At 70.6% G+C, this 57,671-nt stretch carries 52 protein-coding genes (1 of these 52 cut by a window edge); 15 read left to right on the top strand and 37 right to left on the bottom strand.

Annotated features, from left to right (window positions below; translation table 11 throughout):
* Positions 1–99: 99 nt before the first annotated feature.
* The 5 genes from OG828_RS39460 to infC form a co-directional block, all read right to left on the bottom strand.
* Positions 100–1,239 carry a sensor histidine kinase gene (locus tag OG828_RS39460; RefSeq protein ID WP_328367863.1) on the bottom strand — a complete coding sequence of 380 codons (1,140 nt, stop codon included), beginning with the start codon at positions 1,237–1,239 and terminating at the stop codon, positions 100–102.
* 52 nt (positions 1,240–1,291) lie between these two features.
* A complete protein-coding gene (locus OG828_RS39455; protein WP_328441495.1) occupies positions 1,292–2,140 on the bottom strand; it encodes a TrmH family RNA methyltransferase in 849 nt (282 codons plus the stop codon).
* A gap of 157 nt (positions 2,141–2,297) precedes the next feature.
* Positions 2,298–2,681, bottom strand: coding sequence for a 50S ribosomal protein L20 (rplT, locus tag OG828_RS39450; protein WP_210574925.1), 384 nt, complete (start codon positions 2,679–2,681; stop codon positions 2,298–2,300).
* Between the two features lie 110 nt (positions 2,682–2,791).
* The gene (gene rpmI / locus OG828_RS39445; protein WP_007829094.1) at positions 2,792–2,986 is read right to left on the bottom strand and encodes a 50S ribosomal protein L35; all 195 of its coding nucleotides are present in this window, start codon (positions 2,984–2,986) and stop codon (positions 2,792–2,794) included.
* Between the two features lie 110 nt (positions 2,987–3,096).
* Complete coding sequence (gene infC / locus OG828_RS39440) at positions 3,097–3,777, bottom strand: translation initiation factor IF-3 (protein ID WP_210574924.1); 681 nt, start codon at positions 3,775–3,777, stop codon at positions 3,097–3,099.
* Positions 3,778–4,119: 342 nt separating this feature from the next.
* On the opposite strand from infC, the gene OG828_RS39435 reads away from it, so the two are divergent.
* A complete protein-coding gene (locus OG828_RS39435) occupies positions 4,120–4,476 on the top strand; it encodes a DUF1844 domain-containing protein (protein ID WP_328503868.1) in 357 nt (118 codons plus the stop codon).
* A gap of 70 nt (positions 4,477–4,546) precedes the next feature.
* Here OG828_RS39435 and OG828_RS39430 read toward each other — a convergent pair whose 3' ends face one another.
* Positions 4,547–5,281, bottom strand: coding sequence for an SseB family protein (locus OG828_RS39430; protein WP_328503867.1), 735 nt, complete (start codon positions 5,279–5,281; stop codon positions 4,547–4,549).
* 149 nt (positions 5,282–5,430) lie between these two features.
* On the opposite strand from OG828_RS39430, the gene OG828_RS39425 reads away from it, so the two are divergent.
* Positions 5,431–6,432 carry a serine hydrolase gene (locus tag OG828_RS39425; RefSeq protein ID WP_328503866.1) on the top strand — a complete coding sequence of 334 codons (1,002 nt, stop codon included), beginning with the start codon at positions 5,431–5,433 and terminating at the stop codon, positions 6,430–6,432.
* A 103-nt stretch (positions 6,433–6,535) separates the two neighbouring features.
* Here the strand turns inward: OG828_RS39425 and mycP are convergent, their stop codons facing one another.
* Both mycP and OG828_RS39415 read right to left on the bottom strand, forming a co-directional pair.
* Complete coding sequence (mycP, locus tag OG828_RS39420; RefSeq protein ID WP_328503865.1) at positions 6,536–7,702, bottom strand: type VII secretion-associated serine protease mycosin; 1,167 nt, start codon at positions 7,700–7,702, stop codon at positions 6,536–6,538.
* Positions 7,699–8,430 carry a hypothetical protein gene (locus OG828_RS39415; RefSeq protein WP_328367843.1) on the bottom strand — a complete coding sequence of 244 codons (732 nt, stop codon included), beginning with the start codon at positions 8,428–8,430 and terminating at the stop codon, positions 7,699–7,701. The genes mycP and OG828_RS39415 overlap by 4 nt, the downstream gene beginning before the upstream one ends.
* A 1,621-nt stretch (positions 8,431–10,051) precedes the next feature.
* Between OG828_RS39415 and OG828_RS39410 the strand changes: the two genes are divergently transcribed.
* Entirely contained in the window at positions 10,052–11,254 is a 1,203-nt protein-coding gene (locus OG828_RS39410) for an amino acid deaminase/aldolase (RefSeq protein ID WP_328503864.1), read from the top strand.
* Between the two features lie 16 nt (positions 11,255–11,270).
* Here OG828_RS39410 and OG828_RS39405 read toward each other — a convergent pair whose 3' ends face one another.
* From OG828_RS39405 to OG828_RS39390, 4 genes are read right to left on the bottom strand one after another with little or no spacing between them, the layout of a single operon-like run.
* Positions 11,271–12,179, bottom strand: a complete 909-nt coding sequence (locus OG828_RS39405; RefSeq protein WP_328505018.1) for a DUF2510 domain-containing protein — start codon at positions 12,177–12,179, stop codon at positions 11,271–11,273.
* Positions 12,180–12,208: 29 nt separating this feature from the next.
* Positions 12,209–12,991, bottom strand: a complete 783-nt coding sequence (locus OG828_RS39400; RefSeq protein WP_328441490.1) for a 3-oxoacyl-ACP reductase — start codon at positions 12,989–12,991, stop codon at positions 12,209–12,211.
* Complete coding sequence (locus OG828_RS39395) at positions 12,988–14,361, bottom strand: aldehyde dehydrogenase family protein (RefSeq protein WP_328503863.1); 1,374 nt, start codon at positions 14,359–14,361, stop codon at positions 12,988–12,990. Before OG828_RS39395 ends, OG828_RS39400 begins: the two co-directional genes overlap by 4 nt.
* 8 nt (positions 14,362–14,369) lie before the next feature.
* Entirely contained in the window at positions 14,370–15,734 is a 1,365-nt protein-coding gene (locus OG828_RS39390) for a glutamine synthetase family protein (protein ID WP_328503862.1), read from the bottom strand.
* 97 nt (positions 15,735–15,831) lie between these two features.
* Here OG828_RS39390 and OG828_RS39385 point away from each other — a divergent pair, with 97 nt between their 5' ends.
* Both OG828_RS39385 and OG828_RS39380 read left to right on the top strand, forming a co-directional pair.
* Positions 15,832–16,569 carry a FadR/GntR family transcriptional regulator gene (locus OG828_RS39385; RefSeq protein WP_328367829.1) on the top strand — a complete coding sequence of 246 codons (738 nt, stop codon included), beginning with the start codon at positions 15,832–15,834 and terminating at the stop codon, positions 16,567–16,569.
* A gap of 73 nt (positions 16,570–16,642) precedes the next feature.
* A complete protein-coding gene (locus OG828_RS39380) occupies positions 16,643–17,326 on the top strand; it encodes a gamma-glutamyl-gamma-aminobutyrate hydrolase family protein (RefSeq protein ID WP_328503861.1) in 684 nt (227 codons plus the stop codon).
* A gap of 258 nt (positions 17,327–17,584) precedes the next feature.
* On the opposite strand, the gene OG828_RS39375 is transcribed toward OG828_RS39380, so the two are convergent.
* Complete coding sequence (locus tag OG828_RS39375) at positions 17,585–18,511, bottom strand: LysR family transcriptional regulator (protein WP_328367823.1); 927 nt, start codon at positions 18,509–18,511, stop codon at positions 17,585–17,587.
* A gap of 70 nt (positions 18,512–18,581) precedes the next feature.
* On the opposite strand from OG828_RS39375, the gene OG828_RS39370 reads away from it, so the two are divergent.
* The gene (locus OG828_RS39370; protein WP_328503860.1) at positions 18,582–19,748 is read left to right on the top strand and encodes a TDT family transporter; all 1,167 of its coding nucleotides are present in this window, start codon (positions 18,582–18,584) and stop codon (positions 19,746–19,748) included.
* On the opposite strand, the gene OG828_RS39365 is transcribed toward OG828_RS39370, so the two are convergent.
* From OG828_RS39365 to OG828_RS39350, 4 genes are all read right to left on the bottom strand, one after another.
* On the bottom strand, positions 19,675–20,394 hold the full coding sequence (locus tag OG828_RS39365) for a helical backbone metal receptor (RefSeq protein WP_328503859.1): 720 nt from the start codon (positions 20,392–20,394) through the stop codon (positions 19,675–19,677). The genes OG828_RS39370 and OG828_RS39365 overlap by 74 nt on opposite strands.
* Positions 20,391–20,957 carry a helix-turn-helix domain-containing protein gene (locus OG828_RS39360; protein ID WP_328367814.1) on the bottom strand — a complete coding sequence of 189 codons (567 nt, stop codon included), beginning with the start codon at positions 20,955–20,957 and terminating at the stop codon, positions 20,391–20,393. The genes OG828_RS39365 and OG828_RS39360 overlap by 4 nt, the downstream gene beginning before the upstream one ends.
* Before the next feature lie 350 nt (positions 20,958–21,307).
* Entirely contained in the window at positions 21,308–23,920 is a 2,613-nt protein-coding gene (locus OG828_RS39355) for an ABC transporter permease/substrate binding protein (protein ID WP_328441484.1), read from the bottom strand.
* On the bottom strand, positions 23,913–25,001 hold the full coding sequence (locus OG828_RS39350; RefSeq protein WP_328367809.1) for a quaternary amine ABC transporter ATP-binding protein: 1,089 nt from the start codon (positions 24,999–25,001) through the stop codon (positions 23,913–23,915). The genes OG828_RS39355 and OG828_RS39350 overlap by 8 nt, the downstream gene beginning before the upstream one ends.
* Positions 25,002–25,230: 229 nt before the next feature.
* Here OG828_RS39350 and OG828_RS39345 point away from each other — a divergent pair, with 229 nt between their 5' ends.
* The gene (locus OG828_RS39345) at positions 25,231–26,148 is read left to right on the top strand and encodes a 5'-3' exonuclease (protein ID WP_328372531.1); all 918 of its coding nucleotides are present in this window, start codon (positions 25,231–25,233) and stop codon (positions 26,146–26,148) included.
* Between the two features lie 126 nt (positions 26,149–26,274).
* Positions 26,275–27,120, top strand: a complete 846-nt coding sequence (locus OG828_RS39340) for a siderophore-interacting protein (protein WP_328503858.1) — start codon at positions 26,275–26,277, stop codon at positions 27,118–27,120.
* Positions 27,121–27,206: 86 nt separating this feature from the next.
* Here the strand turns inward: OG828_RS39340 and OG828_RS39335 are convergent, their stop codons facing one another.
* From OG828_RS39335 to OG828_RS39325, 3 genes are all read right to left on the bottom strand, one after another.
* Complete coding sequence (locus OG828_RS39335; protein WP_328503857.1) at positions 27,207–27,983, bottom strand: ABC transporter permease; 777 nt, start codon at positions 27,981–27,983, stop codon at positions 27,207–27,209.
* Positions 27,980–28,996, bottom strand: a complete 1,017-nt coding sequence (locus OG828_RS39330) for an ATP-binding cassette domain-containing protein (RefSeq protein ID WP_328441481.1) — start codon at positions 28,994–28,996, stop codon at positions 27,980–27,982. The genes OG828_RS39335 and OG828_RS39330 overlap by 4 nt, the downstream gene beginning before the upstream one ends.
* 202 nt (positions 28,997–29,198) lie before the next feature.
* Complete coding sequence (locus OG828_RS39325) at positions 29,199–29,819, bottom strand: PadR family transcriptional regulator (RefSeq protein ID WP_328503856.1); 621 nt, start codon at positions 29,817–29,819, stop codon at positions 29,199–29,201.
* Positions 29,820–30,038: 219 nt separating this feature from the next.
* Here OG828_RS39325 and OG828_RS39320 point away from each other — a divergent pair, with 219 nt between their 5' ends.
* Entirely contained in the window at positions 30,039–31,577 is a 1,539-nt protein-coding gene (locus tag OG828_RS39320; RefSeq protein ID WP_328367793.1) for an amino acid permease, read from the top strand.
* A gap of 4 nt (positions 31,578–31,581) precedes the next feature.
* Complete coding sequence (locus OG828_RS39315; protein WP_328503855.1) at positions 31,582–32,532, top strand: RluA family pseudouridine synthase; 951 nt, start codon at positions 31,582–31,584, stop codon at positions 32,530–32,532.
* 133 nt (positions 32,533–32,665) lie between these two features.
* On the opposite strand, the gene OG828_RS39310 is transcribed toward OG828_RS39315, so the two are convergent.
* The 6 genes from OG828_RS39310 to OG828_RS39285 form a co-directional block, all read right to left on the bottom strand.
* A complete protein-coding gene (locus tag OG828_RS39310) occupies positions 32,666–34,150 on the bottom strand; it encodes a cytochrome P450 (protein ID WP_328503854.1) in 1,485 nt (494 codons plus the stop codon).
* A 53-nt stretch (positions 34,151–34,203) separates the two neighbouring features.
* A complete protein-coding gene (locus OG828_RS39305; protein ID WP_328367784.1) occupies positions 34,204–34,824 on the bottom strand; it encodes a GTP-binding protein in 621 nt (206 codons plus the stop codon).
* Positions 34,805–35,221 carry a DUF742 domain-containing protein gene (locus tag OG828_RS39300; RefSeq protein WP_328367782.1) on the bottom strand — a complete coding sequence of 139 codons (417 nt, stop codon included), beginning with the start codon at positions 35,219–35,221 and terminating at the stop codon, positions 34,805–34,807. Before OG828_RS39300 ends, OG828_RS39305 begins: the two co-directional genes overlap by 20 nt.
* Entirely contained in the window at positions 35,218–35,625 is a 408-nt protein-coding gene (locus OG828_RS39295) for a roadblock/LC7 domain-containing protein (protein ID WP_328367779.1), read from the bottom strand. Before OG828_RS39295 ends, OG828_RS39300 begins: the two co-directional genes overlap by 4 nt.
* Positions 35,622–37,232 carry an ATP-binding protein gene (locus OG828_RS39290; RefSeq protein WP_328367776.1) on the bottom strand — a complete coding sequence of 537 codons (1,611 nt, stop codon included), beginning with the start codon at positions 37,230–37,232 and terminating at the stop codon, positions 35,622–35,624. Before OG828_RS39290 ends, OG828_RS39295 begins: the two co-directional genes overlap by 4 nt.
* 315 nt (positions 37,233–37,547) lie before the next feature.
* A complete protein-coding gene (locus OG828_RS39285; RefSeq protein ID WP_328367773.1) occupies positions 37,548–38,174 on the bottom strand; it encodes a TetR/AcrR family transcriptional regulator in 627 nt (208 codons plus the stop codon).
* 148 nt (positions 38,175–38,322) lie between these two features.
* Between OG828_RS39285 and OG828_RS39280 the strand changes: the two genes are divergently transcribed.
* The 4 genes from OG828_RS39280 (at position 38,323) to atzF (ending at position 45,090) form a co-directional block, all read left to right on the top strand.
* On the top strand, positions 38,323–39,159 hold the full coding sequence (locus OG828_RS39280) for an urea amidolyase associated protein UAAP1 (protein WP_328503853.1): 837 nt from the start codon (positions 38,323–38,325) through the stop codon (positions 39,157–39,159).
* The gene (locus OG828_RS39275; RefSeq protein ID WP_328503852.1) at positions 39,156–39,752 is read left to right on the top strand and encodes an urea amidolyase associated protein UAAP2; all 597 of its coding nucleotides are present in this window, start codon (positions 39,156–39,158) and stop codon (positions 39,750–39,752) included. The genes OG828_RS39280 and OG828_RS39275 overlap by 4 nt, the downstream gene beginning before the upstream one ends.
* The gene (locus OG828_RS39270; protein WP_328503851.1) at positions 39,749–43,270 is read left to right on the top strand and encodes a 5-oxoprolinase/urea amidolyase family protein; all 3,522 of its coding nucleotides are present in this window, start codon (positions 39,749–39,751) and stop codon (positions 43,268–43,270) included. Before OG828_RS39275 ends, OG828_RS39270 begins: the two co-directional genes overlap by 4 nt.
* Before the next feature lie 179 nt (positions 43,271–43,449).
* Positions 43,450–45,090: an allophanate hydrolase gene (gene atzF / locus OG828_RS39265; protein ID WP_328503850.1), complete on the top strand. Its 1,641-nt coding sequence runs from the start codon at positions 43,450–43,452 to the stop codon at positions 45,088–45,090.
* Positions 45,091–45,179: 89 nt separating this feature from the next.
* Here atzF and OG828_RS39260 read toward each other — a convergent pair whose 3' ends face one another.
* From OG828_RS39260 to OG828_RS39210, 11 genes are all read right to left on the bottom strand, one after another.
* The gene (locus OG828_RS39260) at positions 45,180–48,032 is read right to left on the bottom strand and encodes a DEAD/DEAH box helicase (protein WP_328503849.1); all 2,853 of its coding nucleotides are present in this window, start codon (positions 48,030–48,032) and stop codon (positions 45,180–45,182) included.
* 105 nt (positions 48,033–48,137) lie between these two features.
* Positions 48,138–49,088 carry a twin-arginine translocase subunit TatC gene (gene tatC, locus OG828_RS39255; protein WP_328441472.1) on the bottom strand — a complete coding sequence of 317 codons (951 nt, stop codon included), beginning with the start codon at positions 49,086–49,088 and terminating at the stop codon, positions 48,138–48,140.
* 47 nt (positions 49,089–49,135) lie between these two features.
* On the bottom strand, positions 49,136–49,426 hold the full coding sequence (tatA, locus tag OG828_RS39250) for a Sec-independent protein translocase subunit TatA (protein ID WP_210574879.1): 291 nt from the start codon (positions 49,424–49,426) through the stop codon (positions 49,136–49,138).
* A gap of 262 nt (positions 49,427–49,688) precedes the next feature.
* Complete coding sequence (locus OG828_RS39245; RefSeq protein ID WP_328367753.1) at positions 49,689–49,883, bottom strand: hypothetical protein; 195 nt, start codon at positions 49,881–49,883, stop codon at positions 49,689–49,691.
* Positions 49,884–49,893: 10 nt separating this feature from the next.
* The gene (locus tag OG828_RS39240) at positions 49,894–50,184 is read right to left on the bottom strand and encodes a hypothetical protein (RefSeq protein WP_328441471.1); all 291 of its coding nucleotides are present in this window, start codon (positions 50,182–50,184) and stop codon (positions 49,894–49,896) included.
* Between the two features lie 52 nt (positions 50,185–50,236).
* Entirely contained in the window at positions 50,237–51,277 is a 1,041-nt protein-coding gene (locus OG828_RS39235; protein WP_328441470.1) for a helix-turn-helix transcriptional regulator, read from the bottom strand.
* A gap of 18 nt (positions 51,278–51,295) precedes the next feature.
* On the bottom strand, positions 51,296–52,249 hold the full coding sequence (locus OG828_RS39230; RefSeq protein ID WP_210574872.1) for a helix-turn-helix transcriptional regulator: 954 nt from the start codon (positions 52,247–52,249) through the stop codon (positions 51,296–51,298).
* 129 nt (positions 52,250–52,378) lie between these two features.
* On the bottom strand, positions 52,379–52,750 hold the full coding sequence (locus OG828_RS39225) for an FKBP-type peptidyl-prolyl cis-trans isomerase (RefSeq protein WP_030053355.1): 372 nt from the start codon (positions 52,748–52,750) through the stop codon (positions 52,379–52,381).
* A 61-nt stretch (positions 52,751–52,811) separates the two neighbouring features.
* Complete coding sequence (locus OG828_RS39220; RefSeq protein ID WP_328503848.1) at positions 52,812–53,813, bottom strand: FKBP-type peptidyl-prolyl cis-trans isomerase; 1,002 nt, start codon at positions 53,811–53,813, stop codon at positions 52,812–52,814.
* A gap of 128 nt (positions 53,814–53,941) precedes the next feature.
* A complete protein-coding gene (gene pafA, locus OG828_RS39215; protein ID WP_053192758.1) occupies positions 53,942–55,303 on the bottom strand; it encodes a Pup--protein ligase in 1,362 nt (453 codons plus the stop codon).
* Between the two features lie 9 nt (positions 55,304–55,312).
* The gene (locus OG828_RS39210; protein WP_328367736.1) at positions 55,313–56,572 is read right to left on the bottom strand and encodes an MFS transporter; all 1,260 of its coding nucleotides are present in this window, start codon (positions 56,570–56,572) and stop codon (positions 55,313–55,315) included.
* Between the two features lie 108 nt (positions 56,573–56,680).
* Here OG828_RS39210 and OG828_RS39205 point away from each other — a divergent pair, with 108 nt between their 5' ends.
* On the top strand, positions 56,681–57,671 hold the 5' portion of the coding sequence (locus OG828_RS39205) for a LacI family DNA-binding transcriptional regulator (RefSeq protein WP_328367733.1). 29 nt of this gene lie beyond the right edge of the window; the window shows 991 of its 1,020 coding nt (coding positions 1–991); its start codon is at positions 56,681–56,683; its stop codon lies beyond the right edge, outside the window.

The following is a 57,671-nucleotide window of genomic DNA, read 5'->3' as shown; positions in this document are numbered from 1 at the left end:
GGTCCCCGTCGCCGACTCGTCCGGGCCGTATCCGGGACACATGGGTGCCAAAGGCCGAGTCTAACGGGGTGGAGGTGTGCGAATGCGCCCGCGGGCTGCTCAGGCCAGGTAGGCCGGAGTGCTCACGGGCAACGTAAATCGGAACTCGGCGCCGCCGCCGGGGGCGCGGCCGACCGTGATGGTGCCGCCGTGGGCCTCGACGATGCCCTTGACGATGTAGAGCCCGAGGCCGGTGCCGCCGCGCTTGCTGCCCCGCCAGAAGCGGGTGAAGACGCGGTTCATGGACTCCTCCGGGATACCTGGGCCCTCGTCGCTCACGGTGACCGATGTGCCGGTGTCCTCTCCCTCGCGGGGGGACGTGGCGGGCGTGACGTCAATCGTGACGGTTCCCTCGCCGTGCCGCACGGCATTTTCCAGCAGATTGCTGAGCACCTGGTCGACCTTGTCGGGATCGGCCCACAGATCGGGCAGCGGCTGTTCGACGCGGAGCAGGAACCGGTCGGCGGGCAGCCCCGCGGCGACGTACGCCTGGATGTGCCGGCCGACGGCGGCGCCGATGTCGACGGGCTGGCGGCGCAGTTCCAGCCGCCCGGAGTCGATGCGGGAGATGTCGAGGAGCTCGGCGATGAGCCGGGTGACGCGGTCGGCGTCGGCGTCGACGGTCTCCAGCATCAGCCGCTTCTGGTCGTCGGTGAACCTCTCCCACTTGGCGAGGAGGGTGGCGGTGAAGCCCTTGACAGAGGTCAGGGGCGAGCGCAGTTCGTGGGCGACGGTCGCGATCAGCTCGGCATGGCTGCGCTCGGTGCGGCGGCGGGCCTCGGTGTCGCGGAGACAGACGACGACGCGATGGACGGGCCCGGTGGGTTCCGTACGGACGTACCGCGCGGAGACGAGGACCTCACGCCCGCCGGGCAGCAGCAGATTCCGCTCTGGCTGGCCGACCCTGATGGCGAGCCCGCCGTACGGGTCGGTCAGCTGCCACCAGCGCCTGCCCTCCAGGTCCTCTAATGGCAGGGCCTTGTCCAGCCGCCGGCCGAGGGCGTCGGCGGCGGGGACGGCGGTGATGCGCTCGGCGGCGGCGTTGAAGCAGACGACGTGCCCGTGCTCATCGGCGACGACGAGGCCGTCCGGCAGCTGATCGGGGTCGATGCCGAGCCCGGCGACATCGCCGGACGGCCGGGACACGGGCGGTCGCCCTACATCCCGTGCTCCCGGCGCGTTGCTGGTGCCGATGGTCATCCCCGTACCCCACCTCTCACGACGGCGCAGGGCCCCCGAGCCGGTCACCCTACTAGCTCACGGTGACGGAGCGGCACCCTCCGGAGGCGCGCTGTGCACGGGCGGACGCGTAGAGACATACGGCGGCGGCGGTGGCGAGGTTCAGGCTCTCGGCCTTCCCGTGGATCGGAACGCGCACGACGGCGTCCGCCAACGCGCGGGTCTCCTCCGGCAGTCCCCACGCCTCGTTCCCGAACACCCAGGCCGTCGGCCCGCCCATGGTGCCCTTGTCCAACTCGTCGTCCAGGTCGTCGGTCCCGGCCCCGTCAGCGGCGAGAATCCTCACCCCGGCGTCCTTGAGCCCCGCCACGGCCCGCTCCACGGGGACCCCGACGGCGACCGGCAGATGGAACAGCGACCCGACGGAGGCCCGCACGGTCTTGGGGTTGTACAGATCGACGGACGCGTCGGTCAGTACGACCGCCTCGGCCCCGGCGGCATCGGCACACCGCAGCACGGTCCCGGCATTCCCCGGGTCCCGCACATGCGCGAGCACGGCGACCAGCTTGGGCCGGGCGGCGAGGATCTCCTCGAACGGCGTGTCCAGAAACCGGCAGATCCCGACGAGGCCCTGGGGGGTGACGGTGGTCGAGATGTCGGCGATGACCTGCTCGGCGGCGAGGTGCACGCGCGCGCCGATGTCCCTGGCCCGCCCGACGATGTCGGCGTACCGCTCCGCGGCCTCGACAGTGGCGAACAACTCGACCAACGTGTCCGCCTGTTCCCCCGCCTCCCGCACAGCCTGCGGCCCCTCCGCGAGAAACAGCCGCTCCTTCCCCCGGACGTTCCGCTTGGCCAGCCGCCGGGCGGCGGAGACCCGGGGGGACCGGGGGGAGATCAGCTCGGGGGTGACGGGGGACATTCGACTCACCTTCAGCAACTATCTTCCGCCGCAACGGCGATCAACCACGACGGCGGCTTTCGGCGGTGCCGAACCAACCGGTGCTCACACAGCAACGGACCCGCAGGCGAAACCCACGGGTCCGTTCAGTCACGTCGGCCTAGGCTCAGCGCCAGCGTCACGCGGCCTTCGGCGCGTTGACGTCCGCCGGCAGCGCCTTCTGCGCGACCTCGACGAGCGCGGCGAACGCGTGCGCGTCGTTGACGGCCAGCTCGGCGAGGATCTTGCGGTCGACCTCGACGTTGGCGGCCTTCAGGCCCTGGATGAAGCGGTTGTACGTGATGCCGTTGGCGCGGGCAGCGGCGTTGATGCGCTGGATCCACAGCTGGCGGAAGTCACCCTTGCGCTTCTTGCGGTCGTTGTAGTTGTAGACCAGCGAGTGGGTGACCTGCTCCTTGGCCTTGCGGTACAGGCGCGAGCGCTGACCGCGGTAGCCGGAGGCCTGCTCGAGGATCGCCCGGCGCTTCTTGTGGGCGTTGACTGCCCGCTTGACGCGTGCCACTTTTTAACTCCTTGTAGCGGGGCCGTGGTTGGACTCACACGGCCCGGAATCGATGGGGTCCCGGTCCTGGCGTACGGCGCTCGGCGATCCGAAGATCAGGCGCCCGTACGTCACTTGCCGAGAAGCTTCTTGATCTTCTTGGCGTCGCCCGGGGCCATCTCGGCGTTGCCGGTGAGGCGACGCGTCAGTCGGGACGACTTGTGCTCGAGCAGGTGGCGCTTGCCGGCGCGCTCACGGAGCACCTTGCCGGAGCCGGTGACCTTGAAGCGCTTGCTGGCACCGCTGTGCGACTTGTTCTTCGGCATAGCGCCGTTCTCTCCTCGTCAGTGGCGCTCCGATGCCCGGTCGTGAAACCGGGCACGGTGGAGCGTCGCTCTTGTATCGGTTATGGCCTGGGGACTCACGTCCCCCGGGATCACGCGTCGGCGGAAGCCTCGGCAGGTGCCTCGGCAACCTCGTCGCTCTCAGACTCCGCGGCGTTCTGCGACTTGCCGGGGTTGGCCTTCGCTTCAGCCTTGCGGGCTTCCTGCGCCTGGCGAGCCTCGGCCATCGCCTCGGTCTTCTTCTTGTGCGGACCGAGAACCATGATCATGTTTCGGCCGTCCTGCTTCGGGTTCGACTCCACGAAACCGAGGTCCTGGACGTCCTCCGCGAGACGCTGCAGCAGTCGGTAGCCCAGTTCGGGCCGGGACTGCTCGCGACCACGGAACATGATCGTGATCTTGACCTTGTCGCCCTGCTTGAGGAACCGGACGACGTGACCCTTCTTGGTGTCATAGTCGTGCGGGTCGATCTTCGGCCGGAGCTTCATCTCCTTGATGACCGTGTGCGCCTGGTTCTTGCGCGCCTCACGGGCCTTCATGGCCGACTCGTACTTGAACTTCCCGTAGTCCATGAGCTTGCACACGGGCGGACGGGCGTTCGCCGCGACCTCGACCAGGTCCAGGTCGTACTCCTGCGCAAGCTCCAGTGCCTTGGCCAGGGGGACGATGCCCACCTGCTCGCCACTGGGACCGACAAGTCGCACCTCGGGAACGCGAATCCGGTCGTTGATGCGGGGCTCGGCGCTGATGGATCCTCCTCGGTAGCACCACACGACTGTCTGGAGGACAGCCGCGTAACGTCTCTTTTCGATAGACCTAACCGCGCCGAAGCACAAAAAATGCCCCGGACGATCACAGGCGGGGCTCCTCGAACTACCGGAGCGACCGCCGCAAGGATCGCGGGGCGCACTTTCGGGCGGATACCCGTCGCTGGACGGGACCGCCTGACCGGTGACCCGCCGCCCGGGGGGCGGTCAGGTGGGAGTTCGAAAGCCTCCACTTGTAGGTCGGGCCCGGTGCCGTGAGGCATGCGCGTCCGACCGGTCGTTACACAAGGTTAGCAGCATCCCGGGGGTGGTGCGAACCGGCGTGCACCGGGGCCTATCGTGTCCGGCATGAGTGACACCCCTCCTGAGACGCCCGACTTCGACGCCATGACCCGTGACATCGCCGAGGTCCCGGCGGTCGAGGTGATCGTGACGGTCGCCGTGAACCTGATGAGCGCCGCCGCGGTGAAGCTCGGTCTGACCGAGGAGGGTGAGAAGCACAAGGACCTGGACGAGGCCCGCAAGCTGGTGTCCGCCCTCGCCGGTCTCCTCGACGCGAGCGCGACCGAGATCAGCTCCTTCCACGCGGCTCCGCTGCGCGACGGGCTGAAGTCCCTCCAGCTGGCGTTCCGTGAGGCGTCGATCGTCCCGGACGAGCCGGGGCAGGGGCCGGGCGAGAAGTACACGGGGCCCATCTACGGCTGAGATGGGTCGTCGGTCGTCTGCCGCGCCGTTGTGGCTGGGCGCGCAGTTCCCCGCGCCCCTTCGGGGCGCACTATTCGGGGCGCACGTACAAGGGCTCGCCCGGTGGTGTCGCACCGGGCGGCAGTAGCGCCAGGTCTAGGCCTTGCACCAGGCGGGCCCGCAGGGTTTCGTCGGCGGCCAGACGTTCGGCCAGGGTGCGGGCGGCCGGGCCCGGGGTGGCGTCGGGGTCCAGGACGAGGGCGAGCGTGCCGTCGGCCTGGCCGGGGCCGAGGTAGGCACGGAGTACGGCGGGCTCGGCGGCCACGGCGGCGCGTACGGCTCCGGTGACGGCGGGGTCGGCGAGCGGATCGGTGGTCGTACGGCCCTCGGCCAGCGCCAGCAGCGCGGGCCGCGTCAGCTCGTACGGCACGGGTCCGGCCAGGTCCAGCACGATCGTGTCCGCCTTCTCGTGCGCCGCGGCCTGCAGCGCCTGGTGCAGCGGTACTGCGACGGGGCGGGCCTCGGGGTCCCAGCGGGCCAGCGAGTCGGTGGACGTGAAGGCGGGCAGGGCCGTGCGGGTGCCGGCCTTCAGGGTCGGTACGGCCATGTCGCTGGTCTTCTCGCGGCGCAGCCCGTTCTCGTCCTCCTCGACCTCGCCGAGGACGGCCACCACGGGGACGAGGAGCCGGGCGCCCTTCAGGGCCTCGAGCACCGGCTCCACGGCGGTGCGGTCCTCGGCCCAGGCAGCGAGCGCCACGCTCAGCCGGGGGTCGGCTGAGCCATCGTCGTCGGAGAAGCCGGAGTCGGGAATGTTCTTGTTCGCCACGGTCACCGACCCTATCGGGGGGATGCTGCTGCGGTTGTGCGGCCCCGGAAACCCGGCCGTGACGCCTTCAGCGTTTTCTCAGACATCCCTGACAGACATCTAACATCCGTCTAACAGAGAGCACAGCCGGCTGCCCGACCATCGCGGCCATGGAGTCTTCCAGCACCGCCCACCGTGCTCCGTCCCGCCGCCGCACGCTGGTGTACGCCGCCCTCGCCGCGGTCGCCGTCGTGGGCGGTACGGCAGGGGGGACCGTGTACGTGAAGGCGCAGGCGCACTCCGGTGCGGGGGCCGTATCGTCGGTCTCCGGATCGCCGTCGGTCTCCGCGTCGCCGTCGGCCTCGGCGAGCGGGGAGGCACCGATGGCATCAGTGGAAGCGGTGGCGCAGCCGGTGGTGGACCACGACGAGCTGCTGGCCGAGGCGATGGAGTCGGTGACCGTCGAGGACGGTGCCGAGGTGTCGGTGGCAGTGCTGGACCTGGCGTCCGGCGCAAGCGCCTCGTACGGGGACGGTCTCTTCGACACCGCGAGCATCGTCAAGGTGGACATCCTGGCGGCGCTGCTGCTCCAGGCGCAGGACGCGGGACGCGAGCTGACCGCTGCGGAGAAGTCGTACGCCACGGCGATGATCGAGCACAGCGACAACACCTCCGCGTCGGCCCTGTGGCGCACCATCGGGAAGGCGGCCGGGCTCGACGCCGCGAACGAGCGTCTCGGGCTCACCGACACCGAGGGCGGCGACGACATGCTGTGGGGGCTGACGCAGACCACGGCAACAGATCAACTCGTGCTGCTCCAGCAGGTGTTCGGGGAGAAGAACTCGGAACTGACCGAGGCCTCGCGGTCGTACGTCCAGGGGCTGATGGCGCGGATAGCCGCCGGGCAGCAGTGGGGTGTGTCGGCGGCGGCCGACGGCTCGGCCTGGGCGCTGAAGAACGGCTGGCTGCCGCGCACCGCAACCGGACTGTGGGACATCAACAGCATCGGGCGGATCACCGTCGACGGCCACGGGTGCCTGGTGGCGGTGCTGTCCGACGGCAACTCGACACAGGCGAAGGGGATTTCACTGGTCGAGGCGGCGGCAAGGGCCGCGATCCCGGTGGTCAGCGAGAAGAAGCCGACCGCGTCGGCTTCGGCCTCGGTTTCCTGAGCGGGGCGAAGTCGCCTGCGGTTCGGCAGCGCCCCGAAGGGGCGCGGGGAACTGCGCGACCAGCCACGACGGCGCGGCAGACAAAAGACGGCACATCGCGGCACTACCCGCGGAGCGCTCGCCGCCCGCGCCACACCACCACCGCGACGACCAGCAGCACCCCGCCGAAGCTGCCCGCCAGCGGGGCGGCCCAACTCGACGTCGTGTCCTCGGCCTCGGCGGCGTCGGGCCCCGAGCCGAAGTACTTGTCCTCGTAGGCCGCCGCGCGCAGACGCTTCGGTTCGAGGCGGTCGGCGGCCTTGATCGCGGCGGCCGGGTCGACGAGGCCGTAGCCGCGGGAGTCGTCGCGGCCGTTCGCCGGGGCGTTGCGGGCGGTGTCTTCCAGGAGCTTCTTGATCTGGGCCGGGGTCAGTCCCGGGTGGGCCGCCTTGACGAGGGCGACGGCGCCGGAGACGAAGGCCGCGGCGGCACTCGTACCCCATCCCTCGTAGTACTTGCGGTCGGGGTCGGCGATGACGATGTCGACGCCGGGGGCGCTGACCGTGGCGTACCAGCGGCGGGTGGAGAAGGCGGCGCGGGTGCCGTAGCGGTCGACGGCGGTCGCGGCGATCACGCCCGGGTAAGCGGCCGGGTAGGAGATGTGGTCGCCCTTGTCGCCGCCGTTGCCGGCGGAGGCGACGACGACGGACCCCTTCTTGAGGGCGTACTGGACGGCTTCGTCCTCGGCGGGTTCGGGGTGGGCGGACTTGGAGTCGTCGCCGAGGGAGAGGTTGATGACGTCGGCGCCGTGGTCGGCGGCCCAGCGGATGCCTTCGGCGAGGGCGTTGCCGCGGGTGTTGCGGGCCTTGGCGCGGGCGGAGTCGCCGTCTTCGAGGATCACGCGGACGGGGAGGATCTTGGCTTCGGGGGCGATGCCCATGACGCCGTCGCCGTTGCCCGCGCCATGGCCGTGACCGGCGATGATGCCGGCCATGGCGGTGCCGTGGCGGGCCCAGGCGCGGTCGCCCCGGTCGGCGCCGAAGCCGATCATGTCCTTGCCTTCGAGGACGTTGCCGGCGAGGTCGGGGTGGTCGGACTCGACGCCGGTGTCCAGGACGGCGACGGTGACACCCGCGCCCTTGGTGGTCTGCCAGGCCTCGTCGGTGTGCATGGCCTCCAGGGCCCACTGCTGGGCGCGTATGCCGTCGGCGTGGGCGGCGGTGGGCGGCACGAGGGCGACGGAGGCGGCGAGCAGGACGCTGACGACGCCGGCGCGGCGGGTTGCGGTCATGACGGCTGCTCCGTGGCCGAGTCGACGGTCTTGCGCAGCGCCCGTTCGACGCGGTCGGCGAGGCCGCGCGCCTCCTGGCCCAGGCCTGCCTGGGCGACGGCCGTGGTGGCGCCGGATGCCATGGCTTTGGCGGCGGGCTCGGGTTCGTCGACGGTGCGGCCGTCGGCCCAGCCGGAGACGGCGTAGACGACGACCGGGGCGTCGGTGAGGACGGAGACGGTCCACGAGGCGCGCTGCTCGCTGCCGAACCCCGCGGCGACGGTGTTCTTCGCGGCGTACGGGCGGGGCATCAGGTCGGTACGGCTGTCCAGGCTCTCGTTCTTGAACCGGGTGCGCAGGGCGGCCATGGCGGCTGAGTCGCCCTTGGTGAAGAGCAGGCCGACGGTGGTGACGTAGCTCTGGGTCGCGTCCGTGTAGGTGGCGCGCAGCAGGCGCTGGCAGCCGACCGGAGCGAGGGCCTTGCGCAGCAGCGGGTCGAAGGCGTCGGCGCAGCCGGTGTCCGGGGCGACGGCGACGCGGGTCCAGGTACGGTCGGCTCCGCCGGGTCCGGCGCCCTGGCCTTCGACGCTGGGCGGGAACAGCTGATCGACCGGCACGCTGTGCCACAGGCTTCCGGCCGCGGCGAACGCGCCGCCCGTACCGCCTTCGCCTCCGTCGGTGAGGAGCCAACTCCCGGTCACGGCACCGCCGATCAGCCCGAGCCCGAGCACGAGGCAGGCTGTCGCCACGACGGTACGATTCCGCACCCGGCCCCCCAGCGGACGCGGCCGCGCCCGGTCGTCATATCCCTCCGGCTCCCCCAACGACACGAACGGCCGCGCCGCCGGCGCGCCCCAGGAGAACGCCGGGTCGGGCGAGAAGCCCCGCCCAGCCACCGGCGGCGAGCCGGGCCGCGGCGGCACACCGCTCCGGCCGGACTCCCCAGCGGACGACGGACCCGCCGGCACCGGCCGCAGACGCGTGGTCCTCTCGGAGACGGCCTCGGCAGGCATGGGAGGCGCCACCGGACGCCGCGGCGGCTCGGCGGGCGCCGGGGGTACGTCGCGACGCCGCGGGGCCTCGGGAGGCCGCGGTTGCACAACCGACCGCCGCAAGCTCTCGGCCGGCGCCGGGGGTACGTCGGGGTGCCGAGGGGCCTCAGGAGGCAGCGGTTGCGCGACGGGACGCCGCGGGGGCTCGGCAGAGGCCGGGGGCGCGGCGGCCGAATGGCGCGGCTGCGCAGCGGGAACCTCGGGTGCACCCGGGCGCTGCGGGGGCTCGGCAGGCAATGGTTGCGCGACGGGACGCGCCAGCGCCTCAGCGGACGCGGGGGGTTGGGCGGCCGAACGACGCGGGGGCTGGGCGGGAGCCGCGGGTACACCCGGTCGGTGCGCGGGCTCGCCGAAAGCCGCGGATACGCCCGGCCGGTGCGCGGGCTCGGCAGGCGGCGCAGATCCGCTCGGACGGTGCGGGAGTTCGGCAGACGCCGCGGGTACACCCGGGCGGTGCGCGGGCTCGGTAGGCGCCGCAGGTCCGCTCGGGCGGTGCGAGTTCTCGGCGTTCGGTGCCGGTGCGGCCGGATGGTGTGGCGGAGTCGGCGGTTGCTGTGCCGACCGTTGCGGTGCGGAGGGCTCCGGGCCTGTCGGGTGGGCGGTGGGGGGTGGGGTGTCCGGGAAGCGGGCGGAGGCCCTCGGTGGGGGCGGTGGAGTGGTGGGGTCGGTGTCCTGAGGGGACGAGCCGCGCAGGTCGGTGAGATGGGGCTCGGTGCCTGAGGGGGCCGATACGCCGCGTCCGTGCGGTGCGCCGTGCGCCGGTGTGACGGGGGCGTCCGGCCGGGAGCCCCTGCCCTGCGACGGCACGTCGGACATCGGGGCGCCGCTCGAGGACGCAACCGGACCTGTCCCCCGCGTCACCGTCCGACTGTCACTCCGCACCGGCATCTCCGCCGCACCCCGCGTCGCCGCCCCACCGTTACTCCGCACCGGCATCTCCGCCGCACCCCGTGTCACCGTCTGACCGGCACCATCCCGTCCCGGTCTCGCCGCCGTGCCGTTCGCCGGCGTCTCGGCGGGCGTAGCGTTCACCGGCTGCTCAGGGGATGACTGGCCGCCGGTCCCCGGCTGGTCGTAATCCGCGGGGACCGTGGGCTGCTGAGGTGGGCGTGGGGGTACGGAGGCGTGCCTCGCTTCCGTGCTCATGCACCCCCCGTTTCCTCGTGCCCGGGCCTTCCGCGGGCCGGAGTCGTTCCTGCGTGCGTGCGCGCAACTCTACGGGTTGCCCCCGGTCGAACGGGAACCGGTCCACGACGCCGGGGCATCTGCCCGGAACGTCCCCCTACCCTGCGGTAATCCAGTCTGGCAGGCTTCGTTCATGACTGCGCGCGCCGCCGACCGGGCCCGATACGACCGGGCCACCGCCCATCTCGACGCCCCTCTCGCGATCGTGGACCTGGATGCCTTCGACGCCAACGCGGAGGATCTGGTCCGCCGAGCGGGCGGAAAGCCCATCCGCGTCGCCAGCAAGTCCCTACGCTGCCGGGCCCTGCTCGAACGCGCCCTCGCCAGGGACCGCTTCGCGGGCATCATGTCCTTCACCCTCGCCGAGTCCCTGTGGCTGGCGCGGTCGGGCTTCGACGACATCCTGCTGGCCTACCCGTCGGCGGACCGCGCCGGATTCGCCGAGCTGGCCGGTGATCCCAAGCTCGCCTCCGCGGTGACCGTGATGGTCGACGACCCGGCGCAGCTCGCGCTCATCGACGCCTCCCGCGACGGCGGACGTGAAGTGGTGCGGGTCTGCCTGGAGTTGGACACGTCACTGAAGCTGCTCGGCGGGCGCGTGCGGATCGGGGCGCTGCGTTCTCCGCTGCACTCCCCCGCCCAAGTCGCCGACATGGCCCGTACGGTGGCCCGCCGTCCCGGCTTCAAGGTCGTGGGGATCATGGCCTACGAGGGGCACATCGCCGGCGTCGGTGACGCGATCGCCGGGCGGCCGCTGCGCTCGCGTGCCGTCCGGCTGATGCAGGCCGCCGCCCGCCGGGAACTCGCCGATCGGCGGGCCGAGGTGGTGCGGGCGGTGCGGGCCGTGGCGCCCGACCTGGAGTACGTCAACGGCGGCGGGACCGGCAGTGTGCAGCACACCGCCGCCGAGGACGCCGTCACGGAGATCGCGGCCGGGTCGGGGCTGTATGTGCCGCGGCTGTTCGACAACTACACGTCGTTCAGTGGGCGTCCGGCCGCGCTGTTCGCCCAGCCCGTGGTGCGCCGGCCCGGCGTCGGGGTCGTGACCGTCCTCGGCGGCGGCTATCCGGCGTCCGGTGCGGCCGGGCTGGACCGGCTGCCCGTGCCGTATTTGCCCGAAGGGCTGCGCTACGACCCGCAGGAGGGGCCCGGCGAGGTACAGACGCCGCTGCTCGGGCCGCCCGCCGACGATCTGCTGATCGGCGACAAGGTGTGGTTCCGGCATGCCAAGGCCGGTGAGCTGTGTGAGCGGTTCGACGCGCTGCAGCTGATCGAGGGGGACGCGGTGACGGCGACCGTACCGACGTATCGCGGCGAGGGTCTGACGTTCCTATAGCCCGTCGTGCAGCTCGTCAGCCCCTCGGGCCGATGCTGCTGCCGACCCCTCCGCCGCCGTCCTCGTCCCCGGTCACCTTGATTCCCTTGGTGATCCGGTCCATGTCGGCCATCGGCGGCCCGTCCGCGCCCGCGTCGAACACATAGCGGACGATGACCCGGGACTCGGGGCCGACGCCGCCCGGGAAGGCGAGCGACTGGACGTAACCGCCGGGCCCCTTGGCCGTGCTGACCTGCCAGCGCACGTAGTACCCGGTGCGGCCCGCCACCGCGACCTGCCCGGAGCCGATGAGCTTGTGGGACTCGATGCCGCCGAAGGGGTGCCGTCCGATGCGGTCGCGGTCGTAGGCGTCATCGGCCGCGTCCGGGATGTCCGCCTTGGCCAGGGCCTCGGGGGACTTCTCGTCGGTGCCGGTGACCGTGCGGGAGATGACGACGCCGTGGCGGCAGACTCCGGCGTCGGCCGGGCACTCGTAGGTGCCGTCGGTGGTCATCAGGACATCGGGGTCGGCGACGTACTGGGGGCGGACCCAGCCGTCGATCAACGGCAGGGTGATGCCGTTGAGTTGGTCGACGACCAGAGCGGGGTCGTCGGCGGACGGCTCGCTCGTGGACGGGGACGGGGTCTCGCCGGCCGGCGCCTCGGCGGTGGGCGTCGCGATCGTCGGGTCGGCGATCGGGTCCGAGCCACCGCCGCCGTCGTCCCGGCCGAGGACGACCGCGCCGGTGACGATCGCGACGACGAGGACGACGGCCGCGCTGGTGACGGCGATGGCCTTGGCGCGTCCGGAGGCCCCGTCGGCGACCGGCACCGGCGGCGCGGGGAGCTCGGGCGGGCGCCGGTGCTCGGTCCAGGCCGTTCCGTCCCACCAGCGTTCCAGGTGCGGGCCGGACGGGTCCCGGTACCAGCCGGGCGGGGGCGTCATGCTCATATCCCGGCACTGTAGGGCGAGGCCTACAGGGGTGTGACGTATGCCCCCGAGATTCCGCCGTCGACGAGGAAGTCGGTGGCGTTCACGAAGGACGAGTCGTCGCTGGCCAGGAAGGCGACCGCGGCGGCGATCTCCTCGGCCTCGGCGAACCGGCCGAGGGGGATGTGGACGAGCCGGCGTGCCGCCCGCTCCGGGTCCTTGGCGAACAGCTCCTGCAGAAGCGGGGTGTTGACCGGGCCGGGGCAGAGCGCGTTGACGCGGATGCCCTCGCGGGCGAACTGCACGCCGAGTTCGCGGGACATGGCCAGGACGCCACCCTTGGACGCCGTGTACGAGATCTGCGACGTGGCCGCGCCCATCCGGGCCACGAAGGACGCCGTGTTGATGATCGACCCCTTGCCCTGGCGCCGCATGTACGGGATGGCCGACTTGCAACACAGGTAGACGGAGGTGAGGTTGACCTCCTGGACGCGCTTCCAGGCGTCCAGGCCGGTCTCCAGGATGGAGTCGTCGTCGGGCGGCGAGATGCCCGCGTTGTTGAAGGCGATGTCGACACTGCCGTAGGTGTCGTACGCCGTCCTGAACAGCGCCTCGACCTGCTCGGGGTCGGTGACGTCGACCTTCACGAAGATCCCGCCGACCTCTTCGGCGGCCGCCTTGCCGCGCTGTTCGTCCACGTCGCCGCAGACGACATGCGCGCCCTCGGAGGCGAGCCGGCGGGCGGTGGCGAGGCCGATGCCGCTGCCGGCTCCGGTGATGACGGCGGTACGGCCGACCAGTCGGCGGCACACATTCTCTTCGGTCACTGTGCGGGGCCTTCCGTGCTGATGAAGACGTTCTTGGTTTCCGTGAAGGCGGCCAGGGCGTCCGGGCCCAGCTCGCGGCCGACGCCGGACTGCTTGAGGCCGCCGAAGGGGGTCCAGTAGCGGACCGCGGAATGGGAGTTGACGGACAGGTTGCCTGCCCGGACGGCCTGCGAGACGCGCAGGGCGCGGCCCAGGTCGCGGGTCCAGAGGGAGCCGGCGAGGCCGTACGGGGTGTCGTTGGCGAGGCGGATCGCGTCCTGCTCGTCGGTGAAGGGCAGCAGAACGGCGACCGGGCCGAAGATCTCCTCGCAGGCCGCCGCGGAGTCGTGCCGCTCGCCGGTCAGGACGGTCGGCGCGAACCAGAAGCCGGGGCCGTCGGGGGCGCTGCCGCGCAGGGCCGGGGCGTCGTCGGGGACGAATGACCGTACGCGGTCCAGCTGTTGACGGCTGATCAGCGGGCCCATCTGGGTCTTCTCGTCGGCGGGGTCGCCCACGACCACCGTGGACAGCGCGTCGGCGAGCAGGTCGCGGACCTCGTCGTGGACGGACTCCTGGACCAGGATCCGGGTGCGGGCGCAGCAGTCCTGGCCGCTGTTGTCCAGGAAGGAGAAGGGGTCGATCGCGCGCTTCAGGTCGGCGTCGGCGAAGACGATGTTGGGGCTCTTGCCGCCGAGTTCGAGGGTGACGGGCTTGACCAGGCGGGCGCAGCGCTCCATGACTTCGCGGCCGGTGCGGGTGGAGCCGGTGAACACGATCTTCGCCACGTCGGGGTGGTCGACGAGGGCGCGGCCCGCGATATGGCCGTATCCGGGGAGGACCTGGAACAGCCCTTCGGGCAGGCCCGCATCCAGGGCGAGTTCGGCCAGGCGCAGCGCTGTGAGCGGGGTGGTCTCGGCCGGTTTGAGGACGACGGCGTTGCCCGCGGCGAGGGCCGGGAAGGAGCCCCAGGCGGCGATGGGCATCGGGAAGTTCCAGGGTGCGATGACGCCGACCACGCCGAGGGGTTCCTGGAAGGTGACGTTCCAGCCGCCCGGTACGGGGATCTGCTTGCCGAGGAGGCGTTCGGCGCCGCCGGCCGCGTACAGCAGCAGGTCGCGGGCGTTGCCGGCCTCCCAGCGGGCGTTGCCGAGCAGGTGGCCCGCCTCGCGGACCTCCAGTTGGGCCAGCTCCTCGATGTGCGTGTCGACGACGTCGGCGAAGCGGCGCAGCAGCCGGGCCCGGTCGGCGGGGGCGGCGGCCGCCCAGGACCGCTGGGCGACGGCGGCGCGGGCGACGGCACGGTCCACGTCGGCCGCGTCGGCGGCGGGGACGGTGGCGACGACCTCCTCGGTCGCCGGGTTCAGTACTTCGAGTTCGTGCTCGGCGGACAAGAAGGGCCTCACAGACGTTCGAAGGAGCGGCGCAGCTCCCAGTCGGTGACCGCGGCGTCGAAGGCGTCCAGCTCGACGCGCGCCATGTTGCGGTAGTGCGCGACGACTTCGTCGCCGAAGGCCGCCTTGGCGATCGGGCTGTTCTCCCACAGCTCGGCGGCCTCGCGCAGGGTGGTGGGGACGTGCTCGAAGTCGGCGGTGTAGGCGTTGCCGGGGCAGGGCTCGGGCAGCTCCAGCTTCTGCTCGACGCCGTACAGCCCGGCCGCGACCAGCCCGGCCACCGCGAGGTGCGGGTTGACGTCGCCGCCGGGCAGCCGGTTCTCGAACCGCATTGAGCGGCCGTGGCCGACGACGCGGAGGGAGCAGGTGCGGTTGTCGTAGCCCCAGGCGACGGCGGTGGGGGCGAAGGAGCCGGGCTGGAAGCGCTTGTACGAGTTGATGTTGGGGGCGTACAGGAGGGAGAAGTCGCGCAGGGCGGCCAGCTGTCCGGCGAGGAATTGGCGCATCACCTCGGACATGCCGCCAGGCCCCTCCCCCGGCATCACATTGTTCCCGGCCGCGTCCGCGAGCGAGAGGTGGATGTGGCAGGAGTTGCCCTCGCGCTCGTTGTACTTGGCCATGAAGGTCAGCGACATGCCCTCCTGGGAGGCGATCTCCTTGGCGCCGGTCTTGTAGACGGCGTGCTGGTCGCAGGTGACCAGGGCCTCGTCGTAGCGGAAGGCGATCTCGTGCTGGCCCGGGTTGCACTCGCCCTTGGCGGACTCGACGGTGAGGCCGGCGGCCGCCATCTCGTTGCGGATGCGGCGGAGCAGGGGCTCGATGCGGCCGGTGCCGAGGACGGAGTAGTCGATGTTGTACTGGTTCGCCGGGGTGAGCCCCCGGTAGTGCCCGTCCCAGGCCTGCTCGTAGGTGTCCTTGAAGACGATGAACTCCAGCTCCGTGCCGACCTGGGCGGTGAGGCCGAGTTCGGCGAGGCGCTCCAGCTGGCGGCGCAGTATCTGGCGCGGGGCGGCGACGACCGGGGAGCCGTCGGTCCAGGCGAGGTCGGCGATCACCATGGCCGTGCCCTCGTTCCAGGGGACGCGGCGCAGGGTGCTCAGGTCGGGGTGCATGGCGAAGTCGCCGTAGCCGCGGTCCCAGGACGACATCGCGTAGCCGTCGACCGTGTTCATCTCGGTGTCGACGGCGAGGAGGTAGTTGCAGCCCTCGGTGCCGTGGTGAAGAACCTCGTCGAGGAAGAAGCGGGCGGCGAACCGCTTGCCCTGGAGCCGCCCTTGCATATCAGGGAAGGCCAGGACGACAGTGTCGATCTCACCGCCCGCGACGAGGGCGTGCAGCTCCTCGACGCCGAGCGGGGGTGTGCGGTCTGCCACGGGAAGGGCCTCCTTCGGGCTTCTGCGCGCTGGTTTCAGCCAGCCGAGAGCCATAAGGTATTGCGGAGAACCATTGCTTGGGAAGGGGGCACGGCCTATGTCGGTCGATCCCGACGGCACCACTCAGCAGGACGGACTGACCCCGGTGCTGCGGCCGGTGCGCGCGGGCAACGGCTTCGAGGAGGCGCTGGAGCAGATCCTCCAGGTCGTCCGCCTCGGACTGGTGCCCGGCGGCGAGCGGCTGCCCGCCGAGCGGGAGCTGGCGGAGCGGCTCGGCATCAGCCGGGTCACCCTGCGCGAGGTGCTCAAGGTGCTCCAGGACCAGGGGCTCGTCGAGTCACGCCGCGGGCGGTACGGTGGGACGTTCGTGCTGCCGCGCAAGGACGGCGGCGGCGAGGACGAGCTGCGGCGGCGGGTCGCCGAGGTCGACATCGAGGACATGCTGCGTTTCCGTGAGGTGCTGGAGGTCGGCGCGGCCGGCCTGTGCGCCGCGCACGGCCTCACCGACGAGCAGACCGCCCGGCTCCGCGAGGCCCTCGCCCGCACACAGGACGCTCCGCTGTCCGACTACCGCAGGCTGGACACACTGCTCCACCTCACCCTGGCCGAGCTGTGCGGGTCACCGTCGCTGACCGCGCAGTACGCGGCGGTCCGGGCCACGGTGAACGACCTGCTGGACTGCATCCCGCTCCTCGTCCGCAACCTCGAGCACTCCCAGCGGCAGCACATCGCGATCGTCGAGGCGGTGCTGGACGGGGACGCGGACGGGGCGCGGGAGATGATGCGGGAGCACTGCGGGGGGACGGCGGCGCTGCTGCGGGGGTTCCTGGCCTGAGGGCGGGCTTGCGGTTGGAGGATGGTTACGGCAATGGTGTGAGCGCGATCCATTGAAGGGAGCGGGAGGACGTATGACCGGCAGGCCGTTGATCGGCATCAGTACGTATCTGGAGGCCGGGGCCCGCTGGGGGGTCTGGGAACTGGAGGCCGCGCTGCTGCCCGCCGGGTATCCGCGGCTCGTGCAGGCGGCGGGCGGGCTGGCGGTGATGCTTCCGCCGGACGAGCCTTCGCTCGCCGCGGCGGCCGTGGCGCGGCTGGACGGGCTGGTGATCGCGGGTGGGCCGGATGTCGAGCCGGTTCGCTACGGCGCCGAGCGCGACGCCCGGACCGGGCCGCCGGCGCGGGCGCGGGACGCGTGGGAGCTTGCGCTGATCGAGGCCGCGTTGGAGGCCCGCGTGCCGTTGCTGGGCATCTGCCGGGGGATGCAGCTGCTGAACGTCGCCCTTGGCGGCACGCTCGTTCAGCATCTCGACGGGCATGCGGAGGTGGTGGGTGTCTTCGGGCGGCACTCGGTGAAGCCTGTGCCGGGGACGTTGTATGCGGGTGCCGTCCCGGAGGAGACGGCTGTGCCGACGTATCACCATCAGGCCGTGGATCGGCTGGGGGCGGGGCTTGTGGTGTCGGCGTATGCGGGGGACGGGACTGTGGAGGCGGTGGAACTGCCTGCTGGCGGGTGGGTGTTGGGGGTGCAGTGGCATCCGGAGATGGGGGAGGATCTGCGGGTCATGGAGGCGCTGGTGCGTGCGGCAGCGTGACCGGCGGGTTTTCGCCCCCGCCGCCCCTACCCGTCCCATCCTCCAGGGGCTTCGCCCCTTCGACCCCACCAGGGGCTCCGCCCCTGGACCCCGTTCGGGGGCCAGCCCCCGGACCCCCGCTCCTCAAACGCCGGAGGGGCTGAAATTTTCCCGCCGGAGGGGCTGACATTTCCCCGCCGGAGGGGCTGGAATTTCCCGTCGCAGGGGCTGCATTGTGCGGCAGGGGCTGGATTGTGCGCCGGGGCTGGACTGGCTGGGCTAGCCCCTCGTCAGCGACAGCAAGTCCCTCGCTGGGCCCGTTGGGCGGTGGCCCGTGGGCCAGACTGCTCGGAGGTCTCTTGCCAAGGAGACCTTTTCGAGGGGGACGCGGACCAGGCGGCGCATTGCCAGTTCCTCGCCTACCGCCAGCTCGCTGAGGACCGCCGGGCCCGCGCCGCTCACCGCTGCTGCCTTTACCGCCGTGGTGGAGGAGAGTTCGATCAGGGGTCTGGCGAGGCCGCCGAGGGCCGCGTCGAGGACCTGGCGGGTGCCGGAGCCCTTCTCGCGGAGGATGAGGGGGGTTGCCGCCAGTTCGGGCGCCGCCAGGGGGCTTCGGCGGCGGGCCCAGGGGTGGCCCGGGGCCGTGACGACGATCAGGTGGTCGTGGGCTATGACCACCGAGTCGAGGCCGGTCGGAACGGACAGGCCTTCTACGAAGCCCAGGTCGGCCTCGTCGGAGAGCAGGCGTTGGGCCACCGCTGTCGAGTTGCCCGCGTGGAGGGACACCGCGGTGTCGGGGCGGGCGGCGCGCAGGGCCAGGAGCCAGCCCGGCAGCAGGTATTCGGCGATCGTCATGCTCGCCGCGACCCTGAGGCGGGAGTCCCTGCGGTCGCGTAGTGCCTGGGCGCCCGCGTCGAAGGCCTCGGCTGCCTCGACGATTCTGCGGGCCCAGTCCGTCACCAGGGCGCCGGCGTCCGTCAAACGGGAGCCTCGTGGGGAGCGGTCCACCAGCGCCACGCCCAGCTGGCGTTCCATCGAGCGGATCCGGCTGCTCGCCGCGGGCTGGGTGATGCCCATTTCGCGGGCCGCACCGCCCAGGCTGCCGAGCCGTGCGACCGCCAGCAGCAGCTCCAGGGCTCCCAGGTCCGGCACCCGGTGGGCGAGGAGGGCCGGAGGGCGGTGGGGTTCTTCCGTGGCGCTGCTCATAAGGTCAGTTTATGCCCTCATAGGTGCGTGCTCTCTGGTCGGCGGCCGTCCGCGGCGGCACGGTGACTGCATGGTCACCGCAGTCCAGCCCCTCCCCCGTGCCACCGCACGGCCCCCGCGCGTCCCGGCCGTCCGTCACCTCGGACCCAACTGGTACGCCACCGTCATGGGCACCGCCATCGTCGCCACCGCCGGCGCCGCCCTGCCCACTCCCCTCTCCGGCATCCCCGGCCTGCGTACCCTCTGTGCGGCGGTGTGGGCCTTCTCCCTTCTCCTGCTCGCCGCCCTGCTCTGTGCTCGCGCCCTCCACTGGGTTCACCACCGCGACCAGGCACGCGCCCATCTCCTCGACCCGGCCGTCGCGCCCTTCTACGGCTGCCTCGCCATGGCCCTGCTGGCCGTCGGCGGCGGTGCCCTCACCGTCGGACGGGACTGGATCGGGACGGACGCGGCGGTCGCGCTCGATGCCGTGCTGTTCACCGCCGGGACGGTCGTGGGGCTCGCGGCCGCTGTCGCCGTGCCGTACCTGATGGCCGTACGACATCGGGTGGAGCCGCATCAGGCCACGCCCGTATGGCTGTTGCCCGTCGTCGCGCCCATGGTGTCCGCCGCGCTCGGGCCGCTCCTCGTGCCGTATCTGCCGGCGGGGCAGGCTCAGGAGACGCTGCTGCTCGGCTGCGTCGGGTTGTTCGGGGTCAGTCTTCTCGGGACGCTGCTCATGCTGCCGCTGGTCTTCGGGCGGCTGATCACCGGGGGGCCGTTGCCGCTCGCGCTCACGCCCACGCTCTTTCTCGTACTGGGGCCGCTCGGGCAGTCCACCACCGCCGTCGGCCACTTCGCGGACGTGGCCCCCGGGGTCGTGCCCGCCCCGTACAGCGACGGGTTCGGGATCCTCGCCGTGCTGTACGGCGTGCCGGTGATGGGCTTCGCCCTGCTCTGGTCGGTCTTCGCCGCCGCCTGTGTGGTGCGTGCCCGGCGGGACGGGATGAGGTTCGCGATGACCTGGTGGGCGTTCACCTTTCCGGTGGGCACGTGTGTCACCGGCGCGGAGGCGCTGTCGCGGCACACCGGGCTCGTCGTCTTCGCGTGGCTTGCGATTGGCTTGTACGTCGTCCTGGTCGTCGCCTGGGGCACGGCCGCCGCGTATACGGCGCGCGGACTGGTCAGCGGTGCGCTGCTCGCAGGGCCTGGGCCAGCACGCGTGGGGTCTCGGTCAGCGACGGGCCGTACCAGGTGAGGTGGCGTCCGTCGAGCAGTGCGCAGGGCAGGTCCGGGAAGGCCTCCGGGCCGTCGTCCGGCGTGAAGCGGTACGGCTCGTCCGGGAGCACCACCAAGTCGGGGGCCGCCGCGCACAGTTCGGCCACCGGGATGCGGGGGTAGCGCTCGGGGTGGGTCGCGTACAGGTTGTCCACGCCGAGACGGGACAGTACGTCGCCCGCGAAGGTGTCCCGGCCCAGGACCATCCAGGGGCGGCGCCAGATGGGGACGACCGCCGTCGTGCGGGTCTGCGGGGCCGGGAGCGTGGACCAGGCCGTCTCCGCCTCGTCCAGCCAGCGGGGGCGGCTCTTCGCGCCGCAGGCGGTCAGCATCCGGTCCAGTTCGCTGAAGGCCTGCGGCACGCTCCGCACCTCGGTGACCAGGACGGCGATGCCGCTGGAGCGCAGGGCCTGGAGGTCCGGTGCCTGGTTCTCCTCCTCGTTGGCGACGACCAGGTCGGGGCGGAGCGCGGTGATCCGGCCGATCGCCGGGTTCTTGGTGCCGCCGACGCGGGGCACGTCCAGGTCCGCCGGACGGGTGCACCAGTCCGTGGCGCCGACGAGGGTCCCCGGCAGTGTCAGGGCCACGGCCTCGGTGAGCGACGGGACGAGGGAGACGACTCTCACCTGCGCGGCCGGTCCCGGACAGCCTCGATGTGCTCGGCCACCGCGACGACGACCACCCGGGTGTCCGGCTCGGTGGCACGCCAGCGGTGCCGCACCCCGCCTGTGAGGTACAAGGTGTCGCCACGGCCCAGGCGGTAGGCGCGGCCCTCCGCCTCGATCTCCACCGCTCCGTCGGCGACGTACATCAACTGGTCGTTGCGGTACTGGAATTCACGGCCCGCGTCATGGTCGCCGGTGAACTCCGAGGCGTGCATCTGGTGGTGACCGCGCACCAGGGAACGCGTGCTGGGTTCCGGGCCCGATTCGCACTCCGCGCGGACGACGTCGACGCTGCACGCCGGGTCGGCGGCGGCGAGGAGTTCCACGGCGGTGGTGCGCAGGGCGTCGGCCACCTTCTCCAGGGAGCTTCTGCTGGGGCGCGCGCGGTCGTTCTCGACCTGGCTCAGGAACGGGACCGACAGGCCGCTGCGCTCGGCCACGACGGCGAGCGTGAGGTCCAGCGCCCGGCGCCGCCGCCGTACGGCCGCGCCCACGCGAAGCGGTTGTTCTTTGTGGTCGCCCATAGCTCCGGCTCCCTCCTTCGCCCTGGCTCGTCGGTCCGCTGCCGGTGCACCGCCATCCGGGCGCACTCCTTCTGATGAGTTCTCTGCACCCTACGCATGTTCGGCAAACCGTTTCATGCGCCTGTCACATCGCCGACACACAGAGTGCCAGGCGACCTCACAGTTCTCGCCAGTAGATCAGCTCTGCCGATTCTCCGGGCGCGGATTCCTCCTTAGGGGCGAAGAGTGCGGTGCTGTGCAGTTCAATGCGCCCGCGGCCCCGGGTGTTCCCGGCCCGGGGGAGACAGACAGAGAACGGCGCGCGCCCCGGTCCGTCAGGTGCCGGGGCGCGCGCCGGGTCCAGTGCGCGGCTAGGCCGCCGGAGTCATCCGGTCCACCATGTCCGGGTGCTCCTTGAGCCAGGCGGCGACGGCCTCCTCCTCGTGGCCCTGTCCGCGGTCCTTGATCTCCTGCTCCAGGGTGCCGAGCTCGTCCTCGCTCATCTTGAAGTTCTTGATCCACTTCGTGAGCTGCGGATACCGCTCGGGGAACTCCTGGTTGGAGATGGTGCGGATGGTGTTGCCCTCGCCGAAGTACTTCTCCGGGTCGGCGAGCTTGGTCAGCTTGTACTCGCTGTACGCCCAGTGCGGCGACCACAGGACGACGGCGATCGGCTCCTGCTTGGCGTAGGCCCGCTTGAGCTCGGCCAGCATCGCGGGCGTGGAGCCGTCGACGACGTCGTACTCCTTGTCGAGGCCGTACCCGGGCAGGACCTTCGTCTTCAGGAGGTTCATCTCGCCGGTGCCCGGCTCGATCCCTATGATCTTCCCGTCGAAGGTGTCGGCCTTGCCCTTGAGGTCTTCAAGGGAGTCGATGCCCTTCACGTACGAGGGGACGGAGACTTCCAGTGACGTCGGCTCGTACCAGGTGCCCAGGTCGTGGAGTTTGTCCTTGCTCTTGTCCCAGTACTGGGCCTGGGCGTACGGCAGCCAGGCGTCGAAGTTGAGATCGAGGTCGCCGGAGGCCAGGCCGGTGTAGACCGGGCCCACATCCATCTGCTTGAGGTTCAGCTTGTAGCCGCGCCGCTCCAGGACGTTCTTCCACAGGTAGGTGACGGCGATGTCCTCGTCCCAGGGGAACCAGGCCACGTCCAGGGGACGCTTCGCCTCGGCCGGGCTCGCGGTGCTCTGCACCGGGGCCAGCTTGTCGACGACACCCGGGTTGGACTTCAGCCAGGTGCGTACGGCTTGCTGCTGCTTGCCCTGGCCGGCCTTGTTGATCTCCGACTCCAGGCTGGTGAGCTGTTCCTCGGTCAGCTTGAAGTTCTTCAGCCACTGGCCGACGACCGGGTTCTCCTGGGTGAAGCCCTTGCGCGCGAGGGTGTGCACGCCGTCGCCCGAGCCCCAGGCGCCCTTCGGGTCCTCGAGCTTCTTCAGCTTGTAGTCGCTGTACGCCCAGTGCGGCGACCAGAGCGTGACGACGATCGGTTCCTGCTTGTCGTAGGCGCGCTTGAGCTGGGCCAGCATCGCCGGCGTGGAGCTGTCGACGACCTTGTACTCCTTGTCGAGGCCGTACTCCTTGAGAACCTTGCTCTTGAGCAGGCTCATCATGCCGGCGCTGGACTCGATGCCGGTGATCTTGCCGCCGAACTCCGCGGCCTTGCCCTTGAGGTCGTCGAGGGAGTCGACGCCCTTCATGTAGGCGGGCACGCTCAGCTCGAGGGAGGTGGGGCCGTACCAGGAGCCCAGGTCTTCGAGCTGCTTGCCGTACTTCTTCCAGTACTGCTCGTGCGTGACCGGCAGCCAGGAGTCTGTCTGGAAGTCGATGTCGCCCTGGGAGAGCGAGGTGTAGAGCGGTCCGGCCTCGAACTGCTTGGTCTCCACCTCGTAGCCGCGCTGCTCCAGCACCTCCTTCCAGAGGTAGGTGGAGGCGACGCCCTCGTCCCAGGGGATGTAGCCGATGCTGAGCTTCTTGCCCTGGCCGACGTTGGTGCTGGAGGCGACCGGTTCGGTCTTGTCGCTGCCGCCGAAGACGCCCATGCCGCCCGCGACGAGCGCGAGGACGACGACGCCGACCATGGCGACGGCCGGGCGGGGACGGTACGACCAGATCTTCAGGCCCTGCGCGGCACGCAGCCGGGCGGCGGCCCGGCGGCCGAGCGGCGAGACCTGGGTGCCCAGCGCGCTGGTCATGCGGTCGAGGTAGATCGCGAGGATCACGATGGCGATGCCCGCTTCGGCGCCCAGGCCGACGTTGAGCTGGCCGATCGCCTCGTTCACGTCACCGCCGAGGCCGTCGGCGCCGACCATGCCGGCGATCGCGGCCATGGACAGGCCGAGCATGATGACCTGGTTCACGCCCGCCATGACGGTGGGCAGCGCCAGCGGGAACTGGACGCGCATCAGAGTGTCGCGCGGGGTGGTGCCGAACGCCTCGGCGGCCTCGACCAGTTCCTTGTCGACCTGGCGGAGCCCCAGCTCGGTCATGCGCACGCCGGGGGCGAGCGCGAAGATCAGCGTGGCGACGATGCCCGCGGCGGCGCCGCTGCCGAAGAAGAGGATCGCCGGGATGAGGTAGACCATCGCCGGCAGCGTCTGCATCAGGTCCAGAGCGGGCCGTACGACCGCGCTGACCCGGTTCGAGCGGGCCGCCCAGATGCCCACGGGCACCGAGAGGACGAGCGCGATGACGGTGGCGACGAAGACGAGCGACAGCGTCATCATCGCGTTCTCCCACAACTCCAGGGAGATGATGAAGGCGAATCCCGCGAAGGTGAGGACGCCGGCGAGCGCGCCGCGCAGCCAGAAGGCGATCACCGCGAAGATGCCCGCGAGCAGCAACGGCTCGGGCGCCTGCAGTACGGAGTCGACGCCCTCGTAGGCGCCGCGGAAGACTTCTTCGAGGAAGTCGAAGAGCCATCCCAGGTGGGTGGTGAGCCAGTCGACTGCGTCGTTGACCCAGGAGCCGAACTCGATCCTAGGCACCGGCCATCACCTTCTCTCCGCCCTTGTCGCGCGGGGAGTCGCACGGCGTGGGGGCCCCGGTCTCGTCACCGAGGAAGCCGACGAGCCGCTGGCGCGGTACGACGCCGACCAGCTTGCCCTTTTTGTCGAGCACGGCGACGGGGTGGGAGAGCCGGGCGCTGATGGCGCACAGTTCGGCGAACGGGGTCTCGGGCGTGGCCGTCGCGCACTGGCAGTCGGCCTCGTCGCCGCGCAGCTCCGTGTCCATGACGGAGGACGCGGTCAGGACGCGGGAGCGGTCGACGTCCTTGGTGAAGGAGGCGACGTAGTCGTCGGCGGGGCGCACGAGGATGTCCTCGGCGGTGCCGATCTGGACGATGCTGCCGTCGCGCATGACGGCGATGCGGTCGCCCAGGCGCATGGCCTCGTTGAGGTCGTGGGTGATGAAGACGATGGTCTTCTTCAGTCGCTGCTGGAGCGTCAGGAGCTGGTCCTGCATATCGCGGCGGATCAGGGGGTCGAGCGCGCTGAACGACTCGTCCATCAGCAGCAGATCGGCGTCCGTGGCCAGGGCGCGGGCCAGGCCCACACGCTGCTGCATACCGCCGGACAGCTCGTCGGGCCAGGACTTCTCCCAGCCGGCCAGGCCGCACATCTCCAGCGCCTCGGTGGCGCGCTTCTCCCGCTCGGCGCGGGGCACTCCCTGTACGGCGAGGCCGTAGCCGGCGTTCTCCAGGACACTGCGGTGCGGGAACAGCGCGAAGTGCTGGAACACCATGCTGATCTTCTTCGCGCGGACCTCACGCAGTTCCCGGGCGCCGAGAGCGGTCAGGTCCTGTCCGTCGAACCGGACCTGTCCCGCAGTCGGCTCCAGGAGCCCGTTGAGCATGCGCAGCAACGTGGACTTGCCGGAACCCGACAGGCCCATCACAACGAATATCTGTCCGGGTTCCACGGTGAAGGACGCGTCGATCACGGCGGCGGTGGTGCCGTCGGCCCGCAGTTCGTCCCGGTCGGCGCCTTGCCGGAGCCGGTCGACTGCTTCGTCCGGTCGTCTGCCGAACACCTTGTACAGATGCTCTGCCTCAAGGGTTGATGACACGCGTTTCTCTCTGCTCGGGGGCCATGAACGGGCGGCGCCGGCGCAAAAAGGTTGAAATGCGCAACCGGCTTCGCTCCGAGGCGGCGCCTGCCCGTGCCATGGCAGGTCAAACGCCCCAGTGGTCCAGTTCACAAGGCCTTTACCTATGCGCCGTGAACTCAATGAGCTGGGCATACGGGTGATGCATCCGGGTGATTGTCGGTGCCGTACGGCATGATGGCGAGCCGTGATGGGACGACTGATGCTCCTCGACACCGCCTCGCTCTATTTCCGCGCCTATTTCGGCGTCCCGGACTCGGTGAAGGCCCCGGACGGCACGCCGGTGAACGCCGTGCGCGGACTGCTGGAGTTCATCGACCGCCTGGTCAAGGACCACCGTCCGGACGCCCTGGTGGCCTGCATGGACGCCGACTGGCGGCCGCAGTGGCGGGTCGACCTGATCCCCTCGTACAAGGCCCACCGGGTGGCCGAGGAGCGTGAGGTCGGCCCCGACGAGGAGGTCGTGCCCGACACGCTCTCGCCACAGGTGCCGGTCATCGAGGACGTCCTGGACGCGCTGGGCATCGCGCGCGTGGGCGTCGAGGGGTACGAGGCGGACGACGTGATCGGCACGTTCACCGCCCGCGCCACCGGCCCGGTCGACATCGTCACCGGCGACCGCGATCTGTACCAGCTGGTGGACGACGCGCGCGGGGTGCGGGTGCTGTATCCCCTCAAGGGCGTCGCCTCTCTCCAGCTCACCGACGAGGCGTGGCTGCGGGAAAAGTATGGCGTCGACGGGAGGGGGTACGCGGATCTGGCGACGCTGCGCGGGGACCCGAGCGACGGCCTGCCCGGCGTGCCCGGCATCGGCGAGAAGACAGCCGCCAAGCTGCTCACCGAGTTCGGGGACCTGGCCGGGATCATGGCCGCGGTCGACGACCCGAAGGCGAAGCTCACCCCGTCCCAGCGCAAACGGCTCGACGAGTCGCGGCCGTACGTCGCGGTGGCGCCGACGGTCGTGAAGGTCGCGGACGACGTCCCGTTGCCGGACGTGGACACGACCCTGCCGAAGACGCCGCGCGACCCGGCGGCACTGGAGAAGCTCGCGGCCCGCTGGGGTCTGGGCGGATCGCTGAAGCGGCTGTTGACGACACTTGATACATGACAGGCACCGTCGTGTGATGTGTGCCATATCGGCGTGAAGCACCCAAGAATTGTTCACGCGCGAGGTGTTAACTGGGGGGAAGTGCTAACTTAGGTAAACCTAAGCTAAGGGAACAGGGAGGCCGTCATGGCAGAACGTCCGGCCCGCCAGCCGCGGAAGCCCCACGCCGCACAGGTCGTGCGTACCGAACGGCTGACCCCCCATATGCAGCGCGTCGTTCTCGGCGGCGACGGGCTCGCCGACTTCGCGGCGGACACCTGCACCGACCACTATGTGAAACTCCTGTTCCCGACCGGCGGCGCGACCTACCCGGAGCCCTTCGACCTGGAGCGGATCCGGGCCGAGTTCCCCCGCGAGCAGTGGCCGGTGACGCGGACGTACACCGTGCGGCACTGGGACGCGGAGCACCGCGAGCTGACGCTGGACTTCGTCATCCACGGCGACGAAGGGCTGGCCGGGCCCTGGGCGATGCGGGTGCAGCCCGGTGAGACCGTCCGGTTCATGGGTCCCGGTGGCGCCTACGCACCCGACGCGGGCGCCGACTGGCATCTGCTCGCCGGTGACGAGAGCGCGCTGCCTGCCATCGCCCGCTCCCTTGAGGAACTGCCCGCCGGCGCCAGGACCTTCGCCTTCGTCGAGGTCTCCGGCCCCGAGGAGGAGCAGAAGGTCGACTCCGACGTGGAGATCGTCTGGCTGCACCGCGGGGACAGGCCCATCGGCGAGGCACTGGTGGAGGCCGTACGGGCACTGGAGTTCCCGGAGGGCCGGGTGTGCGCGTTCGTGCACGGCGAGGCGGCCTTCGTGAAGGAGCTGCGCGCCCTGCTGCGGGTCGAGCGGCAGATCCCGCGCGAGGACCTTTCGATCTCCGGCTACTGGCGGCTCGGTCACAACGAGGACGGCTGGCAGGCGGCCAAGCGGGAGTGGAACGCGCGCATCGAGGCGGAGCAAGAGGGTGCGGCGCCGGCCGCGTGACAACGGACACGGACCAGGGCGGCCCGCGCGTTGAATGCGCGGGCCGCTTTTCGCGGTCTCGGACCGACTGATAACTGATACTGGTCTCAGACCGACCGCTGGTAGGACCGGAACGTCCGGATCGACAGCCACACCGCCGCGACCGCCAGGGCCAGCAGCGCGCCGCCGCGGCTGAGTACATCGCCCCAGTCGGGATGGTCGGACAGGGCCGAACGGCCCGCGACCATGGCCCAGTTGAGCGGATTGAAGTCGGCGATGTGACGCATCCACGCCGGCATCTGGGACGGCGCCATGAAGGCGCTGGACAGGAAGGTCAGCGGCAGCAGCAGGAAGGTGTTGATGCCGATGATCGACTCCCGCTCCCGCACCAGCATGCCGAGCGCGTTGGACAGCGCCCCGAAGACCGTGCCCAGCAGCACGGAGGCGAGGACCAGGACGGCGATGCCGCCGACGCCGCCCGGGTAGTCGGCGCCGCCCAGCAGGCCGAGCAGCACGATGATGACCGACTGCAGGGCGGTCACGAGTCCGTTGTTGACGACGTTGCCGTTCATCAGCGCGGCCCGGCTGACCGGCGTGGTCAGAAAGCGGTCGAGCGTGCCCCGCTGTATCTCCTCCAGCGTGCCCATGCCCGCCCACAGGTTGGAGCCGAGCGCGCTCATCACGACCACGCCGGGCACCAGGTAGTCGAGGTACGAGGTGGTGCCGAAGCCGCCCAGTTCCACGACCTTCTTGAAGAGGCCGCCGAACAGGAACAGCCAGATCACCGGCTGGATGAGCGTGATGATCGCGTACGCGGGCTGGCGGGCGAACACCATCAGCTGGCGCTGGGTCATGTACCAGGTGTGGGAGACGGAGGTGCTCATCGCACACCTCCGGCCACGAGAAGGTCACCGGCGCTGTCGGCTTCGGAGTAACGGCGGCCCGCGTACCGCAGATAGACGTCGTCGAGGGAGGGACGCGCGACGGTCGCGGCGGCGACGCCGACCCCGGCGCGTTCGAGTGCCCCCAGCAGTGCGGGCATCGCCGCCGCCCCGTCGTCGGCGCGGGCGCTGATGCGGTGCCCGTCGACCAGCACCTCGTGCACGCCCGGCAGACCGCCGACGGCGCCCTCCAGCAACGTACGACCGGCTTCGCCGACCTCGGCGCGCAGTTCCAAGTGGACCGCGTCGCCGCGGAGTTCGCCTTTGAGGGAGTGCGGGGTGCCCTCCACGACGATCCGGCCGCGGTCGACGATCGCGATGCGCTCGGCGAGCCGGTCGGCCTCTTCGAGGTAGTGGGTGGTGAGCAGGATGGTCAGGCCCTCGTCGCCGGCGAGGCGGGCGATCTCGTCCCACATCGCGGTGCGGGCCTCCGGGTCGAGTCCGGTGGTGGGCTCGTCGAGGAAGAGCACCTCGGGCCGGTGCACCAGGCCGAGGGCGACATCGAGGCGGCGTCGCATACCGCCGGAGTAGCCCTTGACCGGGCGGCGGGCGGCGTCGGCGAGCTTGAACCGCTCCAGCAGTTCGTCCACGCGGCGGCTCAGCGCTGCGCCCTTCAAGCCGTAGAGCCTGCCCTGGAGTTGGAGGTTCTCGCGGCCGGTGGCGACCGGGTCGGCGCCGGAGTTCTGGGCGACCACTCCGATCGCGCGGCGCACCCGGTCCGGGTGGCGCAGCACATCGTGCCCGGCGACGGTGGCCGTGCCCGAGTCGGGGCGGGCCAGGGTGGTGAGGATCTTGACGGTGGTGGACTTGCCGGCTCCGTTGGGCCCGAGCAGGCCGAAGACGGTGCCGGGCTCGACGGTGAGGTCCATGCCGCGCAGGGCGGTGACGTCACCGGGGTAGGTCTTGATCAGCTCGCGCGCCTCCACTGCGGGCGCGCGCGTATCGCTGCTACTCATCACGACAGCTCTCCTGAATGAGCGGATGTACGGGAATCCGCGAACGCGGACTGACGACTGATCCGCGTGAAGAGCGCCGGGCTATCCTGGGTGTGCCGCACCTCGATGGCCTGGCTGCGCCCCACGGCGGAGTCGGTTCGGGGTTCGTGACCCTGGCGGGGCTGCTGCAACAGCCCGGCCGGGGTCCTTTTTCGTTACGTCCTTACGTCAACTCCGGTGGCCACTCCCCCGTTTCGTGGTAGTGCCGCCACTCTTCGGTTCCGGGCAGCGAGCCCTTCCGGATCTCGTCGAGGAAGCCGCGGACCCACTCGGCCTGCGCCTCGACCATGTGCAGTTGGTACTCGACCTCGACGAGGAACAGCCTCGGCAGCGTCTCGTAGAGCTTCTCGAGCGCGCCCCGGCCACTGGCCACCTGCACCTCCAGCGAGCTCAGTCGCATCTCCAGGAGCCGCACCACCTCGTCGGGAGGCAGTGCCGCCATCAGCGAGAGCGCCGTCTCGAAGATCGGGTACTCCTTCGCCGGGATGGCGAGCAGGTCGGACAGCCACTCGGCCATCTCCTCGCGCCCGGCATCGGTGAGCCCGTAGACCGTGCGCTCGGGGCGGTTGCCCTGGCGTTCCACACCGGTCACCTCGACGAAACCGTGCCTCTCGAGGTTCTGCACGACGGTGTAGAGCGAGCCGTAGTTGGTCTTCGTACTGGCGTCCTTGCCCTGGCTGCGCAGGGTCTGGGCGATCTCGTACGGATGCATCGGCTTCTGCCAGAGGGTCGTCATCACGGCGAGCGCCAACGGGTTGCTGAGCTTGCGGCGCTTCCTCGCCATGGTGACCACCTCGCTTCCGAATATCCGTGGCCGAACATATCGCGACCCGACGAAGACCGCAACACACACGATGTATCGCGATTTTGCGCAGCAGGCAAGGGCGTGAGCAAGTGGGCTCGTCGTGGACATGCCGACGTGACGCACCCGAAACAGGCACTCCCTAATTTCTGTCACCCGACAGGAACTCCCGCCCCTTCCCCGCCGAAGGCAGGTGCCGCCGTGGCCTCCCCCTCAGGAACCCCCTCCGACGTACGTTCCGATCCCCCGGAGTCCTCCGACGACCGCGGCCTCGCCGCGTTCGGCTATCGCCAGGAGTTGCACCGCAGCCTGGGCGAGTACGCCTCGTTCGCGGCCGGGTTCTCCTTCATCTCCGTACTGACGACCGTCTTCCAGTTCTTCGCGTTCGGGTACGCGTTCGGCGGCCCCGTCTTCTTCTGGGCCTGGCCGGCGGTGCTGATCGGGCAGCTGCTGGTGGCCGCCTGCTTCGCGGAGCTGGCGGCGCGCTATCCGATCTCGGGCGCGATCTATCAGTGGTCGTCGCGTCTGTCGAACCTCACCTTCGGCTGGTTCGCCGGCTGGATCATGGTGATCGGGCAGATCGTGGTGGTCGCGGCGGCGGCGCTCGCCCTGCAGGTGGTCCTGCCCGCCATCTGGTCCGGCTTCCAGCTCATCGGCGACGACCCGGCACCCACCTCGGCGAGCGGCGCGGCCAACGCGGCGCTCTTCGGTGTACTCCTGCTGGCCCTGACGACCTTCGTGAACGCCCTCGACAACCGTGTGCTGTCCCTGGTCAACCGCGTCGGCGTCACCGCAGAGATCATCGGCGCCGTCCTCATTGTCGTCCTGCTGTTCACCCACTCCGAGCGCTCCCCCGGCATCACCTTCGAGACCGGGACCGCGGCCGAGTCGGGTCTGGTGGGGGCGCTGCTGGTGGGCTCGTTCACGGCGGCGTACGTGATGATCGGGTTCGACAGCGCGGGCGAGATGAGCGAGGAGACACGCCAGCCCCGGCGCACCGCACCCCGCACCATCCTCACCGCGCTCGCCTCGGCCGGCCTGCTCGGCGGCCTGATCATCCTCGGCGGTCTGCTGGCCGCGCCCAGCCTCACCGACGGCCGCCTCGGGGTCGAGGGCTTGAGCTACGTCCTCACCAGCAGCCTCGGCGACGGCGTCGGGCGGGCCCTGCTCGCCGACGTGGTGGTGGCGATCACCGTGGCGACCCTGGCCATCCAGACGTCGGCCTCCCGCATGCTGTTCTCCATGGCCCGCGACGGCCAGCTGCCCTTCGCCGGTCGCCTCGCGAAGGTCAACCCACGCACCGGCATGCCCGTGGCGCCCGCCCTGGTGGTCGGCGTCCTCGCGGCCGCCCTGCTGCTGCTCAACTTCGGCTCCCCGGAGGCGTTCCTGGCCATCGGCACCACCTGCATCGTGATGCTCTACCTCGCCTACGCCATGGTCACCGGCCCCATGCTCGTCCGCCGCCTGCGCGGCGACTTCCCGACCGGCGGCACCGACGAACAGGGCCGCCCCCTGTTCTCCCTGGGCCGCTGGGGCATCCCGGTCAACGCGCTCGCCCTGCTCTACGGCCTGTTCATGACGGTCAACCTGGCCTGGCCACGGGCCGCGGTGTACGACCCGGCGGGCGGGCACTGGTACTTCCAGTGGTTCACGGTGCTGTTCCTCGGGGTGACCCTCGTGGTCGGTGTGGCCTACCGGATCCACAAGAGCCGGACGGCGGCCGAGGTCTCGTACGCTTGACCAGGTGAGACGTAAGGCGCGGATCCCGTCCTCCCCGTTGCCGCAGCGCGACGGGGTGGATGCGGTGCGGGTGCGGCTGCCTCTTGAGGGGGCGTGGGGCACCGTGCGGGAGCATCTGGTGGAGCGGCTGTCGGGGGCGGGGGCCGGGGTCGTCGACGGGATGTTCGGTGACGGGCTGTTCGTGGGGGCGGACGGGCAGGCCGTGGCGCCGGACGCGCCCTATGTGCCGGGGATGTTCGTGTGGTTCCACCGGGAGCTGCCGGACGAGGTGCGCGTGCCGTTCCCGCTGGAGGTCGTGTACCGGGACGACCACATCGTGGTCGTCGACAAACCGCACTTCCTGGCGACCACGCCGCGCGGCAGCCATGTCGCCGAGACCGCGCTCGCCCGGCTGCGGCGGGAGCTCGGCATCGAGACGCTGGGCGCCGCACACCGGCTCGACCGGCTCACCGCGGGGCTCGTCCTGTTCACCGTGCGGCCCGGGGAACGCGGGGCGTATCAGACGCTGTTCCGCGACAGGCGGGTGCACAAGGAGTACGAGGCCGTGGCGCCGTACGATGCGGGGCTCGCCCTTCCCCGGACCGTACGCAGCCGGATCCTCAAGGAGCGCGGGGTGCCGGCCGCGCGGGAGGTCGAGGGCGAGGTCAACGCCGTCAGCCGTGTCGAGCTGCTCGACCGGCGTGCGGACGGACTGGGGCGGTACCGGCTCACGCCCAGCACCGGGCAGACGCATCAGCTCCGCGTCCACATGAACGCCCTCGGCGTACCGATCCTCGGCGATCCGCTCTACCCGGAGGTGACCGCCCCCGTGCCGGCCGGTGACTTCCGGGGCCCGCTCCAACTCCTGGCGCGCGCACTGAAGTTCACCGATCCGGTCACGGGGGTCGAGCATGCGTTTCGTAGTGGGCGGGTGCTGGAGGCGTGGGCGTCGTACGAGACGTGGCGCTCCGCTTGAGGTGCCGGGTCGCTGCAGCGCCCCATAGGGGCGCGGGGCTGTATCGATATGCGGCTCCGCCGCGTGGGCGCGACCAGCCCCCACCGGCCCGCAGCGACCGCACGCAGCCCGAGGAAACCCGAACGCCGCCCGGTCAGTTGCCGCGCCACCAGCGCAAGAAGCGACGCCAGGCGCTGGGGCGAGGGGCCGGCTCGGCGGGGAGCGGAGGCACCGGCAGGGGTTCCGGGGCGGGGGGCGGGACGACAGGTGCCGGTGCGGGCGCAGGCGGCGCCGTGCCGATCTGCCACGTGTCCCGCTGTTGCGGAATGGGCGCGTGGCTCGGCTTCTGCATCACGTCCTGTTGCGGCTTGGGCTCGAAGCGGACCGGGAGTTCCACGAGGTGGCGGGAGGCGATCGACTCCGTCCACTGCAACTCGTCCTCCTCGCAGTCGAGTTGGACGTCCGGCAGCCGCATCAGCAGCGCGTCGACGCCGACGTCGGCGATGGCGCGGCCGAGGTCCTGGCCGGGGCACTCGTGCGGGCCGCCGCCGAAGGCGAGGTGGGAGCGGTTGCCCTGCATGTTGGCGGACAGGTCGGGGCGTACGCGTGGGTCGACGTTGCCCGGGGCGGGGGCGAAGAGCAGTCCGTCGCCCTTGCGGATGCGCTTGCCGCCCAACTCCGTGTCCTGCTTGGCGAAGTACCCGAGGACGGTGCTGAACGGCGGCTCGTCCCACAGGGACTGCTCGACCGCCTCCGGCACGGTCATCTGGCCGCCGTTGAGCTGGGCGAGGAAGCGCGGGTCGGTGATGACCATGCGCAGCGCGTTGGACAGCAGGTTGACGGTGGCCTCGTAGGCGGCGAAGAGCACGAGCCGCAGGTGTTCGCGGACCTCGTCGTCGGTCAGCCGGGCCGGGTGGGTGATGAGGTGGCTGGCGAAGTCCTCCTGCGGCTGGGCGCGGCGGGCGATGGTGAGCCGGCTCAGCGCGTCCATGACGTAGGCGTGGCTGGCGATCGCGGTCTCGGTGCCCTTGAGCGCGTCCCGGGCGGCCTGCACCATCGTGTCGTCGTACTCCTCGGCCATGCCGAGGACTTCGCACATCACGGCCATCGGCAGGTGCTCGGAGAACTGGCTGACCAGGTCGGCCTTGCCCTTCTCGCAGAACTCGTTGACCAGGCGCTGGGTGTAGCGGTTGATCTGCCGGCGGATGCCGCGGTGGTCGATGGTCGACATGGCGCCGGTGACCGCGCTGCGCAGCCGCTGGTGCTCGTCGCCCTCGGCGTGGGCGCAGATGGGCTGCCAGGCGATGTGCGGCATGAGCGGGTGGTCGGGCTTGACCATGCCCTCCGCGAGCGGGGTCCAGATGCGGCTGTCCCGGCAGAACTGCGAGGGCGTACGCACCATGTGCAGGTTCTCGGTGTGACCGAGGACGATCCACATCGGTACGTCGTCGTGGAGCAGCACCGGTGCCACCGTGCCGTGCTCGTCGCGCAGTTGCTCGTAGAGATCACTCAGGTCCGCCGCCTCGGGACCGTAGAGCCGGTGCATTCCCCCGGGGCCGGTGCCGTGGGCGGGGCAGCCCGGGGGCGGGCCGGTGATCGGGTCGTGCGTGCCGGTCCGGGAGTGGGGTTCAGGCGTCACAGGGGTCGCTCCGAAAAAGGTTCCGATGTGTTGGGGAGTGGCGCATACGGCGGTCAGGTGAGCGCGCCCGTCATCGCGAGCGAGTGCAGGAAGCGCATCAGGGTCATGAGGGTGTCCCGGCTGGAGGCCCGGCGGCGTGCGTCGCACTCCACGATGGGGATCTCGTCGGGCAGGTCGAGCGCGGCACGCAGGTCCGCCATGGGGTAACGGGGCGCGTCCGGGAAGGAGTTGACGGCGACGATGAACGGCACGCCGCGCTCCTCGAGACGCCCTATGACGTCGAAGCTGGTTTCGAGCCGGCGGGTGTCGATGAGCACGACGGCGCCCAGCGCGCCTTCGAACAGGCCGTTCCAGAGGAACCAGAAGCGTTCCTGGCCGGGGGTGCCGAAGAGGTACAGCACCAGCTGGTCGGTGATGCTGATGCGGCCGAAGTCCATGGCCACGGTGGTGGCCGTCTTGGTGTCGGAGCCGTAGTTGTCGTCGACTCCGATACCGGCCTGCGTCATGGTCTCCTCGGTGGTCAGCGGTCTGATCTCGCTGACGGAACCGACCATGGTGGTCTTGCCGACGCCGAAGCCGCCGACGATCACGATCTTCACCGCGGCCTGGGCCGTGTGCGGCAGGTGGTCCGCGGTGCGTGGGCCCGGGACCGTGTCAGAGCTTTTGAAGTCCATGCATCACCGCTTCGAGGAGGTTCCGGTCGGCGATCGACTGCCGCGCGATCGGGGCGCGCGCCTGTACCAGGTCGGCCGCCAGCATCTCGGTGAGCAGCACCGTCATCACGCTGTACGGCAGGCTGAGGTAGGCCGAGAGCTCGGCCACGGACAGCGGGGCGGTACACAGCCTGAGCAGCGCCGTCTGCTCGGGCGTGGCGGAGAGCGGCGGGTCGGCGCACGCCACGATCAACGTGACCAGGTCGAGGTCGGCGCGGGCGCCGTCCTGGCCGGAGATCACATACAGCCGCTCGATCTTCTTGGGCCCTTTCCCCTCGCCGCCTTTGGGCATCGGGGGCAGGGGCGGGGGTGGTGCTGCCGCTGTGGGGAATCGCCGCCGGCGTTGCGGAGGAGTCATACGGTCTGCCCGTTGCGCCTGGGCGGACTGGTGAGATGGGCGCCGATGCGGATGACCAGGTCGCTCATGCGGTTGCTCATCAGCCCGGGCTCGGCGAACGTGTCGGACAGCACCGCGAGATAGGCGTTGGGTCCTGCGGCCATCAGATAGAAGTAGCCGCCGTTGATCTCGATGAGGACCATCTTCATCTTGCCGTCGCTGTCCGGGATCTCCTGGGCGACCGCACCCGCCAGGCTCTGCAGGCCCGCGCAGGCGGCGGCGACCCGGTCGGCCGCGTCCGGGTCGCCGCCGTGGCGGGCGATGCGCAGGCCGTCGGCGGAGAGGACCACGATCATCTCGATGCCCGGTACTCCGTCGGCGAGATCCTTGAGCATCCAGTCGAAGTTGGCGCGCGATTGGATCACTTGAGGTCTCCCTCGTCGTCGGCCGGGGCATGGGCCGGCTCGTTGTTCGGCTGGGTGGGTGCGGTGGGGTCCTGGTCGCGCTTGAGGCCGTTCCAGAACGCCTCCACCCACTGCCCGGGTGCGGGCTCGTCCTTCTCTTCCGGTTCGGGCTCGGGCTCCCTGGACCAGACGGTGGGCTGGCCGGCCTCCCGGGCGGCGGCCTCGGCGCGCTCGAAGGCGGCCTGCTGGGCGAGGCGCTGGCTGAGCGGGATCTGGACCCGGCGGCGGCGCTGCGGCAGGCCCTGGGCGGTCCACTCGGTGACCACGGGGACGTCGTCCTCCATGGAGACCGACGCGGGGATCTTGGGGCTGGTGGGGCGGCGCCGCTTCTCCTTGCGCTTGGGCCCTTCGATCGCGCCGAGTTCGGGCTTGGGCGCGCCGGCCGCGCCGATGCCGTGCGCGTAGGCGGTGGCGATCTCGTCGGTGATCATCTCACGCGGGACGATCATGACGGCGCGGACACCGCCGTAGGCCGAGGTACGCAGTGAGACCTGCATGTCGTACCGCGAGCAGAGCCGGCCGACGACGGCGAAGCCGAGGCGTGGGCTCTCGCTGAGGTCCTGGAGGTCGCTGGCGGTCTTGGCGCGTTCCAGCATGCCCTCGACCCGGGCGCGGGACTCCTCGCTGAGGCTGACGCCGGCGTCCTCGATCTCGATGGCGACGCCGGTCTGCACCTCGACGGCGTTGACGTGCACCTTGGTCTGGGGCGGCGAGTAGCGGGTGGCGTTGTCGAGGAGTTCGGCCGCCGCGTGGATGACCGGCTCGATGGAGATGCCGCGGATGTTGACCTTGGCGATGGAGTCCAGTGAGATGCGCCGGTACTCCAGGATGCGGGACATGGCACCGCGGAGCACGCTGTACAGCGGCACGGGCTCGGGCCACTGGCGGCCGGGGCGGCCACCGCCGAGGACGGAGATGGAGTCGGCGAGCCGGCCGATCAGTGCGGTGCCGTGGTCGATGCGCAGCAGGTCGTCGAAGACCTCGGGGTTGCGGCCGTGGTCCTCCTCCATCTCCCGCAGTTCCTTGTTCTGCTGGTGGACGATGGCCTGGACGCGGCGGGCGATGTCGACGAAGGAGCGCTGGGCGGAGTCGCGCAGGGATTCCTCGTAGTCGACGACCTCGAGCATCGACTTGATCAACAGCCGCTGCGATTCGGGGAGTTCGCGGTAGGACGGGTCGATCTTGCCGAGGTCGCGCATCACCTCGAAGACGGCGTCGCCACAGCGCAGCCGGTAGATGGCGGCGGGCACGATCTCCTTCGCGAGGCGGCGCACCTCGTCGTCGTGGGAGGCGATGCGCTGTTCCAGATACGCGCTGTGACGGGCGTGCTCCGCGTGCACGTCCCGCAGGATGCGGCCGCGGCGCACTGCTTCGGCTGCCGTTCCGAGCACCAGCAGTGTGGCGACGGTGCCGCACAGGCCGATGGCCGGCCGGGCCGGGCCGGTCACCAGGGCGACGGCGGCTCCGGTCGCCGCGGCCATCGCTATGGCGGGCAGCAACAGCAGGCGCTTGTACGGCAGTTCACGTCGACGAGGTGGAGAGGCGGGAGGAGTGTGAACGCTCACCATGTAGGCCCTCTGAAACGAAATCGGCGGGGTGTCGGGGGAGCTTGCAGGGGGTACGTCTTGGAGGTGTCGGGATCTTCTGCATGTTTGGGAACAAGCGCACGAATATGTGCCAACTCGGTGCGCTGCGGGCGAGCTTAGTCCGACCGGATCATCGCCGTGTCATATTCAGCAAGCACCTGAAATGGGGCGTGGGGCAGGAGTAATCTCGGCCCCATTTACACGCTCAGAGATCTTTCGCACACGGTACGTGACGGCGTACGGCCGTACGAAGAACACTCACCGTGACGGGTGAAGATAGGCTTCCGCGGGCGACGCTCAGATCCCGGCGATCCGCAGCGCCGCGTCCGCCGTGGCCTCGGCGAACACCGAGACAGGACGGTCGGGTTCGGAGCGGTGGACCAGGATGACGCCCTCGATCAGCCCGAACAGCAGATCCGTCCGCAATTCGAGCTCGCTCTTGGCGAGTTGGCCGCCGACGGCCGTGGCGGCGAGTAACTGCCGGTAGGCGTCCTTCAGATGCGCACGGACCGCATGGAAGCCGGCGAACCGCTCGGCCCGCACCTCCGGCAGCAGATACAGGCCGCCGAGATTGTGCGGGCCGCCGCACAACAGCTCCACGTCGGCGCGGCACAGCTCCCAGAGCCGGTCCTCGGCCGGGGTGGTGTCGTCGGCGAGCAGTTCCCGCGCATAGGCCAGCGACGGGGTGACCGTGGACTCCAGGAGCGCGGCGAGCAGCTCTTCCTTGCCGGAGACGTAGTGGTACATGGACGCCTGCCGCATACCCGCGCGCTCGGCGACGGCCCGGGTGGTGGTGGCCGCGTAGCCGCGGGTGGTGAACAACTCGGCGGCGGCGGCGAGGAGTTCGTCACGCGGCTCGAGCCCGCTGTCGGGCCGCCGCTCGGCCCGCGGTCTGCCGACGCGTCGTCCCCTGCTCGTGCCCATCCGTCGATCCTCGCATATTGACGCAGGTCGCGATCTCTGTGAGGAATCGGTAACCGGGCGGAAGCACCCGGGCAATGCCGGTGATGCGCCCCGTGCCTAATTTCTGTCGGGCGACAGAAATCAAAGACACCGGAGCCGGAGGTCCGCGATGACACCAGGGAAGGCAACAGCGACCACGTACGGAGCCCGTGCGCACGCACGCGCCCAGGAGGGCACGCGCACCGAGGCCATGCCCGTCGTCCCGGCCACCGACTGGCCCGAGCCGCCCCGTGAGGCGGGCCGGCTGGTGTGGGCGGAGACGGTGGCGGGCGGCAACTACACGCACCGGGTGCTGGCCCGCGGCACCGAGCTGCGGCTGACCGATCTGCGCGGCGACGCCTGCGCGCATCTGCTGCTGTACGTCGCCGGCCGGCCGTGGGAGCGGCTGAACGTCGCCGACACGGTCAAGGTCCAGTGGAACGCCTACCTCGGCGAGGGCCTGCTGCTCCTCTCCGACCAGGGCCGCGTCCTCGCCTCGCTGATCGCCGACACCTCCGGGCGGCACGACGCGCTCTGCGGCACCTCCACCCTCGTACGCAACACCGAACGGTACGGCGAAGGCGCCCCGCAGTCCGGCTCACCGGCCGGACGTGAGCTGTTCAAGCTGGCTGCCGCGAAGCACGGCCTCGCACCGCGCGACCTGCCGCCGTCGCTGTCGTTCTTCCAGGGCGTGGAGGTGCGCGAGGACGGCGCCCTGGACTTCACCGGCTCGGCCGGTCCGGGCGGCAGTGTGACGCTGCGCGCCGAGCAGGACGTCACGGTGCTGATCGCCAACGTGCCCCACCCGGTCGACCCGCGGGACGACTACGTCAGCACCCCGCTGGAGGTCCTCGCCTGGCGCGCGGAGCCGACGAAGGCCGGCGACCCGCTGTGGGACGCCTCCCCCGAGGGCCATCGCGCCTTCCTCAACACCGCCGAATTCCTTGCCGCGAGGGGGCTCGCATGAAGACCGTCGTTCCCGCACGCGCCGCCTGGTCGTCGGTCGTCCGCTCCGGCCAGACACTCACCATCACCGACCTGCACGGCAACCAGGCCGTCGACTTCCTGGTGTACGACGCCCACGACACGTCGGTCCGCTACAGCGCGCCCGACACGATCCAAGCGCAGGGCGCCCTCTTCCTCACCACCGGCAGTGTGCTGATGTCCAACGAGCACACGCCGCTGATGACCGTGGTCGCCGACGACGTCGGCCGGCACGACACGGTCGGCGGCGCCTGCTCCAAGGAGTCGAACACGCTCCGGTACGGCCACCACACCTGGTCGCAGCACGCGTGCGTGGACAACTTCCTGGCGGAGGGCTCGAAGTACGGGCTGGGCAAGCGGGATCTGGTCTCCAACATCAACTGGTACATGAACGTGCCGGTCGAGAAGGACGGCACCCTCGGCATCGTCGACGGCATCTCGGCACCCGGCCTCTCCCTCACCCTCCGCGCCGAACGCGATGTGCTGGTCCTCGTCTCCAACTGCCCGCAGATCAACAACCCTTGCAACGGCTTCGATCCGACGGCGGTGGAGATGACGATCGGGGAGAGCGCGTGAGCTTCGAGACGCTGCTGGTCGCCAACCGCGGCGAGATCGCCGTACGGATCATCCGCACGGCCCGCGAACTGGGGCTGCGCACCATCGCCGTGTACTCCGACCCGGACCGCTCGGCGCCGCACGTCCGGCTCGCCGACGAGGCGGTACGGCTGGGCCCGGCGCCCGCAAAGGAGTCGTACCTCGATGTGGACCTGGTGCTGAACGCCGCCAAGGACACCGGCGCGGGCGCGATCCATCCCGGGTACGGCTTCCTGTCCGAGGACGCGGCCTTCGCGCGGCGCTGCGAGGACGCCGGGATCGTGTTCGTGGGCCCGACGCCGGAGCAGTTGGAGCTGTTCGGCGCGAAGCACACGGCACGGGCGGCGGCGCGGGCCGCGGGGGTGCCGCTGGCGCCGGGCACGGGACTCCTTGGCTCGGTCGAGGAGGCCCTGGACGCGGCCCGCGCCATCGGCTATCCGGTCATGCTCAAGGCGACCGGCGGAGGCGGTGGTATCGGCATGTCGGCCTGTCGATCCGCCGATGAACTGACCGAGGCCTGGGAGCGGGTGCAGCGCGTCGCCGCCGCATCCTTCTCTTCGGCCGGTGTCTTCCTCGAACGGCTCGTCGAGAACGCCCGCCATGTCGAGGTGCAGGTCTTCGGCGACGGCACGGGGAAGGTCGTCACCTTCGGCGACCGGGACTGCTCGCTCCAGCGGCGCAACCAGAAGGTGCTGGAGGAGGCGCCGGCGCCCGGGCTGCCGGATCATGTGCGGGAACAACTCGCCTCATCCGCACGTGACTTGTGCGCTTCGGTCGACTACCGCTCCGCCGGTACGGTCGAGTTCGTCTACGACGCCGCCCGCGAGGAGGCCTGCTTCCTGGAGGTCAACACGCGCCTCCAGGTCGAACACCCGGTCACCGAGGAGGTCTACGGCGTCGACCTCGTCGCCTGGATGCTGCGGCTGGCCCGCGGCGAGACCGACGCCGTACGCGACCCGGGTCCGCCGCACGGTCACGCCGTCGAGGCACGCCTGTACGCGGAGGATCCGAGCCGTGAACACCGGCCCGGCGCGGGCCTGTTGACGCGGGTCGAGTTCCCGCCGGGCGTCCGGGTCGACGGCTGGGTGGAGACGGGCACGGAGGTGACGACGTCGTACGACCCACTGCTCGCGAAGGTCGTCGCGTACGGCCCGGACCGGGAACACGCGCTGCGGCGGCTCGACGCGGCGCTGGCCCGCACGCGGATCGACGGCATCGAGACGAACCTGGGGCTGGTGCGGGCGGCACTCGCGGACCGGGAGTTCGGTGCGGCTCTGCACTCGACGGCCACCCTCACCCGGGTGAGCGATCCGACCCCGCGCATCGAGGTCGTCTCCGGCGGACTGCTCACCACGGTGCAGGACTGGCCGGGCCGCACCGGCTACTGGCAGGTCGGCGTGCCGCCGAGCGGCCCGATGGACGACCGGTCGTTCCGGCTGGGCAACCGGGCGCTGGGCAATCCCGAGGGGGCGCCCGGGCTCGAATGCACCCTCCAGGGACCGGCGTTGAGGTTCACACAGCCGACGACGGTGTGCGTGACGGGTGCTCCCGCGCCGGTGACCGTGGCCGGTGTGCCGGTCGCGCAGTGGGAGCCGGTGACGGTGCCGGCGGGGGCCGTACTGGAGATCGGGGCGCCGACGGAGCACGGGCTGCGGACGTACGTACTGTTCGCGGGCGGTCTGGACGTGCCCGGATTCCTGGGCAGCGCGAGCACCTTCACGCTGGGCCGGTTCGGCGGGCACGGGGGACGGGAGCTGCGGACGGGCGATGTGCTGCACGGGGGGACGGTCGCGGACGGCACGCCCGTACCGCTCGACGGCCGTCCCGCCTTCGGCACCGTATGGCACGTCGGCGCGGTCGAAGGCCCCCATGCGGCACCGGAGTTCTTCACCGAACAGGACATCCGGGACTTCTACGCCGCCGACTGGAAGGTGCACTTCAACTCGGCGCGGACGGGTGTGCGGCTGGTCGGTCCGAAGCCGCGCTGGGCCCGTACGGACGGCGGTGAGGCGGGCCTGCATCCGTCCAACATCCATGACACGCCGTACTCCGTCGGCTCCGTCGACTACACGGGCGACATGCCGGTGCTGCTGGGCCCGGACGGACCTTCGCTCGGCGGGTTCGTGTGCCCGGCCGTGGTGCTGAGCGCGGAGCGGTGGAAGCTGGGGCAGCTGCGGCCGGGCGATACGGTGCGGTTCGTTCCGGTGGATGTGGACGGGGCGAGGCGGGCGGAGATCGTGGACGGTGGGGTGCTGGCGCGGGACCGCGATGTGACCTACCACAGGAGCGGCGACGACAGCCTGCTGATCGAATTCGGGCCGATGCAGCTGGACCTCACCCTGCGCATGCGCGTCCACGCGCTGATGGAAGCGATCGCCGAGGAATCCCTCGACGGGATCACGGACCTCACACCGGGCATCCGATCCCTCCAGATCCGGACGGACCCGCGCCGGCTCCCCCAGCACGAACTCCTCGCCGCCGTAAGGGAAACGGTCTCCTCGCTCCCGCCCTCCGACGAACTCGTCGTCCCCTCCCGCACCGTCCACCTCCCCCTCTCCTGGGACGACCCGGCGACCCGCGAGGCCATCGCCCGCTATATGGCGGGCGTGCGCGACGACGCGCCCTGGTGCCCGTGGAACATCGAGTTCATCCGCCGCGTCAACGGACTCGACTCGGTGGCGGACGTGTACCGCACGGTGTTCGACGCGGAGTACCTCGTACTCGGCCTGGGAGACGTCTACCTCGGCGCACCCGTGGCGACCCCGCTCGACCCACGGCACCGGCTGGTGACGACGAAGTACAACCCGGCACGCACCTGGACGGCCGAGAACTCGGTCGGCATCGGCGGCGCGTATCTCTGCATCTACGGCATGGAGGGCCCCGGCGGCTATCAGTTCGTGGGCCGTACGACCCAGGTGTGGTCGCCGTGGCAGCAGCGCGGTGCGTTCGAGCCGGGGTCGCCGTGGCTGCTGCGGTTCTTCGACCGGATCAAGTGGTATCCGGTGGGTGCCGAGGAGCTGCTGGAGCTGCGCGCCGACATCAAGTCCGGGCGCTTTGTGCCCCGCATCGAGGAGGGCACCTTCTCCCTCGCCGAGTACCAGGCCTTCCTCGCCGAGAACGCCGAGTCCATCGCCGAGTTCCGGGCCCGTCAGGGTGCCGCGTTCGCGGCGGAGCGGGACGCGTGGGAGGCGGCGGGCGAGTTCACGCGGGCGGAGAGCCTGACGGCGCCCGCGGCACCGGCGGCCGAGGTGCGGGTGCCTTCGGGCGGCCGTCTCATAGAGGCCGAATTCGCCGCGTCCGTATGGCAGTTGAACGTCAGCCAGGGAGACGAGGTGAGCGCCGGGCAGCCACTGCTCGCCCTGGAGGCGATGAAGATGGAGTCCAGGGTCCACGCGCCGGCCGACGGCGTGGTGACCGAGATCCTGGTCGGGCCCGGGGACCAGGTGGAGGCCGGGACGGCCCTGATCGTGCTGGCGCGCAGCGCTCCGCGGCTGCCGTGATCGGCCGTCGATCATCTGCGGGTCCGTCGTGGCTGGTCGCTCCCCCACTCTCGGCTTCGCTCGAGCGGGGGGACCCCCATCGCGGCGGAGCCGCATATAGATACAGCCCCGCGCCCCTTTGGGGCGTGTTCCGCACGGGACTTCACCAATCCCGCTCAGCAGACTGAGGAGCACAAAAAATGTCGACGGCTCTGTCCCGTGTCCGCGCCGCATACGCCCTTATCGAGGCCGTGGACCGACCCGAGGTCTGGATCGACCTGCGTCCACGGGAGGACGTCGAGGCCGAAGCCCGCGCACTCGACGGACGCGTCGCTCGCGGCGAGCGGCTTCCGCTTGCCGGCCGTCTCTTCGCCGCCAAGGGCAACATCGACGTGGCCGGGCTGCCGACGACGGCGGGCTGTCCGTCGTACGCCTACCGGCCGGAGGCGGACGCACCCGTGGTGGCCCGGCTCCGTGCTGCCGGTGCGCTCGTGCTCGGCACCACGAATCTCGACCAGTTCGCGACCGGCCTCGTCGGCACCCGCTCCCCCTACGGCGCCGTGCGCAACGCGTACGACCCGGCGCGGATCAGTGGCGGTTCCAGTTCCGGCTCGGCGGTCGCCGTGGCGCTGGGCCTGGTCGACTTCGCACTCGGTACGGACACCGCGGGCTCGGGCCGGGTGCCGGCCGCCTTCAACGGCATCGTCGGCCTCAAGCCCACCCGTGGCCTGGTCCCGACGGAGGGGGTCGTCCCGGCCTGTGCCTCGCTCGACTGCGTGACGGTGCTCGCGCGGACGCTCCCGGAAGCGGAGCAGGCGATGTCGTACATGGTCACGGTGGACCAGCAGCTCCCCCGACGCCCGCCGGGCCCCTGGCGGATCGCGGTCGCCTCGCCGCGGCAGCTCGGCGAGCTGGATCCGGGCTGGGCGGAGGCGTACGAGGCGGCGGTACGGCAGGTCACCGAGGCGGGTGCGGAGGTGCGGACGATCGACCTCACCCCGTTCACGGATGCCGCCGCGATGCTCTACGAGGGCGCCTTCGTGGCCGAGCGCTACACCGCCGTGGGGAGTTTTATCGACAAGTCGCTCTCCGAAGGCGGCGCCGGTCTCGACCCCACCGTCACCGGCATCATCACCCGCGCCCGCGGCATCCCGGCCCACCAGCTCTACGCCGACCAGGAGCGGCTCGCCGCCCTGCGCGCCCGCGCCGAAGCGGAACTCGCCGACGCGGACGCCCTGTTGCTCCCCACCACACCCGGCCACCCCACCCTCACCGAGGTCGCCGCCGATCCCCTGGGCGCCAATGCCCGCCTGGGCCGCTTCACCAACTCCACCAACCTGTTCGACCTGGCGGCGGTGGCCGTCCCGGCGGGCGAGGTGAACGGCCTACCCTTCGGCGCCATGCTGATCGGTCCGGCCTTCACCGACGAGCGGCTGACGCGGATCGCCGGGCTGCTGCAGCCGGAGACCCGGCTCGCGGTCGTCGGCGCCCATCTGTCGGGCCAGCCCCTCAACCCGCAACTCCTCGCGCTGGGCGCCCGCTTGGACCGTACGACCACCACCGCCCCCGTCTACCGCCTGCACTCACTCGCCACCACCCCACCCAAGCCGGGCCTCGTCCACGTCGGCGAAACCGGCGCCGCCATCGAGACCGAGGTATGGCGCCTCCCGGCCGAAGGCCTGGGCCGCCTGCTGGCCGCACTCCCCCGCCCGATGACGCTGGGCAGCGTCGAACTGTCCGACGGCACCCACGTCCCCGGCTTCCTGTGCGAGCCGGGAGCGCTCGAAGGGGCGGCCGACATCACGCCGTACGGCGGTTGGCGCGCGTATCTAAACGCGTAGGGCGCTACAGCGCCCCAAAGGGGCGCGGGGAACTGCGCGACAAGCCACAGACGACCCGCACCCGGCAAACCACAGCAACCCCAACGGCGCTACCCAACCGACGAGTAAGCCACAACCCCCCGAAGCAAACCGTCAACCGCCTTACGCGCATTCTTCGCCACGGTCGACCCCTCCGCCGCAGACGCCGCCGAAATCTGCCCCAGCACATCAATCACCTGCTTGCACCACCGCACAAAGTCCCCCGCCGGCATCTCCGCCTCACGCAGCACCTCATCGAGGCCCTTCCCGGACGCCCACATATACGCGGCCCAGGCAAACCCGAGATCCGGCTCACGCTGCCCGACACCCTCGGACTGGGTGATCCGGAACTCCTCCTCCAGCGCATCCAGCCGCCCCCAGATCCGCACCATCTCACCGAGCGCGGCCTTCGCCTTCCCGGACGGCAGCTTGGGCGCCATCGCATCGTCCCCGACCCGCGCCTCGTACACCAACGCCGAGACACAGGCCGCGAGTTCGGCGGGACCGAGCCCCTCCCACACGCCGGCGCGCAGGCATTCACTCGAGAGCAGATCCAGCTCGCCGTACAGCCGGGCGAGCCGCTTGCCGTGCTCGGTGACCTCGTCCCCGCGCAGATAGTCCAGCTCGGTCAGCAACGCGACGATCCGGTCGAACGTACGGGCGATCGTGTTGGTACGGCCCTCGATGCGGCGCTCCAGCTGCGAGGTGTCCCGCATCAGCCGGTGATACCGCTCGGCCCAACGCGCGTGATCCTCACGGTCGTTGCACCCATGGCACGGATGCGCGCGGATCGCCGTACGCAGCCGGGCGATCTCCCGGTCGTCGGCGGCCTGCGACCGCTTCTTGCGATGCCGCTCCGGGGGGATGTGCCCGGCCTTGGTCCGCAGTGCGGAGGCGAGGTCGCGACGCGACTGCGGTGAGCGCGGATTGAAGGACTTCGGGATCCGCATCCGCTCCAGCGCCTCGACGGGCACCGGGAAGTCCATCGACGCCAGCCGCTTGACCTGCCGCTCGGCGGTCAGCACCAGCGGGCGCGGCCCGTCGTGGTGCTCGAAGCCGCGGTGGCCGTTGGACCGCCCGGCCGGCAGTCCCGGATCCAGCACCAGTGCCAGCCCCGCGTACTTCCCGGTCGGCACATGGATGACGTCACCCGGCTTGAGCTTCTCCAGCGCGACGGCGGCCTCGGCACGCCGCTCCGTCGCGCCCTGCTTGGCCAGTTCGGTCTCCCGGTCCTTGAGCTCACGCCGCAGCCGCGCATACTCCTCGAAGTCCCCGAGGTGGCAGGTCATGGACTCCTTGTAGCCCGCGAGCCCCTCCTCGTTGCGCTGCACCTGCCGCGAGATCCCCACGACCGACTTGTCGGCCTGGAACTGCGCGAAGGACGTCTCCAGCAGCTCCCGCGAGCGGTGCCGCCCGAACTGCTCGACGAGGTTGACCGCCATGTTGTACGACGGCTTGAAGCTGGACCGCAGCGGATACGTGCGCGTACCGGCCAGTCCCGCCAGGTGCTCCGGGCTCATTCCGCGCTGCCACAGCACCACGGCATGTCCTTCGACATCGATGCCGCGGCGCCCGGCACGGCCGGTCAACTGGGTGTACTCACCGGGGGTGATGTCGGCGTGCTGCTCGCCGTTCCACTTGACGAGCTTCTCCAGCACCACGGACCGGGCGGGCATGTTGATGCCCAGGGCCAGCGTCTCGGTGGCGAACACGGCCTTGACCAGGCCGCGCACGAACAGCTCCTCGACGACCTCCTTGAACGTCGGCAGCATGCCCGCGTGGTGGGCCGCGATCCCGCGCTCCAGTCCCTCCAGCCACTCGTAGTACCCGAGCACATGCAGGTCTTCGGTGGGAATGGAGGCCGTGCGCTCCTCGACCAGGGAGCGGACCCGCTCCCGTGCCTCGTCGTCGTTGAGCCGCAGCCCGGCGTACAGGCACTGCTGAACGGCGGACTCGCAGGCGGCACGGCTGAAGATGAAGGTGATGGCGGGCAGCAGCCCCTCGGCGTCGAGCCGCTCGATGACCTCGGGCCGTCCGGGTGTCCACACCCGCGACCTGGATCTGCGCTCCCGCTCCCGATCGGCCTCCCGCATGGACCGCCCGCGTCTGCGGTCCTGGTACGACGGCCTGGTCGCCTCCATGCGCGCGAGCCGGGTGAGGTCCGGGTTGACGGCCTTCTTGTGGCCCTCGCCCTCCTCGAACAGGTCGTACATCCGGCGTCCGGCGAGCACATGCTGGAACAGCGGCACGGGCCGGTGCTCGGAGACGATCACCTCGGTGTCACCGCGGACGGTGTCGAGCCAGTCGCCGAACTCCTCGGCGTTCGACACGGTGGCCGACAGCGACACCAGGGTCACCGACTCGGGGAGATGAATGATCACCTCTTCCCATACGGCGCCCCGGAACCGGTCGGAGAGGTAGTGCACCTCGTCCATGACCACATAGCCGAGTCCGAGGAGGGTCTGCGATCCGGCGTACAGCATGTTCCGCAGCACCTCGGTGGTCATCACGACCACCGGGGCGTCGGAGTTGACGCTGTTGTCACCGGTGAGGAGACCGACCATGCCCGTGCCGTAACGGCGGCACAGGTCGGCGTACTTCTGGTTCGACAGCGCCTTGATGGGGGTCGTGTAGAAGCACTTCTTGCCCTGCATCAGGGCGAGGTGGACGGCGAACTCGCCCACGATCGTCTTGCCGGAGCCGGTGGGCGCGGCCACCAGCACGCCCTTCCCCGATTCGAGCGCCTCGCAGGCCTCGATCTGGAAGGGGTCGAGGCCGAAGTCGTACATCTCGCGGAAGGAGGCGAGCGCGGTGGCCTGCTCGACAGCACGCTTACGCGCTGCCGCATACCGCTCGGCCGGTGAGAGGTCCTCTGTCATCGTGCTTTCGAGCGTACCGGGCCCCACTGACAACAGGACGATCAATATCCGGATCTGCGGAATCCTGCCCTCGGGGCCTGCCGCGAACGCCGGGCGCCCCCACCACGCGTAGTGATGGGGGCGCCCTGTGTGTTCTGTTCGTGGAGGCGGCTACGTCACGTCGTCGTATCCGTTGACCCGGTCCGTGCCCGCCTGTTCCGGCAGCGCCCGGCTGGCGGAGACTGTCTCGACCTCGCCGATGTCATCGGGCGTGAGGTCCAGGTCGGAGGCCTCGTCGTCGGCGGGGCCCATGGCCTCGCGGCGACGCCGGCGCTTGTCGTTGATCAACGAGAAGGCGGTCGCGGCGAAGTACAGGATCCAGATCGGTCCGGCGAGCGCGAGCATCGTCAGCGGGTCGGTGCTGGGCGTCGCGAGCGCCGCGAAGACCGTGATGCCCATGATCATCGCTCGCCACCAGCCGAGCATTCGCTTGCCCGTGATCGCCCCGGTGAGGTTCAGGAAGATCAGCAGCAGGGGCAGCTCGAAGGAGAGGCCGAAGACGATCACCATGCGGGTGACCAGATCGAGCAGGTCGTCCAGGGGCAGGAGGTTGTCCGTGTTCTCCGGGCTGAATTGGAGCAGCACCTCTGCCGTGGTGGGCAGCACCGAGTAGGCGAAGTAGGCGCCGACGAGGAAGAGCGGAGCGCCCATGCCGACGAAGGCGTAGGCGTACTTCCTCTCGTGCCGGTGCAGACCGGGCGCGACGAAGGCCCACAGCTGGAACAGCCAGACCGGCGAGGCCAGTACGACACCGGCCATCAACGACACCTTCAGCGCGAGCGTGAAGGGAGTGAGCAGACCGTTGATGGTGATCTGCGCACACGGCTCGGTGGACTTGGACGTGTTCGCCAGTTCCTCGAACGTCTTGCCACAGCCGACCGAGTCGAGGATCGGCTTGGTGAGGATGTTGATGATGTCGTTGTAGAAGAAGGCAGCGACGACCGTGATGGCGACGATGGCCAACAGCGCCTTCGCGAGCCGGTTGCGAAGCTCGCGTAGGTGCTCCGCGAGGGGCATCCGCCCCTCGGGATCCCTCTCCTGCTTGCGGGCAGACTTCAGCAACCCACATTCCCATCTCGTGCAGCGGGCCGGTGGTCACCGGCCCTGCGTCAGCGCTTGGACGTGTCCGTCGGCTCGGTGACCGGCCGCGAGCTGGTCACGTCGCCGGGGGCGGCCTGGATGGTGCGCTGAGCGGGGGGCTGCTCGTCGGTCTGCGGCGGGGCCGCGGGAGCGGAGGCGTTGTCCTGGCCCTCCGTCTTCATCGCCTTGGCCTCGCTCTTGAGGATGCGCGCGGACTTGCCGAGCGAGCGCGCCATGTCCGGAAGCTTCTTCGCGCCGAACAGCAGGATGATGACGACGAGGATGAGAATGATCTCGGGAGCTCCGAGCCTTCCGAACATAAGTCTTTACCTTCTCACCGAGGCGGCTGGGGTGGGGTGCTGTCCGATCGGTCGAACACTCATCCGATCGATCGTGCTTGACAGCGATCGTAACGCTCAGGGGTAAACGGGTGGCAATCCCTGTGCGTACTCCCGGTCCGCGACCCGAGCCTCGTTTTCCGGGCCGCGACCAGCAGCGTACCTGCCGGAGCCACCAGGGTGACAGGGCGAAGCAGCCCAAAGCGCATCAGACGCAGGACTCACAGGGCATCCTCAGCCGGACTTACAGCGAGTCCATAGTGCGCGCCGCGCTCAAAGACGCACGCTCCAGATCCTCCGCCGCCCGGTTGATACGAGCCGCCGAGTCCGAAACCTGCCTGCCCAGGCGCTGTGCCTCCAGGAAGACCCGTACCGCGAGCACACCGAGGACGGCGAGAGAGGCAAAACCCACAGCGACGGCGAACATCGGCCAGAACATGACGCCGAGCCTAGAGGGTCGAGTGCAGCCGCAGTGTGCTGACCCCGCCACCGGTGAGCAGCTCGACGATGCGCTCCCCCGCCGGCTTGCGCACGGACGCGCCGCAGTCGGGGCAGGTGAAGGAGTAGAAGGTGGTGCGGCTGCTCGCGCCGATGGCCAGGCGCAGGGCGTTCGCGGTGAGTTCGAAGCGGCCTCGGCAGTCCGGGCAGCCCGCCCTGAACACCACGGGAGTCACGCTTCTCATGCCGGCGAACGCCGACGCCACCGACATGCCCTGCACCACGGACGCCGACTCGCTCAAAGCCCCTGCTCCTGTTCTCCTGGTCGTTCGCCTCCGGCACGCCCGGTGCGGCTCACTCCGGCCCGTCGTCCCGCCCGCCTCGCACCCCGTGCTCCCCGGGAGCCTGCGCCTCGATGCCGTCGTACGCCGCCAGCGCCTCACGGGCCGCGTGCCGGGCGCTGTCGGCCAGCTCGCGCGGTGACACGATCCGGCCGTCGCGCCCGAGCCGGAGCGCCAGGCGGCGCAGCGACGCCGGGTCGGGGGTGCGCAGAGTGATACGCAGCCCGCCGTCGGGAAGCTCATCCGCGCTGTCGTGCGGGTAGTACTCGGCGACCCAGCGCCCGCCCGGGCCGACCTCGACGACGACCTCCGGGTCCTCGGCGGCGGGCTGCACCAGCCCCTCCGACAGGTCCCGCAGCTCCACCTCGGGGGGCGCGGACGGCTCGTCCAGGATCTTGATCTCGGCGACCCGGTCGAGACGGAAAGTGCGGCGTGCCTCGGAGCGGCGGCACCAGGCCTCCACATAGGTGTGGCCCACGCTGACGAGGCGGATGGGGTCGATCTCGCGCTCGGTGACCTCGTCCCGGGCGGGCGAGTAGTAGCGGATCCACAGGCGGCGGCGCTCGGAGATCGCCCGGTCGACGTCCGCGAAGACGCCGCCCTCCGATTCGAAGGTCACCGACAGCCGGGCACTGGCGCCGGCCGCCTCACCGGCCGCGGCCTCCACCTTGGCGGTGGCCCGCAGCAGCGCCTGCCGGTCGCTCTCCCGCAGACCGGGCAGCGTGGCGACGGCACGGGCCGCCACCAGCAGCGCGGTTGCCTCGTCGGCGGCGAGCCTGAGCGGGTCCGCTGTCTCCGCCCCGAGGGCGGCGGGGTTGTGCCACCAGATCCGCTCGCCGTCGGTGTCGATGTCGAGCAGATCGCCGCCGCGGAAGCTGGTGCCGCACATGGGCAGCACATCGAGGTCGGAGACCAGCTCGTCCTCGGTGATGCCGAAAGCACGGGCGACGTCCTCGAGCCGGGCGCCGGGGCGCTCCCTGAGATACGTCACCAGGGAGAGCATCCGGCGAGTCTGGTCGATGGCGTTCGCAGGTCTGATCGGTTTGCCGGCCACTGTCTTTCTCGCTCCCCCTCAGCCCTTGGCCACGGCACGCAGCCGGTCCACCACGTCGGCGCGCAGCTCGGCCGGCTCCAGGACCACCACGTCCGGCCCGAACTCCACCAGCCAGGCGTCCAGGCCGTGTCCGTACGGGATCTCCAACTCGTCCCAGCCGTCGCCCAGTTCCCGCACCGACGTGGCCTTCGCCCGCAACGGGTACCCCGCGTCCGTACGCAGCCGGATCAGCGCACTGCGGTCGGCGGTCTCCCCCGCCCAGCTCGCGACGGTCTCCCGGACGGTGACGACATCGGGGACCTCCACGGTGAACCGGCCGCTGCGGGTGCGCACCCGGCCGGTGATCCGGGACAGCCGGAACACCCGCTCGGCACCGCGGTCACGGTCCCAGCCCGCCAGATACCAGTGGCCGCGCCAGCACTCCAGCGCCCACGGCTCCACATGCCGGGGTTCGGGATGCGCGGCGGTGGCCTTGCGGTAGTCGAAAGCGACCGGCCGGCGGTCGCGGCAGGCCAGCATCAACGGCTCGAACGCCGCCTCGTGCACCGGAATCCGCGGCTCCAGCGCGCCGTGCGCCTCGTACGGGTCCATGTCCTCGAGCAGCCCGGCCGCACGCAGCTTCTGCAGCGCGCCGCTGGCCGCGCCCGCGAGCCGCGCCTGCTGCCACACCTTGGCGGCCAGCCCCAGGGCGGCGGCCTCCTCGGCGTCAAGGGTGACGGGCGGGAGGCGGTTGCTGTCGCGGCGGGCCAGATAGCCGACCTCGCCGTCGAGATTCTCCACCGTCTCGATGACCAGGCCGAGTTCGCGCAGATCGTCCTTGTCGCGCTCGAACATCCGGTTGAAGGAGTCGTCCGACCCGGCTTCCAGATAGGCCTCGATGGACTCACGCAGCTCGCGCTTGCTGAGCGGCCGCCGCGTCCCCAGCAGACACAGCGCCAGGTTCATCAGCCGCTCGGCCTTGGCAATGGCCATCGACGCCCTTCGCCTCCCTATGGTGCTTACGAACGACGACCGTACCGCTCAGCGGTGGCGCGGCAAAAGCCGAGGGCCCATGCCCGCGCAGGCATGGACCCCAGGTGATCGGGTGTGGTCGTACGTCGATCAGACCCCGAGGAGGTCGACCACGAAGATCAGCGTCTCACCGGGCTTGATCGCCGGGGTGGGGCTCTGGTTCCCGTAGGCGAGGTGGGCCGGGATGGTCAGCTGACGCCGGCCGCCGACCTTCATGCCCTGCACGCCCTGGTCCCAACCCTTGATGACCCGGCCGCCGCCCAGCGGGAAACGGAAGGGCGTGCCACGGTTCCAGCTGGCGTCGAACTCCTCGCCTGTGCTGAAAGCGACACCCACGTAGTGGACGGTGACGGTCTGACCCGCCTGCGCCACCGCGCCGTCGCCCTCCCAGATGTCCTTGATCTCCAGGTCCGCCGGGGGCTCGCCGCCCGGGAAGTCGATCTCGGGCTTGTCGATGCTCACGTCTCTAGCTCCTGCTTGTCTGCGGAAAGGCGAACGGTCACAGTCTTACATCTCGGTGACGTCACATCTTCGCCAGGATGTCCACCGAGAAGACCAGCGTGGAGTCCTTCTCGATACCGCTGCCGGCCGGCGGGTTGTCGCCGTACCCCAGGTCCGGCGGGATCACGATCAGTACCCGGCTGCCGACCTTCTTGCCCGTCAGGCCCTGCGCCCAGCCCTTGACGACCTGCTGCAGCGAGAACGACGTGAGCGACTTGCGGCTGTACGTCGAGTCGAACTCCTTGCCGCCGTCCCACACCACGCCCTTGTACTGCACCAGCACGGTGTCCTGGGCGGCGACCTCGGCGCCGTCGCCCTCGATGACGTAGTTCGCCACCAGCTTCTTCGGCGCATCGGACTTGGGCATCTCGATGGAGGGCGCCTTGCCGTCGGTGTTGGCGCTCACCTTGGGCAGGTCGATGTTGTCCTGCGCGACCGTGCTGCCCTTGGCGGAGCTCTTCCCGTTGAACGTGTCCTGCACGTCGACCACGAACACCAGCGTGTCGGTGCCCTTGATGCCCGCCTGCGGATTGCCCTGCGTGCCGTACCCCCATGTCGGGGGGATGGCCATCTGGACCCGGCTGCCGACCTTCTTGCCGGGCAGCGCGTACCGCCAGCCGTCGATGATGCTGTTCGGGGCCAGCTGGAAGAACGCCGGGGCCTTGCGGTCGTAGGAGTTGTCGAAGACCTTCGCCGTGTCCCAGATCTGACCCACATAGTGGGCCAGGACATAGTCGTTCTCCGCGACGGTCCGGCCGCTGCCGGCGATGAGCGTCTTCACCGCGAGGTCCTTCGACGGGTCCCCGCTGCCCTTGGCGACGGTCGGCTTCTCTTCGAACTTCGTGCCCGCCGTGATCGCCGGCAGCGGGCCGTCGACCAGCTTCGGTGGCGGCGCCGAGGATGCCGAGGCCGAGGGCGACGCGCTGTCGGAGGCCTGGGCCGAGTCGGCCGAGTCGTCGTCGCCGCATCCGGCGAGCGTGACCAGTCCAGCGGGAACAGCGATGAGCAGTGAGCGTCGGCGCACGGTGGGGGCCTCGTAATCGGTCGATCTTGTTGATGGCGTGCGCGCAACTCTACGGCGTGAGAAGGGCGCCGTACGGAAAACGTACGGCGCCCGCGTTGCGTTCCGGCGATCAAGCCGAAACGCGATGCTCACATTCCGGCGATGAGCTTCTCGACCCGGTCGTCCACGGAACGGAACGGGTCCTTGCACAACACGGTGCGCTGTGCCTGGTCGTTGAGCTTCAGGTGCACCCAGTCGACCGTGAAGTCACGACGCTGTTCCTGAGCCCTGCGGATGAAGTCACCGCGCAGCCGGGCCCGAGTGGTCTGCGGCGGAACCGACTTGCCCTCGAAGATCTTCAAGTCATTGCAGATCCGGGCGGCTTGACCCTTCTTCTCCAGCAGGTAGTAAAGACCTCGCCTGCGATGGATGTCGTGGTAGGCGAGGTCTATCTGCGCCACGCGCGGATGCGACATGGTCATGTTGTGCTTGGCGCGGTACCGCTCGATGAGCTTGTACTTCATCACCCAGTCGATCTCGGTGCCGATCCGGTCGAGGTCCTCGGCCTCGATCGAGTCCAGGGTGCGGCCCCACAGCTCCAGGACCTGCTCCACGGTGCCGGTACGGATCCCGCGGCGCTCGCAGAAGTCCACTGCCTTCTCGTAGTACTCACGCTGCACTTCCAGCGCCGAGGCCTCGCGCCCGCTGGCCAGACGCACCTTGCGCCGGCCCGTGATGTCATGGCTGACCTCGCGGATCGCCCGGATCGGGTTCTCCAGGGTCAGGTCCCGCATCACCGTGCCCGCCTCGATCATGCGCAGCACCAGGTCGGTCGCGCCGACCTTCAGCAGCATGGTCGTCTCGGACATGTTCGAGTCGCCCACGATGACATGCAGGCGGCGGTAGCGCTCGGCGTCCGCGTGCGGTTCGTCGCGGGTGTTGATGATGGGCCGGGAACGCGTCGTCGCCGAGGACACGCCCTCCCAGATGTGCTCGGCCCGCTGGCTGACGCAGTACACGGCGCCACGCGGGGTCTGCAACACCTTGCCCGCACCGCACAGCAGCTGGCGGGTGACAAGGAACGGAATCAGAATGTCCGCGAGCCGGGAGAACTCCCCGTGCCGCGCCACCAGATAGTTCTCGTGGCAGCCGTAGGAGTTGCCTGCCGAGTCGGTGTTGTTCTTGAAGAGGTAGACGTCGCCCGCGATTCCTTCCTCGTGCAGGCGTCGTTCGGCGTCCACCAGGAGTCCCTCGAGAATGCGCTCGCCGGCCTTGTCGTGGGTGACCAGCTCGGTCACGTTGTCACATTCGGGTGTCGCGTATTCCGGATGTGAGCCCACGTCGAGATAGAGGCGGGCGCCGTTTCGCAGAAAGACATTGCTGCTGCGGCCCCATGACACGACACGGCGGAAGAGGTACCGCGCCACCTCGTCGGGAGACAGGCGTCGCTGTCCCCTGAACGTACACGTGACGCCGTACTCGTTCTCCAGCCCGAAAATGCGGCGGTCCATGAGTGAACATTACGCCCGATCCCCTGAGCTGAAACGGGGTTCGACCGCACGGTTGCGATCATTTTCCGATGCGGCCGCCACCACGGCCCGCCCACCGGGCGCCGCCAGCACCCGCAGGGTGACCAGCACAACCAGCAGCGACACCCCGCCCGCGGCACCCGGCACGGCGAAGCCCCACAGCGCCCCGCCGCCCTCGATGACCGGACCCGTGAGGCCCGTTCCGACCGACGCCCCGACCGTGAACGTCGTCACCAGCCACGAGAACGCCTCCGTGACCGTCCCCCTCGGCGCATGCCGGTCCACGAGCACGAACGCACACGCGATGCACGGCGCGAGGAACACCCCGGACAGCACGCTGAGCAACGTCATGGCGACCGCGCCCGGCATGAGCATCAGTGGCAGATAACACACCGCGAGAAGGGCCACCAGCCCACACAGCCGCCGCGCCGGCTCACCGGTCCACTGCCGCGCCCCGTACACGCTGCCGCCGACCAGCGCACCCAGCCCCAGCCCCGCCATCAGCCAGCCGTACACCGCGTCACCGCCGTTGTCGTCCGCGTACGACACCGCCGCCACCGTGATGGAACCCAGCGCGATACCGACGAACAGAAACGCCCCCAGCAACGCCAGCAGCCCGGGCGAACGCAACGCACCCAGCCAGTGCGCCTCACGCGGCGCCGAACGCCACGCGCGCGAAGGCGGCGAGACGACCACGGACAGCGCGCCGAGGACCCCGATGACGTTCAGCACCAGCAGCGCGGTCTGCGCCGACCACAGCGACACACACACGGTCACCAGCAACGGCCCCACGGTGAACATGACTTCCTGCGCGACCGCGTCCATCGCGTACGCCGTGTGCACCTGGCCCTCCTTACGGAGCACGCTCGGCCACAGCGCCCGCAGACCGCCCTCCAAGGGCGGTGTGAAGAGCCCGGCAGCCGCCACGGCCGCACAGGCGAGCGGCAGCGGGTCGGTGCCCGCGAAGGCGAACACCGCCATCGCCAGCGCCGACAGCACCGCGGCCGGCAGCTGTATACGCGGCTGCCCGTACAGGTCCACCAGCCGCCCCAGCACCGGCTGCCCCACGGCGTTCGCGACCCCGTACACGGCCGCCAGCGCCCCCGCGAGGCTGTACGTGCCGCCCTCCGCCCGCACGAACAGCACGATCGCGATCGCACAGGTCGCGTTCGGCAGCCGGCCCACGAGCGTGCCGACCAGCAGCCGGGTGGCGTGCCTCGCCCTGAGGATCTCCAGGTATCCCACGGCCATGTACCGCCCTTCCGCTCGCCGACCCCATTGAAGTGTTACGTATAACGTCCCCAGTCATACGTACCATGTGCGCTGTCCACCCGTCCAGACGAAAGAGCAGGTCGCACGGTGGCACAAGGCAGCACCCGCCCGACCAGCCGCGACGTCGCCCAGGCGGCCGGGGTCTCCCAGGCCGCCGTCTCCCTCGTCCTCGGCGACAAATGGCGCGGCCGGGTCTCGGAAACCACCGCCGAACGCGTACGACAAGCCGCACGCGACCTCGGCTACCGCCCCAACCTCGCCGCCCGCAACCTCCGCCTCGGCCACACCCGCACCGTCCTGCTCGTGGTCCCCGCACTGACGACCGAGTTCTTCGCCGGCGTCTACACCGGAGCGGCCCGCATCGCCGCCGAACACGGCTTCGGCGTCGTCCTCTACCCCTCCCCCGAAGGCATCGGCCCCGCCCGCGACCCCTTCGCCTCCGCCCAGGCCGCCCTCGACGGCGTCATCGCCTCCTCCATGGCCGCCGACGCCCTCACCGCCATCCGCGGCGACCAACTCCCCCTCGTCATGCTCGACAGCGACCCGAACGGCAGCCTCGGCGCCGCCACCGTCAACCTCGACATCACCGACGGCGTCCGCCAAGTCGCCGAACACCTCCTCGGCCTCGGCCACCGCCACTTCCTCCACCTCGCGGCGGACATCCCCTCCTGGACCTTCGAGGTACGCGAACGAGAACTGGCCGCACGAGTCGGCGAGGTCCCCGGCACATCCGTACGCACGGCCCACGCACCCATCTCCATCGAAGGCGCCCGCATCGCCGCCGAAAAGGCGCTCTCCGCCCCCGGCGCCTCCCGGCCCACCGCACTGGTCTGCGACGACGACAAACTCGCCGCCGGTGCCTACAAGGCCGTACGCCGCCTGGGCCTGCGCATCCCCGACGACATCTCCGTCACCGGCCTCGACGACCTCGCCCTCGCCACCGCCATCGACCCCGAGCTGACGACCGTACGCCTGGACGCCGAGCTGTTCGGCGAACGCGGCATGCAAGCGCTGCTGGCGGTCCTGGACGGCCGTACACCGGACGCGGGCGACATCCCCGTCGAACTCGTCGTACGAG

It is taken from the genome of Streptomyces sp. NBC_00457 (assembly GCF_036014015.1).
In the GTDB taxonomy this organism is placed as follows: Bacteria; Actinomycetota; Actinomycetes; order Streptomycetales; family Streptomycetaceae; genus Streptomyces.
Note: the sequence above shows the minus strand (reverse complement) of the source record. Positions and strands in the feature narration are given on the sequence as shown.

Bases quoted from the DNA above. Each gene is read 5' to 3' on its own strand.
- rpmI (WP_007829094.1), bottom strand. From the start codon at position 2,986: ATGCCGAAGAACAAGTCGCACAGCGGTGCCAGCAAGCGCTTCAAGGTC.
- OG828_RS39300 (WP_328367782.1), bottom strand. From the start codon at position 35,221: ATGACTCCTCCGCAACGCCGGCGGCGATTCCCCACAGCGGCAGCACCA.
- OG828_RS39435 (WP_328503868.1), top strand. From the start codon at position 4,120: ATGAGTGACACCCCTCCTGAGACGCCCGACTTCGACGCCATGACCCGT.
- mycP (WP_328503865.1), bottom strand. From the start codon at position 7,702: ATGACCGCAACCCGCCGCGCCGGCGTCGTCAGCGTCCTGCTCGCCGCC.
- OG828_RS39290 (WP_328367776.1), bottom strand. From the start codon at position 37,232: ATGGTGAGCGTTCACACTCCTCCCGCCTCTCCACCTCGTCGACGTGAA.
- OG828_RS39330 (WP_328441481.1), bottom strand. From the start codon at position 28,996: ATGAGTAGCAGCGATACGCGCGCGCCCGCAGTGGAGGCGCGCGAGCTG.
- OG828_RS39245 (WP_328367753.1), bottom strand. From the start codon at position 49,883: ATGTTCTGGCCGATGTTCGCCGTCGCTGTGGGTTTTGCCTCTCTCGCC.
- OG828_RS39375 (WP_328367823.1), bottom strand. From the start codon at position 18,511: ATGAGCAGCGCCACGGAAGAACCCCACCGCCCTCCGGCCCTCCTCGCC.
- OG828_RS39385 (WP_328367829.1), top strand. From the start codon at position 15,832: ATGTCGGTCGATCCCGACGGCACCACTCAGCAGGACGGACTGACCCCG.
- OG828_RS39285 (WP_328367773.1), bottom strand. From the start codon at position 38,174: ATGGGCACGAGCAGGGGACGACGCGTCGGCAGACCGCGGGCCGAGCGG.
- OG828_RS39460 (WP_328367863.1), bottom strand. From the start codon at position 1,239: ATGACCATCGGCACCAGCAACGCGCCGGGAGCACGGGATGTAGGGCGA.
- pafA (WP_053192758.1), bottom strand. From the start codon at position 55,303: ATGGACCGCCGCATTTTCGGGCTGGAGAACGAGTACGGCGTCACGTGT.
- OG828_RS39325 (WP_328503856.1), bottom strand. From the start codon at position 29,819: ATGGCGAGGAAGCGCCGCAAGCTCAGCAACCCGTTGGCGCTCGCCGTG.
- OG828_RS39380 (WP_328503861.1), top strand. From the start codon at position 16,643: ATGACCGGCAGGCCGTTGATCGGCATCAGTACGTATCTGGAGGCCGGG.
- OG828_RS39425 (WP_328503866.1), top strand. From the start codon at position 5,431: ATGGAGTCTTCCAGCACCGCCCACCGTGCTCCGTCCCGCCGCCGCACG.
- OG828_RS39305 (WP_328367784.1), bottom strand. From the start codon at position 34,824: ATGGACTTCAAAAGCTCTGACACGGTCCCGGGCCCACGCACCGCGGAC.
- OG828_RS39275 (WP_328503852.1), top strand. From the start codon at position 39,156: ATGAAGACCGTCGTTCCCGCACGCGCCGCCTGGTCGTCGGTCGTCCGC.
- OG828_RS39210 (WP_328367736.1), bottom strand. From the start codon at position 56,572: ATGGCCGTGGGATACCTGGAGATCCTCAGGGCGAGGCACGCCACCCGG.
- tatA (WP_210574879.1), bottom strand. From the start codon at position 49,426: ATGTTCGGAAGGCTCGGAGCTCCCGAGATCATTCTCATCCTCGTCGTC.
- OG828_RS39455 (WP_328441495.1), bottom strand. From the start codon at position 2,140: ATGTCCCCCGTCACCCCCGAGCTGATCTCCCCCCGGTCCCCCCGGGTC.
- OG828_RS39370 (WP_328503860.1), top strand. From the start codon at position 18,582: ATGGTCACCGCAGTCCAGCCCCTCCCCCGTGCCACCGCACGGCCCCCG.
- OG828_RS39340 (WP_328503858.1), top strand. From the start codon at position 26,275: ATGGCAGAACGTCCGGCCCGCCAGCCGCGGAAGCCCCACGCCGCACAG.
- atzF (WP_328503850.1), top strand. From the start codon at position 43,450: ATGTCGACGGCTCTGTCCCGTGTCCGCGCCGCATACGCCCTTATCGAG.
- OG828_RS39410 (WP_328503864.1), top strand. From the start codon at position 10,052: ATGACTGCGCGCGCCGCCGACCGGGCCCGATACGACCGGGCCACCGCC.
- OG828_RS39280 (WP_328503853.1), top strand. From the start codon at position 38,323: ATGACACCAGGGAAGGCAACAGCGACCACGTACGGAGCCCGTGCGCAC.
- OG828_RS39405 (WP_328505018.1), bottom strand. From the start codon at position 12,179: ATGACGCCCCCGCCCGGCTGGTACCGGGACCCGTCCGGCCCGCACCTG.
- OG828_RS39345 (WP_328372531.1), top strand. From the start codon at position 25,231: ATGGGACGACTGATGCTCCTCGACACCGCCTCGCTCTATTTCCGCGCC.
- OG828_RS39360 (WP_328367814.1), bottom strand. From the start codon at position 20,957: ATGGGCGACCACAAAGAACAACCGCTTCGCGTGGGCGCGGCCGTACGG.
- OG828_RS39230 (WP_210574872.1), bottom strand. From the start codon at position 52,249: ATGGCCATTGCCAAGGCCGAGCGGCTGATGAACCTGGCGCTGTGTCTG.
- OG828_RS39335 (WP_328503857.1), bottom strand. From the start codon at position 27,983: ATGAGCACCTCCGTCTCCCACACCTGGTACATGACCCAGCGCCAGCTG.